Origin of the sequence: Cognatundibacterium jejuense (assembly GCF_014284255.1) — a bacterium.
Taxonomy (GTDB): Bacteria; Pseudomonadota; Gammaproteobacteria; order Burkholderiales; family Burkholderiaceae_D; genus Undibacterium; species Undibacterium jejuense.
Genome location: NZ_JACOFV010000020.1, coordinates 1 through 57671, shown reverse-complemented (window position 1 = coordinate 57671; position 57671 = coordinate 1). Strand labels below are relative to the sequence as shown.

Below are 57671 nucleotides of genomic sequence, written 5' to 3'. Positions count from 1 at the left end.
ACCGGATAATCCTGTGATGGCAAATTCTTTGGCTGCGCTCTGCATCACATTTTGCACCTGACGTGCGGTTCCTACACCGATCGTGTCGGCAATATCAATTTCATCGCAACCCAGATCGCGCATACGACGCACTACATCAGTCACACTGCTGACGGGCACATCGCCTTGATACGGGCAACCAAAGGCACAACTGATGCTGCCGCGAAGGCGTATTTTGTTTTGTTTGGCTGCCGCTGCGACATCGCGGAAACGTTCTATCGATTCTTCTATCGAGCAATTGATATTCTTTTGCGCGAACGCTTCAGATGCCGAGCTAAAAATCACCACTTCATCCGCACCCGCCGCTAACGCCGCTTCAAAGCCTTTCATATTCGGCGTCAATACAGAATAAATCACGCCCGCTTTACGATGGATGCCCGCCATCACTTCGGCTGACGTTGCCATTTGCGGCACCCATTTGGGGGAGACGAAAGAGGCTGCTTCGATATTTTGAAAACCTGCCGCGGTTAGTTGATCCACCAGCGCGATTTTGACATCCGCAGGAATACTTTCTTTTTCGTTTTGCAAACCATCACGTGGCCCGACTTCGACGATTTTGACTTGTTGTGGTAGCGACATCATTAATATCCTTTCGTTGGATCGACGATTCCGCGAATTGCCAAGCCGTGTTCAAGTGCCTGAATTTTTTCTGCAATTTGCGCAATACTTTCTTTAAATAGACTCATTGCTGCCATATGCGGCGTGATCTGTATCCTTGGTTCACGCCAGAATGGGTGTTCAACTGGCAAAGGCTCTTGCCGAAACACATCCAGCGTCGCACCAGCAATATGCCCACTTTGCACCAAAGCCAGCAAATCATCTTCGTTCACATGGGCGCCACGTGCGACGTTGACCAGGTAAGCACCCTGTGGGAGTTTTTGCAGGTTAGCCTGATTCAAAAGCCCGCTCGTTTCATTGGTCAGCGGCAAAATACACACAACTACCCGACTGGCACGCAAGAAGGCGTCCAAGCCATCAGAACCTGCGTAGCAAGTGACACCGTCGATGTGTTTGGGGTTGCGACTCCAGCCAAGCACAGGAAACTCAAACTGCTTCACGGCATCGACAATACGCTGTCCCAACACGCCAAGACCGAGAACACCCACACTGAATTCGTTTTTCTCAAACGGCATTAAGAAATTCCATTGCTGCTGATCACGCTGTGCGTCGTACTGGTCAAAACGACGGAAATAGCGCAAAACAGCATGGCAAACATATTCCGCCATTTGCACCCCCATACCGGCGTCATCGAGGCGCACGATAGGTACGCCCGTTGGCAACGCAGATCCCAATTGCAAAATAGCATCAGCGCCAGCGCCGAGGATAAAGATCGCCTTTAAACTACTGCGCCCCACAAGCATCTCTGCGGGTGGTTTCCATACAATCGCATAATCGGCCGGGGCATTATCACCCGGCGTCCAGGTACGGATTGCATGCTGAGGTAAGGCACTATGTAACGTGCGCAGCCATTCCTGTTCGTGCTGGCTATTGGTATAAAAAAGGATGCTGGCCATAACTCAAATTATTGATTCACCAACTGGGTTTGACGAATAATGTCCATGTATTGTTTAACGACACTGTCTATACCCATTTCCAGACTTTCAACAATCACGGCGTGACCAATCGACACTTCTAAAATACCTGGTATCTGCAAAAATTTACCGAGATTGTTCAGATTTAAATCATGTCCGGCATTGACACCCAATCCGGATTGCTGCGCGAGCTTCGCGGCCACCGCAAAGCCTTTAAAAATTTCTTCGCCTAATTTTGTGCCTACAAATTCCGCATATGGTTCGGTGTACAGTTCAACACGATCAGCACCAAGCTCCTTAGCGACTGGAATGTCAGGATTATCAAAATCAACAAATAAACTGGTGCGTATGTTTAAGGCTTTCAGCTCGGCAATGACGCTGCGTAGCATCTCGCCATCTTTTTTAAAATCCCAACCATGATCTGAAGTCAGCTGATCTGGCGCATCGGGTACTAAAGTACATTGTGCCGGACGGTGAAGCTTCACCACTTCGATAAATTCGCGTGCCGGATAGCCTTCTACATTCAACTCTGCACCGCGTTGTTTGCATAAAGCGCCGAGACTTTCAACATCCGAATAACGTGCATGACGTTGATCCTGACGTGGGTGCAACGTAATCCCCGCAGCACCAAGATCCAGGAAACGTGCCGCAAACGCGTCGACATCCGGATAATTGCGGCCGCGCGAATTACGCAGCAAAGCGATTTTGTTGATATTAATAGAGAGTAAGGTCATGTCGATTCCTTATAGCACCATGTGTACGGCGCATTGTGGCAAGTAGGCAATAGCCTTATTTATAGCCTTATTTATAGCCTTATTTATAGCCTTATTGTATGCTTTTGGTTTGCAATGCGTGATAACTCGCTTCTGACACTGCTGCTCTCTCGCTGTGCCTTTGATTGGCCCAAAAGCGCAAAACCGTTCTCTGTTGCGCTCGCAAATCGGATTTGCAAATTCAGCAAACTACTCCCCGCTACGGCAAACGGTAGCGGGGGAGAAAATCTACAACTTACTGCGCAAACGCTAATAACTGCGCGCCTTCTGTCACCTGATCGCCTACCGCATACAACACTTCATCAATCACACCATCGTGTGGTGCAGAAATTGTGTGTTCCATCTTCATCGCTTCCATAATCAATAAGGCATCGCCTTTTTTGACTTCTTGCGATTTGTTCACCAACACGGCAACGATTTTACCGGGCATGGGTGCGGTCAAACGGCCACCTTCCGCTTCGCTTTCGCCAGCGTGTGCGAGCGCATCGAGGTAATGCAAATCGGTATGCACATCTTGATTAAAGACATGGAAATGTTCGCCATCACGAACTACTGTTCCAGTGACGGTTTGATCATCGATCGCCAACACAAAATCATGTCCAGATGTTGAAACCAGTTTAACCTGAGCGACAACATCGACGCTGCTGATCTTCCAGCCATCCGCAAGATAAGTGACCGTCACATCATGTGTCGTTGTTTCTTCAATAAATTGCAAACCGCGCTGCATATGGCTATTCATGCGCCAGCCGTGGCTGCTTTGCCACGGATCGCTACCACCGGTTTTTTCAGACGTCAACAAAGCAGCCACCGCCAATGCCATTCGATGCATGCTGGCTGGTTTCACCACAGGGAATAATTCATCCTGATTACGTTCAATCAGACCCGTATCCAAATCAGCGGTAGAGAATGCCGTACTCTTGATCAAACGGGACAAAAACGCGATGTTTGAATTCAAACCAACGATTTGATATTGCGATAAAGCCTGCGCCATGCGGGCTAAAGCTTCCTGACGGTCTTTACCCCAGACAATCATTTTCGCAATCATAGGATCGTAGAATGGCGAAATTGTATCGCCCTCACGAACGCCACTATCGATGCGGAAAGCTGCCGGATCGCCGTTGCCACCGAGCTCAAAATTCACAGCAGCAGGTGTACGTGCGTGACGCAAAGTACCGATCGAAGGCAAGAATCCTTTTTCTGGATTTTCAGCATATACACGCGCTTCAATGGCATGGCCATGAATACGCAATTCAGATTGTTGCAAAGGCAGTTTTTCACCAGCAGCAACACGCAATTGCCATTCAACCAGATCGGTACCAGTGATCATTTCTGTCACCGGATGCTCTACTTGCAAACGGGTGTTCATTTCCATGAAATAGAACGAACCATCTTGGTTGGCGATAAACTCAACCGTACCAGCACCCACATAGCCGACTGCTTTTGCCGCAGCGACTGCCGCTTCACCCATCGCAGCGCGGCGCTCAGTAGTCATCCCCGGAGCAGGGGCTTCTTCTAATACTTTTTGATGACGACGTTGCACCGAGCAATCACGTTCAAACAAATAAACGCAATTGCCCTGTGTATCGGCAAACACCTGAATTTCGATGTGACGAGGGCGCTGCAGATATTTTTCTGCCAGTACTTTATCGTCGCCAAATGAATTAATCGCCTCGCGCTTGCAGGAGGCCAGCGCATCTTTAAAGTCAGCGGATTTTTCAATCACGCGCATGCCTTTGCCACCACCACCAGCACTCGCTTTCAACAGCACCGGATAACCGATACGATCAGCTTCACCGTGTAAAAAATCAGCATCCTGATTGTCGCCGTGATAGCCAGGAACCAATGGCACATTGGCTTTTTCCATTAAAGACTTCGCGGCGGATTTGCTACCCATCGCTTCGATGGCGGATGCTGGTGGGCCGATAAAGGCGATGCCGTTCTTGGCGCACGCTTCAGCAAATTCACTATTCTCAGATAAAAAACCATAACCAGGGTGAATCGCCTGTGCGCCCGTTGCCAACGCCACTTCGATAATCTTATCAGCGCGCAAATAGCTTTCTTTCGCTGCCGCTGGTCCAATCAACACAGCCTCATCACAGACCGCCACGTGCTTCGCATTGGCATCCGCTTCCGAATACACTGCGACAGTTTTGATACCCATGCGACGTGCAGTCGCAGCAACGCGGCATGCGATTTCGCCACGATTGGCGATCAGGATTTTGGTGAACATGTCTCTTCGCTCTTGGTTAATTTTTTAAATAAATGAATTTTTTGCTTAATCGTTAGCTGCAGCTACCCGCTTTGGCTTCTACTTTGCCGCGAGTCTTCAAACCGAGTTTTTCTAACAAAACGCGGTCATCTTGTGCTTCCGGGTTTTGTGTCGTCAGCAGCTTGTCGCCGTAGAAAATCGAATTCGCGCCAGCCAGGAAACACATCGCTTGTACTGCTTCACCCATTTGACGGCGGCCTGCAGATAAACGCACCCGAGCTTTTGGCATGGTGATGCGAGCGACCGCAATGGTGCGTACAAATTCGAGTGGATCAAGCGGGTCCAGACCGTGCAAAGGCGTGCCTTCAACTTGTACCAAATGATTGACGGGCACTGATTCTGGGTAAGGATTTAAGTTTGCCAATTGCGCGATTAAGCCTGCGCGTTGACGGCGAGATTCACCCATGCCGACGATACCGCCGCAGCATACTTTGAGGCCAGCATTACGCACGTGACCCAAGGTATCGAGACGATCCTGATAATCACGGGTAGAAATTACGTTGCTGTAAAACTCAGGCGCGGTATCGAGATTGTGGTTGTAATAATCGAGGCCCGCATCAGCCAGGCGTTGTGCTTGTTCTTCTTTGAGCATACCCAAAGTGGCGCAAGTTTCTAAGCCCATGGCTTTGACTTCGCGCACCATGGTTTCGACTTTTTCCATATCGCGGTCTTTTGGTGAGCGCCATGCTGCACCCATGCAGAAACGGGTGGCACCATTTTCACGGGCAGCTTTCGCGGCATCTAAGACTTCACGCACATCCAGCATTTTTTTGGCTTCGACACCGGTGTCATAGCGTGCCGCTTGTGGGCAGTAGCCGCAGTCTTCTTCGCAGCCGCCAGTTTTGATCGACAACAAAGTCGCCAATTCCACATCACCATCAGGAAAGTTAGCGCGATGGGCACTTTGTGCCTTGAACATCAGATCGTTAAATGGCAGATCGAACAGTGCCAGCACATCGTCAACCGGCCAGGTTTCTGCTTCAATCTTTTTTACTGGTGCCTGAAACTGTACGGCTTGTTGCGGGATGTCATTCGCTTGCATTTGTCTTCCTTCACTTCAAAGTTTACTACTCAATTATTTCAGGATATTCAGATTAAGATATGTCGCTGCGGTCTTCATATTGTCTGTCGGATTACCTGACAGCCGTGGAATCTGACCTAACAAAGGAGCACCTATTCGCTGCTGTATTGCAGCGATGTTCTCTGCCAGATACAACATATCTTGATCAACGGTATTCGCAATCCATGCGGCCAGACGTAAGCCACGGGCGCGGATCGCTTGTGCTGTCAGCAGCGCATGGTTGATACAACCGAGTCGCAGACCAACCACCAAAATCACGGGCAAATCTAATTGTTGCGCCAGATCTGCGGTATCGACGGTGTCGTTCAGTGGCACGCAAAATCCACCCACGCCTTCGACGATTACTGCCTCTGCGGCGTGTGTCAGTTGTTGATAACTCGCCAGTATATGCGGCAAAGAGATATCGACATTTTCTTGTTTTGCCACGATATGCGGTGCGGCCGGGGTCTGCATCAGATACGGGCACACCAAAGCGGTATCGGTCTTTACGCTGGAAGCCGCAATCAGGCTATCCACATCTTCGTTATGCCAAACGCCGTCGCGCAATTCTGCACCCGACGCGATGGGTTTCATACCGACGCTGCTTGTGCCGCGTTGAGCGAGTGCTTGCAACAAGGCACTGCTGCTGAACGTTTTACCGATCTCGGTATCCGTACCCGTCACAAAAAAATCGTAAGGACGCTTATTACTCATCAGGCAACCTCAGCAAAACATTGTGCGACATAGCTCATTTGATCAAGACGATTGATCGCTTGCGCCAATTGGTGCACTTGCAATTCTGTGTGCGCGGCGGACAAGGTCACGCGCAGACGTGCGGTACCAACTGGTACGGTAGGTGGGCGTATCGCACCGACCCAATAGCCGTGATCCATCAAGTTACCGGCAATATTTAACATCGCCGCGTTATCACCAATGACAACCGGCTGTACCGCGGTGATGGAAGGCATCAATTGCCAGAGTTGCAGGTTCAGACCATGGCTAAACATGGCAATCAGTTTGTTCAGATGCGCACGACGTTCATTGCCTTCAGCGCCAGAAATAATGTCAACACTCGTCAACAACGCATGTGCCAATGCTGGTGCTGCCGCCGTCGTATAGATATAAGTACGGGCTTTTTGAATCAGCCATTCAATCACTGTTTCATGCGCCGCAACGAAGGCACCACCAACACCTGCGGCTTTGCCGAGCGTGCCCATGTAGACCAGATTGGGTGACTTCAGATTGAAATGTTCTAAAACACCACGACCATTTTCACCTAATACGCCAAAGCCATGTGCATCATCCACGATCAGCCACGCATCATATTGCTCACACAGCGCCAGCAAAGGCGGCAGGTCAGCAATATTGCCATCCATGCTAAATACGCTATCAGTAACGACGACGCGCTTTTGCGCGGTACATGCTTTGAGCATTTGCTCCAACGCCGCATAATCTTTATGCGGAAAAACTTTGGTCGCTGCACGCGACAAACGTACGCCATCAATCAGCGACGCATGATTTAACTCTTCTGAAAAAACTGCCGCATCTTTTCCAGCGAGGGCAGTAATGATGGCTTGGTTTGCCATGTAACCTGTACAGAAATACAAGGCACGCGCTTGTTCGACATTGGGTGACATAAACTCGGCCAGGCGTTCTTCCAATGCCATATGCGCGCGGCTATGACCGCTGATCAAATGTGAAGCACCGCTGCCTGCGCCGTACAAACTCGCGCCTTTTTGCAAAGCTTGTACCACCAGCGGGTGCGTCGCCAGACCCAGATAATCATTACTACAAAACGCCAGTAATTCTTTGCCTTCGGCTTGCAAGGTCGCGCCCTGCGCACTATCCACAGTACGACGACGGCGGATCAGATGTTGCTGTTCTAATTCTGCTAATTCGTCCTGCAAAGACTGCAACAAAGGCGTTCTGGCCGCTGCTACATGCAGGTTACTACGGTTGCCACTCATGCCATTACCTCTTCAAATACGTTCATCGTTTTCTGTGCCAGCAGAGTAATTTCCTCTTCGCTAAGGATATACGGCGGCATCAGATAAACACTGCGACCTATCGGACGCATTAATAATTCTTGTTGCAAAGCGGCGCTGAAAAAACGCCGCGAAAAAGTACTTGCGCGCTCCGCGTCATCGACCACTGCATCAAACGCGAAGATCATGCCTTGCTGACGCACATGCTTAACGCGTACATCGCCTTTCAGACCAGCGAATGCGGAGGCAATCATTTGTGATTTCTGACGATTCGCCGCGATCACATTCTCCTCTTCAAAAATCGCCAGTGTTGCGAGTGCTGCGCGGCAAGCCAAAGGATTACCAGTGTAGGAATGTGAATGCAAAAAGCCACGACGCACATCTGCATCATAAAAAGCCTGATATACCGCGTCTGTCGTCATCACTAAACTCAAAGGCAAATAACCACCGCTGATCCCTTTAGACAGACACAAAAAGTCTGGCCATATTTGCGCTGATTCACATGCAAAAAAAGTACCTGTACGACCGCAACCCACCGCAATTTCGTCAGCGATCAAATGCACCTGATACTGATCGCACAATTCACGCAAGCGCCGCAAATAAATGGGATCATGCATCGCCATGCCCGTTGCACATTGCACCAGTGGTTCAATAATTACCGCCGCCACTTTGCCCTGACGTTGCTGTAAGACGCGCTCTAAATCCGCAGCGGCGCGCAATGCAACATCTGCCGCGGTTTCGCCGTCCTGCGCTAAGCGAGCATCGGGCGACGCCACCACGTGCGCACGCTGCAACATAGGACCATAGGCTTCGCGGAACAGACTCACATCGGTGACTGCCAAAGCACCAACGGTTTCACCATGATAGCTACCTTGGATGCAGATAAATTCTTGTTTCTCAGTCTGACCACCATTGCGCCATGCATGAAAACTCATCTTCAATGCAATTTCGACTGCCGAGGCACCATCCGATGCGTAAAAGCTATGCCCTAAGGCATGTCCCGTCAGAGCCGATAATTTTTCAGACAATTCAATCACTGGTGCATGGGTGAACCCTGCCAGCATTGCATGTTCCAACTTATCCAACTGATCTTTGAGTGCTGCATTAATCCGCGGATTAGCGTGACCAAACAGATTCACCCACCACGAGCTGATCGCATCGAGGTAGCGTTTGCCATCCATGTCGTACAGCCAGATCCCGCGTCCATGGCTGACCGGAATCAACGGCACGGTTTCATGATGCTGCATCTGGGTACACGGATGCCAAACATGCTGCAAGCTACGTGTGACCCAGTTATTTTGTGTTTCCAAAATGACTCCAGACTACAAGACAGACCCGTTCAATGTATAAATTGACAACCAATCAACAACAAATCAACAACATTCAGTACCGCAGGTCTGGTTAAAGAAGACGCGTATTTTATGCGACTTTTCCGGCAGCATCCGTTTTCATGGCTAATTGCTTGGTTAAATAAGGGTTTTCTCTTATTTCCACCGATCCTTATTTATCTTTATTTATCTTTACTTTAAAGCAACCACGATGGTTTGCGCTTCTCTAGAAACGAGCGTACGCCTTCTCGCCCCTCTTCCGATGCGCGAATCTGGGCAATCCCTTCCACTGTCGCGGCGACCAAGCCCGGTGTGATTTCGCGGCTAGCGACATCTTGCACCAATTTTTTGGCTTGCTTTACGGCATTCGGGCTATTTGACACCAACGCTTTGACGATCTCTGCGACTTTGCTATCGAGTGCTTCTGCATTCACAACTTCATGCACAAATCCGATACGCTGTGCTTCGCTGGCGGCAAAACGTTCAGCGGTAATGAAATAACGACGCGCCGCACTTTCACCCATGGCTTTAATCACATACGGTGAAATGGTCGCTGGAATTAAACCCAATTTGACTTCACTCAGACAATAATTTGCAGTATCAACACTAATCGCGATATCGCAAGCAGCCACCAAGCCCATACCACCGGCATAGCAATCGCCCTGTACTTTAGCAACGACTGGTTTGCTACAACGATAGATCGCTGCCAGCATTGCTGCCAACTGACCTGCATCAGCCAGATTTTCGGCATGCGTATAGTCGGCCATCTTTTTCATCCAGTTCAAATCTGCACCGGCGCAAAATGCTGGACCGTTCGCTGCCAGCACAACGGCGCGTACCGATGTATCGGCGTCGAGTTGCTGAAACACCTGCGTAATTTCTGCGATCGTGGTTTCATTAAACGCGTTGCGGACATCGGGACGGTTTAGCGTTACCGTCGCCATCTGTGCTTCCATCGTCAGATTCAGAGTGTGAAACATGTTTTCCTCATTGCGTTTTTTTATTGTTGGCATCAAAGCCGTGTTCATCCAGAAAACGGTCAACTAAAGGCGTCCAGAGCTTGATGCCTTTCGCAAACAAGCTGTGACCGTTTTTTTCAAATGCTGGCATCAGGTGAAATTCAGCGGTGCCGCCCGCTTTGGTAAAAGCATTAAACCAGGCCTGGCTATATTTCGGTGCAAAAAACAAATCGTTCTCGGTGTACACCCAGAGCATAGGCACTTTGCTGGCAGTACCAAATTTTGCGTACATTTGTTCTAACTTATAAGCCTCGCAAGGCTCACCCGGATGTGTGTCAGGATCTCCGCCTGCGCCGCCAGCAAAATTAATCGCCGCAAGTACACCAGGCGGATTCTTAGCGGCAGTTGCAACCGTCGTATAGCCGCCGACCGACTGCCCTACAATCAACACTTTTTTAGGATCGATATAGGGCAGTTGCTTTGCATAATCGAGTACAGCAATAACTTCAGTTGATGCAGCCTCTGCTGACGGGGCATAATTTTTATTCCGGCAAGAACCACTATCTTCCGGATCAGGCGTTGTACCCAACTCACCATAACCAATGCGCGTGGGCACAAATACAGCAAAACCACGCTTTACGAAATATCTTGCTTGTGCGGTATAGCGAAATCGCGCTGGCTGATCGCGATTAGTTCCACTACGCCCATGATTTAAAATCATGATTGGAAAAGGTCCATCACCATTCGGTTTAAACTGCGTAAGGACGACCTTCCCTGTCACTTGACGTCCCAACAGGTCTTTCACCGAAACATCAATATTCACCACAGATTCAAATAAGTCAGCCGCCATCACTATTGGCGCCGTCGCGTTGGTATTCGACTCTTGTGCCATGGCGGAAGAAGACATTGCCAGCGCCACACCAATAGCGGTAAAAAAAACATATCTGATTGAAAGCCGCATCGTCATCATTACATCCGGAACACACCAAACTTTACATCGGGAATCGGCGCATTCAATGCCGCCGACAAGCCAAGCCCAAGGACCATACGCGTATCCGCCGGATCAATCACACCGTCATCCCACAAGCGGGCGGAGGCGTAGTATGGATGACCTTGATGTTCGTATTGATCTTTGATCGGTTGTTTGAACGCGGCTTCTTCTTCAGCACTCCAGGTACCGCCTTTGCCTTCAATACCATCACGTTTAACTGTCGCCAATACACTTGCGGCTTGCTCGCCACCCATCACGGAGATACGCGCATTTGGCCACATCCACATAAAACGCGGAGAATAAGCGCGACCGCACATGCCGTAGTTACCAGCACCAAAACTACCGCCGATGATCACGGTAAATTTCGGTACATTCGCGGTGGCAACAGCGGTCACCATCTTGGCGCCATTGCGGGCGATGCCTTCGTTTTCGTATTTTCGTCCCACCATAAAACCGGTGATGTTTTGCAAAAAGACCAGCGGGATTTTGCGTTGGCAGCACAGCTCAATAAAGTGCGCGCCTTTTAATGCAGACTCTGAAAACAGAATGCCGTTATTGGCAATGATGCCGACAGGCATGCCGTAAATATGGGCAAAGCCACACACTAAGGTTGTGCCATAACGTGCTTTGAATTCATCAAAATGACTGCCATCTACAACACGTGCAATCACTTCACGCACATCAAAAGGTTTACGCGTATCCACCGGAATCACACCATACAATTCGCTGGCAGGAAATTTTGGTTCTTCGACGTCTTTCATGACCACAGTTTGTGGTTTTTGACGGTTCAGATTCGAGACGATAGTGCGTGCCAGCGACAAGGCGTGCGTATCGTTTTGTGCCAGATGATCAACCACGCCAGACAAACGTGTGTGCACATCGCCACCGCCGAGGTCTTCAGCAGTGACCACTTCACCGGTCGCTGCTTTCACCAATGGTGGACCACCGAGGAAAATCGTGCCCTGATTTTTGACGATAATCGATTCATCGCTCATCGCAGGTACATACGCGCCACCAGCGGTACAAGAGCCCATGACCACGGCGATTTGCGGGATGCCTTTGGCGGACATGTTCGCCTGATTGTAGAAAATACGACCAAAGTGATCACGATCCGGAAATACGTCATCCTGATTCGGTAAGTTAGCACCACCGCTATCAACCAGATAAATACATGGCAAATTATTTTGCTCCGCAATTTCTTGCGCGCGCAAATGCTTTTTGACCGTCATTGGATAGTAGGTGCCACCCTTTACGGTGGCATCATTACAGACGATTACGCATTCCTGACCAGCCACACGACCAATGCCGGTAATCACGCCAGCGGACGGTGCCGCGTTGTCGTACATATCGTAGGCGGCGAGCTGCGAAAATTCCATAAACGGCGTACCCGCATCCAATAACATTTGCACCCGATCACGTGGCAATAATTTCCCGCGCGCCAAGTGCTTTTTACGTGCATCATCGCCACCACCCAAAGCGATTTTTTCTATTTTGGCCTTAAGGTCGTCGACCACGACTTGCATCGCAGCAGCATTGGCTTTGAAATCCTCAGAGCGAGAATTCAATTTGGAATCTAAAGTTGTCATCGTATATTTATCCAAAAATCTGTTATTCGTGTTGCTAACAAAAAAGCAGTCTGACTATGCCTGTCTAATGAATGATCCCATTGACGTAAAACCATTTGCCGTCATACCTGACAAAGCGACTGACTTCATGCAACTTATGTGCCCTGCCGTTAATCTTGTACCTTGCTACAAACTCTACTGTTGCCGCATCGCCATCTTGCGTGTGCTGCTTTACTTCCAGCCCCAGCCATTTCGTCGGATCATCGTGTGTGATGCAGTCCTGAGGGCAAGTTCTTTCATCCCAGGTGGCACGCAAATACGCTTCATCGTTCAAGGTGTATGCGGTATAACGAGACCGCATCAATGCTTCCGCGGTTGGTGCCACGACACTGCCACTCAAATACAGTCCGCAGCAATCTGCAAACTGCTTCTCTGAACCACATGGACAGGCATCACTGTGGGCTTTATCAACCATGTTTTTACTGTCTTTACGACTCATACTTACTTTTTACTTTCTTTCACTGCTACTGGTGCTCCGGCTGCCTTCCAGGCACCGAAACCACCGTCTATGTGCGCCACGTTTTCCAGGCCCATGTCTTGGACGGTTTTGGTGGTCAGCGCGCTGCGCCAACCTGCTGCGCAAAATAAAATAAATTCTTTGGCTTCACCAAAAACAGGTTTGAAATACGGTGAATCCGGATCAACCCAAAACTCTATCATGCCACGTGGTGCATGAAACGCACCGGGGACAATACCTTCGCGCTCCAATTCACGAATATCGCGAACGTCGACAAATTGCACCCCTGGGTCACCTAACTTTGCCTGTGCTTCGGCAACGCTATATGTTTTGATCTGTGCATTTGCTTCGTCGACTAATTGCTTGTAGCCTTTTTTCATTTTTTAGCTCCAGTATATGAACGTTCGCTTGATCAAAATCCGCCAGTCGCCAACCATTTTTCGACTTGCGGTAAGCGATCGTTACCCCAGAAAGATTCACCATCGACAACGATCCAAGGCGCACCAAAAACACCCTGTGTTACAGCTGCTTCACAGGCTTGTTTCAATCGCTCTTTGCGGTCGACATCACTACACGCATCAGCCACTTGTGTACCATCGAGTCCTAAGCTACCAACAAAATTCGACAGCCAGGCCAGATCATTGATGGCTGCAGGTCCTGAGAAATACGCACGCATCACACCACGCACAAAATCACCCACTCGCTCTGGCGCCGTTTCTTGCAGCCACAAACAAACACGCGCTGTATTTTGCGTACCAATCGGGAATACTTCCGGCAAAACAAATGGAACGCCTGCGTAACGCGCAGAGCGCAAAAAATCGTTTTTATAATAGTTTGTCATCATCGGCGGGCGCATTGTCAGAGGACCGGAACCCGTCGATTTAAATACCTGGCCAAGTAAGATCGGTTTCCACTCAACGGTGCGACCGTATTTTGCGGCTAAAACTTCAATCGATTGACTTGCGATGTACGCATAAGGTGAAACAAAATCAAACCAGAATTCAATTGTCTTGCTCATTGCTGTCTCCTCGCTTTTATTAACTTGCTTTCACCGCTTGTTACACCATCAAATGAACGATTTTTAACGGAATTTATCCCGCTGCTAATGCGCGACCGATCAGAATTTTTTGTATTTCAGAAGTGCCTTCATAAATCTGACAAACACGTACATCCCGATAAATACGTTCAACCGGAAAATCGCTGACGTAACCATATCCGCCATGAATCTGAATTGCATCAGAGCACACTTTTTCTGCCATTTCTGAAGCAAATAATTTCGCCATCGCCGCTTCTTTTAAACAAGGCTTTCCGGCATCTTTCATACTGGCTGCATGCCAGATCAGCTGACGCGCTGCTTCAATCTGGGTCGCCATATCAGCCAGCTTGAACTGCACGGCCTGATGTTCATAAATCGATTTACCAAAACTGCTACGATCTTTGGCATAGGCCAGCGCAGCTTCAAATGCGGCGCGTGCCATGCCGACTGATTGCGACGCGATGCCAATGCGACCGCCTTCTAAACCAGACAAAGCAATCTTGTAACCCATGCCTTCTTCACCGATCAGATTCTCAGCTGGGATGCGGCAGTTTTCAAATAAGATCTGCGCCGTGTCCGACGAGTGTTGCCCCATTTTATGTTCTAAACCTGCGACGATGTAACCCGGCGTTTTGGTGGACACCCAGAAAGCGCTGATGCCTTTTTTGCCTGCTGCTTTATCCGTCACGGCCATCACAATTGCTACATCTGCGTGTTTACCGCTGGTAATGAATTGTTTAACGCCGTTCAAGACGTATTCGTTGCCTTCACGACGGGCGGTGGTTTTTAGATCTGAGGCATCGCTGCCGGCGTGTGGTTCGGTCAGGCAAAATGCACCTAACATTTCACCACGCGCCAAGGGCGTCAACCATTGCTTTTTCTGCGCATCGTTGGCGTACATCATCGCGATACTGCACACCGGGCAATTATTAACTGATACCACAGTGGAGGTACCACCATCACCCGCAGCGATTTCTTCCAACACCAGCGCCAGCGACAAATAATCCATGCCTGCACCACCGAACTCTTCTGGCACCGCCACACCATACGCCCCCATCTGCGCCAATTCTTTTAATTCTTCAGCAGGGAAATGGTGTTCTTTGTCCCAACGTGCCGCGTTTGGCACTAAACGTTCCTGGGCAAAGCTGCGAATGGCGTCGCGTATCATTTCGTGTTCTGGTGTCAGTAACATGTGAGTCTCTTTTCAATTTCTCGTTTTTATTTCAGGTCTTACCAGCTCAGGCTGGCACCATCTTCTGCATTAAAAAATCTGCCGTTGTGTTCTGCTTGTAAGCCCTCAACCAGCTTACGTATGCGTTGAGCACTATCGCTAATTTCTAAATCAGCGCCAGCGCCACCCATATCGGTTTTCACCCAGCCAGGGTGCAGGGCCACGCAGGTGGCTTTACTGGTGTTGAGCGACACATCTTTCAATACTGAATTCAAGGCTGCTTTGCTGGCACGATAGAGCCAACCCTGTGAAGCCGAGCGACTCGCAATCGAACCCATATGCGAAGAAATGACAGCGAGTTTGCCATGCGCATTTTCCACTAAAGGTAAAACCATAGGCAAAATGCGCATCGCAGCTAACACGTTGGTGTGCATCACATCGTCAAACTGTTCTTGCTGTGGCGATGTCAATCCAGTGGTATGCGGCCCATAAACACCGGCATTTAAAATCGCAACATCAATTTTTTCATCATCCAGACGCCAGCCCAGACCAGCACAATCGTTGAGATTATTGACATCCAAGGGCAATGCTTCACAACCGTCTGACTGCAGGACCGCAATGTGATCCGCATTTCGCGCCGTCGCAATCACGCGCCATCCGGCCGCCTTGTATTGCAAAGCCAACTCGTGCCCAATCCCACGCGAAGCCCCAATGATTAATGCTGTCGGCATGTTGCTTCCTTTAACTTATATCTGTGCGCACAGTGCATCTTCGTTTTTATGCTTTTAGTACTTCTTGCAGTGTCGCTTTTATATCGTGCGCTAGTTCATTCAATGTCCGCGATGCAAAGCAAGTTACAAAGCACCGCAATACGTCGGTATTGCGCGCATTTGCAACGCCGCTATGCGCCCGGAGTTTGAATGAGCGTAGCGCACGACATCAATTAAAACAGTTCGATGGCCATCGCGGTACCTTCGCCACCACCAATACACAACGATGCCACACCACGCTTCTTACCTTGCTTTTTCAATGCACCAATCAGCGTGATGATGATACGCGCACCAGACGCACCGATAGGGTGACCCAAAGCACATGCACCACCGTGTACGTTGATCTTGTCATGAGAAATACCGAGGTCTTTCATGGCTGCCATAGGCACTGCTGCAAAGGCTTCGTTGATTTCGAACAGGTCAACTGTGTCAGTCGTCCAGCCAGTTTTTTTGTACAGTTTTTCAATCGCGCCAATGGGTGCGGTCGTGAACCAGCCTGGTTCTTGCGCATGGGTTGTGTGTGCCAGAATTTTTGCGATGGGTGTTAAACCTAATTCTTTGGCTTTGGATTCACGCATCAAGACCAGCGCTGCGGCACCGTCGTTGATGGACGATGAAGACGCAGCAGTAATCGTGCCGTCTTTTTTGAATGCTGGCTTCAAAGAAGGGATCTTATCTAACTTAGCTTTCAACGGACCTTCATCTTTATCGATCACCACATCGCCACCACGACCAGAAACAGTCACTGGTGCAATTTCCCACGCAAATGAGCCATCGGCGGTAGCCGCTTGCGCGCGCTTAACGGAAGCAATCGCAAATGCATCCTGATCTTCACGGCTGAATTGATATTTAGCGGAGCAGTCTTCAGCAAAGGTGCCCATGGAACGACCTTTGTCATACGCATCTTCCAGTCCGTCGAGCATCATGTGATCAAAAATCTGACCGTGACCAATACGATAGCCACCGCGTGCTTTCGGGATCAGGTATGGTGCGTTGGTCATGGATTCCATGCCGCCAGTGACCAGTACTTCATTGCTGCCTGCTGTGATAGCGTCAAATGCCATCATGGTGGCTTTCATCGCCGAGCCGCACATTTTAGACAGTGTCACAGCGCCCGTGGACATCGGCAAACCAGCCGCCAGCAAAGCCTGACGCGCAGGTGCCTGACCTTGGCCTGCCATTAAACAGTTACCAAATAAAACTTCTTCAACCAATTCTGGTTTGACGCCGGCACGTTCCACCGCTGCTTTGATCGCAACAGCACCGAGCTGACTCGCTGTCAAAGAAGAAAAGTCACTTTGAAAAGCACCCATAGGGGTACGTGCTGCGCCAACGATAACGATAGGGTCGTTCATTACATTCTCCAAAATAAAAATGGCCGAAAAAATTATTACGTTTAATTATGTTTGATGACAGAATCGGATCTCTTGCGGATACGGAAACACATCATCAATTTTCCCTGCAACTATGCGCTGTTTGCGTCCATCCCAATAGTCGGCTGTCAGCAAATCTGCGTGATGTTGCAAGAAAAATTGTTTTACTTTTTGATTACCTAACAAGAAAGTCCCGAACTGTTCAGGGAACACGTCGTTCTTAGCAACCGGATACCACGGTTCAGCTGACATTTCATCTTCTTCGTTGCGCGGTGCCGGAATTTTGCGGAACTTGCAATCGGTGATGTATTCGATTTCGTCGTAGTCATAAAAGACGACACGACCATGTTTGGTGACACCAAAATTTTTATACAACATGTCGCCAGGAAAAATATTCGCTGCCACCAAATCTTTAATCGCATTTCCATATTCACGCACACCGTGTTCCATGGCTTCCATGTCACCGCGCTGCTCTGCTTCGGTCAGGTAGATGTTTAATGGTGTCATGCGACGTTCTATGTACAGATGTTTGATAACAACTTCGTCATCATTCACTTCCAACAAAGATGGCGCATATTGCTTAATTTCGTGGAGCAAATCATCAGAAAAACGTGAGCGTGGAAAAGCCACATCCGAGTACTCCAGCGTATCAGCCATACGGCCAACGCGGTCATGATTTTTGACCAACAAATACTTTTCTTTAATCAGCGCTTTGGTGGTTTCTTTCGGTGGCGGGAAGCTGTCCTTAATCAATTTAAAGACATACGGAAACGATGGCAATGCAAATACCAACATCACTAAGCCACGAATACCCGGCGCGGCAGCAATCTGGTCTGAAGAATATTTAAGGTGGTGCAAAAAATCGCGGTAAAACAAATTTTTACCGTGCTTTTGCAGGCCTATCATGGTGTAGATTTCGCTACGCGGTTTTTTTGGCAAAATGCTGCGTATGAATTGAACATACGCTGATGGCACTTCCATGTCGACCATGAAATAAGCGCGTGTAAAAGAAAACAATACCGTGATTTGCATCGTATCAAACAGCACGGTATCGAGCACCAGCGAGCCTTTATGCTTGTGCATAATTGGTATCACGAAAGGGTATTCGCGATTGCCGTTGATGCCTTTGCCGATGATGTAAGCGGATTTATTCCGGTAAAACAAGCTCGCTAAAACTTGTATCTGGTGGTTCGGCTCGATTTTTTCGCGACCGAAGTTTTCACGTAAACGAGCCTCCACCAAAGCAACATCCCGATCCAGGTCTTCAAACTCGGCGTTTAACTGGAAATTGGTAACAATACGTTTAATTGTAAAGTTCAATCCGTCGGTCGCTGGATAATACACACGGTAAGTCGGTGGCGTATCTTCGCGTTCAATATATTCCGTCGAGGTCGCGGGACGTACGAAGATGAAATCATTATGAAAATAATTTCTATGCAGCATCTTCGTGCACACGGTATTAAAAAATGTTTCTGCCAGCTCTGGCCGCAAATGATCGGTCAACAAACCCATGTAGTGCAGTTTGACTTCGCGCCAGACATCATCGGTCAGGTCGTCTTCGTCATATTCGTCCTCAAGCGCTTGAACACATTCACGTACGCGCGTGTCATAGAACTGGATACGCTCACGTGCAGCAGTTTGTGCGGCTTTCCAATCACCCGTCTCAAAATGTCGTTTGGCTCCCTGACTACTCGCGCTAAACAGGCGGTAATGTTTATCAAAGCCATCGAGGATCATCTTTGCGATGTCGAAGGCAATTTGGGAGGACAACAGTTTGGGGAAATGGGTATTTGGCATGTTTTTACTCAGACAAGCTGAAATTGGTTTTTCCAAACTTGTAGTTTATCTAAATCTACGCCGATACCGCCACAAACAACAAATAGTGGTTTTTTGAACGCATGCAAGACAGATAAATTCTGATAAGCAACTGCCAATGTCGCGCCGCAAGCGGGTTCAACCAAAACACGCATGTCATCTGCAAATTTCAGGCACGCGTCAACGGCCTGTGCGTCACTGACAAGAACACTGCGGATATCATGCTCACGCGTCAGATCAAAGGCCTTTTGTGCCACGCGCCTGGCACCGAGCGAATTCGCGATCGAGCTAATGGCGGGTAAAGTGACGAGTTCACCTGCTTGCATTGCTGCATGCAAAGAAGCTGCACCTTCAGTTTCCACCGCAACAACCGGAACATGCTTCAAGCCATTGCGTTGCAAGCCCTGCACAATGCCACTCATCAAGCCGCCGCCACCAACTGAGCAAACCACGACGTCAAAATCAAGTTGACCTGCAACTTCATCAATAACACTACCATTACCGTCCCAGATATCAGCATGATCAAACGGAGGTACGTACACCGTGCCAGCTTGTTCACATAAAGCGAGTGCCGCCTGATTCGCTTCATCCCAGACTTTACCTTCGACGATAACAGTAGCGCCTATTGCCCGGATAGCATGACGTACGGACTCTGAGGTGGTTTCTGGCACGACGATCGTGGTCTGCAAGCCCAAAGCAACGCCCGCAACTGCTGCAGCAAAACCCGCGTTACCGCCAGATGGACAGACAAAATGCCGTGCGCCGTTGGCCGCAGCACGCTGACACATCAGCCCTATGCCACGCAACTTGAACGAGCCGGAAGGCTGGAGGTTGTCCATCTTCAGCCAGACTTGTTTATCCAGCGCAGAAGACAAAGCCCGATGAGCTAACAATGGGGTATTCAGATGTAATGGTGTCATACCTGATTTTTCCGAATGCTGATGTCAAGAAGTGTGCAAGCCATTTTTCGGACACTTGCACGGCAAAACTGAAACAAGCTATTGGGAGCAGTTTCATCGGCGTGACCGGCAAAACTGCTCACTGCTCCAGCCTTTAGCGCGTTTCTGCGAACAGCTCGCGACCGATCAACATACGACGGATTTCGCTGGTACCGGCACCGATTTCATACAGTTTCGCGTCACGCCACAAACGGCCGACCGGATATTCGTTGATATAACCGTTGCCGCCTAGGGTCTGGATCGCTTCACCTGCCATCCAGGTCGCTTTTTCTGCAGAGTACAAAATCGCACCAGCAGCGTCTTTACGCAGTGCACGGACGGCTTCGGGTGTCGTGGCACGATCGCAAGCCTGACCGACTGCATAGACATAGGCTTTACATGCCATCATAGTCGAATACATATCCGCCAATTTGCCTTGCATCAATTGAAATTCACCAATTGGCTGACCAAATTGTTTGCGGTCATGCACGTAAGGCACCACGGAATCCATACACGCTTGCATAATGCCCAACGGGCCACCTGACAAAACAGTACGCTCGAAATCCAGGCCGGACATCAAAACATTGACGCCTTTGCCTAAACCACCAAGCACATTTTCTGCGGGTACTTCGCAATCTTCAAACACCAGTTCGCCGGTGTGGGAGCCGCGCATGCCGAGCTTGTCCAGCTTTTGCGCAATGCTGAAACCTTTAAAACCTTTTTCAATCAAGAAAGCGGTCATGCCACGTGGGCCTGCTTCCAGGTCATTTTTGGCGTAGACAACTAAGGTATCTGCGTCTGGACCATTGGTAATCCACATTTTGGTGCCGTTCAATACCCAGCGATCGCCTTTGAAATCAGCGCGCAGTTTCATGCTAACAACATCGGAACCAGCATTTGGTTCAGACATGGCTAATGCACCAATGTGTTCACCGGAAATCAGTTTTGGCAGATATTTTTGTTTTTGTTCTTCTGTGCCATTGCGTTTAATTTGGTTCACACACAGATTTGAGTGTGCCCCATACGACAAACCAACGGAGGCGGAAGCGCGGGAAATTTCTTCCATCGCAATGATGTGCGCCAGGTAACCCATACCTGCGCCACCGTACTCTTCACCGACCGTGATACCAAGAATGCCCAGATCGCCCATTTTGCGCCACAAATCCATAGGAAATTGGTCGTTACGGTCAATTTCAGCGGCACGAGGTGCGATTTCCGCTGCGGCAAATTGTTGAATCGCTTCACGCAATGCGGCGATGTCTTCGCCGTGATCGAAAGTTAAACCTGGGAGATGGAGCATGTCGTCCTCACTGAATATTGGAATGATGGAATTGAGTCTTTTGCGATGAATATGAATTAATTAACCATTAATTAACTATTGTGCTATTAACATAATTATTCAAACTAAACGTCTGGCTTCTCTGGTTAATGATAATTATTACAATAAAAACCAGCTTGCAAACTGAATTCTTCGAAACAAAAATGATACTTCGAATTGACGTTAACGTAAACGTCAATTACACAGCTTTTGCGCTAGACCGTATTTTTACTCGGTCAGACTCGTTTTAGCCCCCTGTGCCAACAATTGACGGCTTTCTTCTTCATGGGCACTGATTTCCGCCAACATGACTTCAATATCTTCGCGTTGTTGTTCCAACGCCGCACGATGTCTTGCCAAAACGACCAAAAAACTTTGCAACTGCGTCTCTGTATCCTTGGGGGAGCGATACATATCGACCAGGCTTTTGATATCCGACAGGCTCAAACCCAGACGTTTGCCCCGTAAGGTCAATTTTAAGTGGGTACGTTCACGAGCAGTATAGACGCGGTTACGGCCACTGGGACCTTCGCGGGTCGGACTTAAGAGCCCCTGATCCTCATAAAAACGGATCGCTCGTGGCGTGATATCGAATTCGCGTGCTAATTCGGTAATGGTGTAGGTGGCCATAGTTTTAGATACAAAAATCAGTTTTCTGATTACAATCTCGAATTGACGTTAACGTCAATTAAGTAAAAACGCATTGTAGGCTATTCCTGCCGTAGCGTCCTATCAAGGCACATCGGACTGAAAAAAATAATTTCTACCCATAGAAAAGCAACTTAACCCGTTGGCAGCAGTCCCAAATAAGCAAAACCAGCAACACACCAAGAGACAAACATGAATCAGCTTGAACAGCAACTCGACTATCCTTTCGGCGACACCTTGCCAGAAGCCGGCAAAACCATGGAAATCGCCCCTGGCGTGCTGTGGGTACGCATGGGATTGCCATTTGCCTTAAATCATATCAATTTATGGTTATTGGAAGACGAGATCGAAACCGACACCGGGCGGGTGCATGGCTGGACCGTGGTGGATTGCGGGATTTCCAGCGATACCACGCGGGATACATGGGAAGTGTTATTGGGCGATGTGAACAATCACTTACGTGGATTACCCATTGTGCGTGTGATTGTGACCCATTGCCATCCAGATCATGTGGGGCTGGCGGACTTTTTATGCAGCCGTTGGAAAGTCTCTTTGTGGATGACCGCGGGTGAATATGCGTTCGCCCGCATGATGTCCGCCAGCTTGCCAGGCGCAGATGGGACTGCGATGTTCCCGCATTTCCGCAAACATGGCCTGACTGACCCGGCAATGCTGGAGCAAATTCAGGAACGTAAAACCCACTACACACGTTTAGTACCAACCGTACCGGCAGCTTATCGTCGCTTGCAAGAAGGCACGCCATTGACGATCTTGGGACGACGCTGGGACATCATCACTGGCTTTGGACATTCTCCTGAGCATGCATCGCTGTTTTGCGCGGAATTACATTTGATGATTTCTGGCGACATGCTGCTGCCACGTATTTCCACCAATGTCTCGGTATTTGCGATTGAGCCTGAAGCCAATCCGGTACAGCAATACCTCGATTCATTGCAAAAATATCTGCCCTTACCTGCCGACACACTGATTTTGCCGTCCCATGGCAAACCGTTTAAAGGCATGCACACGCGCATCACGCAACTGCAACAGCATCACGCTGAACGACTGGGAGAGGTGCGCGTCGCCTGCGCTACGCCGCAATCCGCATGCGACATCGTGCCTATCATGTTCCGACGTCCGCTCGATTCGCATCAACTGACGTTCGCCATCGGTGAAGCGCTCGCGCATTTGCACAAGCTCTGGTTCGATGGCGTACTGGTTCGTCAATTGGGGGACGATGGCGTGATGCGCTTTGTCGTTGCGCAGTAAGATAACTTAAGTACTCGCGCCAAATTGTAAGCAGCGCATACTGATGGTGCCAGCCTGAAAGCTTTGGTAAGTCTGCTGCAGAAGCTCATCTGCAATCCAACTTAAGCGAGCGCCAATTCAGCTGCCACTGTCGAGTGCAATGCCGTTGTATCAAATAACTTTAATGTCGAATTTTCCTGACTGATCAGAATTGATATTTCTGTGCAACCTAGAATCACTGCTTCTGCGCCGCGCGCAGCCAGATTATCGATAATTTTTTGATACACTTTGCGTGACTCGGAAGATACGACCCCTAAGCATAGCTCTTCATAAATCACCCTATGAACCACATCAATTTCAATCGGTTCAGGCACGATGACCCGTAAGCCATGTTGTTCAATTAAACGAGAACGATAAAACGCTTGTTCCATCGTAAACCGGGTTCCTAACAGGCCTACAGTTTGATAACCAGCCTGTTTGATGGCATGCGCAGTCGGATCAGCGATATGCAGCAACGGGATACTGACCGCCGCTTCAATATCATGAGCGACCTTATGCATGGTATTGGTACACAGCACCAGAAAATCAGCACCGGCTTTTTCCAGGGTCGATGCGGCCTCCGCCAACAATGCCCCAGCAGCATGCCAATCGCCTTGATGTTGCAGGCGCTCAATTTCATGAAAATCGACACTCAACAAGATGATTTTTGCCGAATGCAAACCACCCAATTTTTGTTTGATGACTTCATTTATTTTACGGTAGTAAGGGATCGTTGATTCCCAACTCATGCCGCCGATTAAACCTATGGTTTTCAAAATTGCCTCCTGTTTTTTGAGGGTCGCACATTGCGCGGGACTCATGATTCTATTGAAAAATCATATCGCTTACAGATGATGTTGGTACAAAAATTTCCTTGCTGGCATGGGCATATGGACAGTACGATTTCGCCACTTATTTTTTGCAAATAAATTACGCCTCACAAAAAATAGCTGCACAGAAATTATCATTATGTTATTCTAAAATAACATCTCGCTATCATAACAAAAACACCTGTCGAATCTCCGTCGTATTCTTTTTGGGAGGCTGTGCATGTCTAATATCGCTGGCAAAGCTTATGCCATGAATGTCATCACGCCGGTTCGCTGGTACACCGCGTGGCTCAATAAATTATTTTTTTGGGTTGCCTTAAAGCGTCCGAGCACCCTCAGCGGTTTACAAACCCTATCGTTGATTCACTATGCGCGCTGGGTCATTATTGGACGCAAACAGTTTCCGCATCTATCACCGGATCAGCCAAAAGAAAATCTCAACTATTCCTACATGCTGTTCTTTAGTAACTTCAATGGCAGTTGGGATCAGTACGTTGATTCGTTTACCTTCGCGATTCCGGGGGGACTGGATTTATTCTGGAAATGGAATGTGCGTTATTCCAAATCAGTGGCGCTGACACCCTTTCACAACTATATCCAGTATAACCAGCTGGAAACCATCCATTACTACAACGCCTATCCGCTGGCGACCTCAAATGATGTGAAATCAGCGAAGACCGTCAAAGACACATTGAGTGACTTTAATAAGACTGTCGAAGAAGGAAGCGACGAAGAGTTCTTAAAGCGCTATCACGGCGTACTTCGTGGCTTACAACACGATTTAGGGGCGATGCATCCGACACCGATTATCAGTATGTCTGCCTATCAGGTAGAAAAACGTGAACGCTGGCACGCGGGTCAGCTTGATCAGGAGCAAGGTCATGTCTAATGTCGCCGGAAATGCCTACGGCTTATCGATACTTTCACCGATTAAAAACGGTCGTGTACCGGGTAAAGAAATTGCGTATGCCGATTTGGTGCGCGATAAATTGCAAGCCTGGAATAGCGAATTTAACAGCCCCATGGCACTGGTGCCACAAACCTATCTGTGCCGCTTTTATGTGCTTGATGATGTGGTGACAGAATCACTACCCGGTGGAAGCTTACCGGATACCTGGTCGGATATTCTGCCGGTCGTGCCAGATAGTTTGCGCCGTGATGTCATGCCTAAGCAAGATCGTTTGCAATCGCGTTATCTGGTGTTCTGCTGCAACTTTTACGCCGGTCCAGCAGGCACACCTGACGCCTATTTGCGTGGTATGTGGGAAGCAATTAATGGCCGCATTCATGACATCTGGGATAACTGCTATGGCTTTGAAAACGTCCACCATGCCAGTGACTTTATTACTTACATGAAGAAGTGTCAGGTGACGACATCTTTATTTTTTAATGGCTCTACTGATCAGCCCTTAGAGGAACAATTAAAGGCGTTGTACATGAAGCAGGAGTTCACCAAATTCGCGATTGAAAATCAAGGTTTAAGTGCTACGGCAATTCGTGCAAATTACCGTGCTTTTATGTTGCGAACCCAACTCAATGATTTGCAAACGCCAAGTTGGCAGCCAGGTCAATACCGGCTTTGAATCATCGATCAAGCAACGTCTATATTCAGAAAGTCTGTCATGAGCAAACAACTCGATCTATTAGATATTCAAGGCCATGTGTTACGTGCTTATGGTCGTTTCGGTTATCCCAAAGCACGCTATGTATTTTTGAATATTCGCAATAGTAGTCGGGCACGTCGCTTTGTGGATGCAATCACACAACGTGTCACAACGGCAGTTTGTTGGGGCAAAGGCCCAGATGATTTACCACCGCCTGAATGGACGGTGAATATCGCCTTCACATATCAGGGTTTGAAAGAGTTGGAATTGCCACGCGCATCACTGATCGGTTTTTCACCCGAGTTTGTCGAAGGGATGAAGCACCGCAAAGATATACTCGGTGACGATGGTCCGAGCGCGCCGGAACACTGGGATCCAATCTGGCGCGACAATCGCGAAACCCGTGACAAAGACGTTCATATTTTTATTGCCCTCAACGCGTTGGCACCACCCTCGCCAGAAACTGGATTAGCCGGAATACAACAAGCTATGGCGCAATGCGATGTGTTTCTGGAACAGGCGTATGCATGGTTGCTTGAGGAAGTGAAGAAGACGGAAGCTGGCGTAGTCATTCTCGGCGGCAATCGCGGTGACAATGGTGCGTTGCTTGACTATCAGGACGTCAAGGTCGTGATGGAAAACGGTCTGCCGACAGCCAAAGAACATTTCGGTTACACCGACGGTATAGGCGACCCCGTATTTGAAGGCGTACCGTATGACGAAGCACGCGTGCGTGGCCGTGGCAAACAAATGGCAGATGGTAGTTGGGCACCTTTAGCGACCGGCGAATTTTTATTAGGTCATATCGATGAAGCGCAAGAATATCCACCAGCGCCGCGTCCCATTTTATTGGCGCGCAACGGCACCTATATGGTCTATAGAAAGCTGCATGAAAACGTCGCCAGCTTTGATAAATACCTGAAGCAAGAAGGACAAAAATATCTGGGCGGAGAAGAATTATTGGCAGCAAAATTTGTCGGCCGCTGGCGTGACAATGGCGCACCTTTGGTCAGTGCACCAGACGCTGCGAGCAAGAAAAAGTTTGATGAAAAATTTGCGCAAGCCAGCCCCGCAGAACAAGATCGGATGTTAAGCGACTTTACGTATGACGATGATATGAGTGGCGCCAAATGCCCCTTCAGCGCACATTTGCGCCGCATCAATCCGCGCGCTTCTTTAGAAATGGGACGAGATCCCGGCGACATACCAGGTTCCTACAAAACAATTACCGGTGCCTTTGATACGCCTGGCGCCTTAAGTAACCGACGCCGCATTTTACGCCGTGGTTTACCTTACGGCGACGTCAAAGACCGTAGCAGAGACGATGGCAATCACGGCATTATTATCATGATGCTCAACGCCGACATCAATCGCCAATTTGAATTTGTGCAACAACAGTGGGTCAATTACGGCAATGATTTTAAGGCTGGTAACGATAAAGAAATCATCCTCGGCAACCACAGTCATGATCCGCATTTTTCGAGTAAAGCCGTGTTGCAAGTAGACCCCGCAAGTGAAGAGGTGCCGTTCATTTTGGCGAAAATTCCGCGCTTTGTAGAAACACGTGGCGGCGAATATTTTTTCATCCCTAGCCTGACCGCATTACGTATGATTGCGCGTGGCGTTATTGATCCAACTTGATCTCTAAGCTCTAAGTAATCACGAAGATAATCGACCGCTTTAGTAAAAATCTTGATCAAGGCCAAATATTGCTCAACGCAAATAGTTGATATTGGTCAAGATGCTCATTTGTCCCTACCTATAAAATACTTTTGCGTAGGTGAACTGGTATGTTATCTTTTGATCTTATTTTTCGACACAGATCAAAAAAGCTTTTCGTTTCAGCATCAAGTCTTTCCGAAAGTCGCAGTTTGCGAGTTGTAGATAAAAGGGGTTTTGACCGCACCTCCGCATCTTACTTAGTCAGGAAAAATGAGGCATGCCAATTTCGTTTGTGCACGTATTACAGCTGGTACCAGAAATTACCCTTTTTTTAGCGCTGGCGATTGGTTATGCACTCGGACAAATCAAGTTTGGCTCTATTCAGTTAGGCGGCGTCTGCGGTACATTGATTGTGGCTCTGCTCATGGGTCAGGCACAAGTTGCGATTGATCCTGGCATCAAAAACATCTTCTTTGTTTTATTCATTTTTGCCCTCGGTTATGCAGGCGGCCCACAATTCTTTGCCAATCTGAACGCCGAGGGACTACGCTTGGCACTGTTATGCCTCATCGAAGTGATAGTAGTCGTGTCGCTGGTGCTACTCGCGACCTATTGGTTCAAGTTCGATCAAGGAACAGCTGCTGGCATGTTGGCAGGTGCTGCCACTGAATCTGCGGTAGTAGGAACAGCGACGGATGCCATCTCCAAACTGGACTTACCCGTAGCGCAAATCCGCCAACTACAAGCCAATGTGGTGACTGCCTATTCGATTACGTATATTTTCGGATTAGTCACCATCGTGATCGTGACCAGTCAAATTTTTCCTTTGTTGTTACGTATTAACTTGCGTCAGGAAGCAGAAAAACTATGGCAGGAAATGGGAGGGAAAGATGTCAGCGCAGAGGCTGAATCTGCAGTCCCTGACGTGGTAGGACGCAGCTACAAGATTCAAGTGGATGGTCAACGTCTGAGTGTGCTTCAACAACAATTGGGTACACAAACAACGATAATCAAAGTACGCAGAAATGGCATCTATCAGGAAATCACTCCTGAACTGACACTATTACGTTCAGATGAAATTTTGGTTCTTGGACTGCGTCAGGTATTGGCTAACAAAGCGCCGCTGTTAGGCGAAGAATTTGCGGATCCGGATAGCTTTCATCTGATTTTATATCGCACTGAGGTCATACTAAAAAATTCTGATCTCGATAAGACCACGCTTGCCAACCTGGAACTGCCAACAGGTATGCAAATTATCGGTGTACAACGCGGTGAGCATCGTTTGCCTCCGTTGCCGGATCTGCATTTGCAACTGCGTGATGTATTGCAAGTCTGTATCAGCAATACACTCAGCAGCGCAGACTCTACTGTAGCGATTGCAAAATTGGGGCAGCGAATTCGTAGGACAGATAAAAGCAATATCAGCTTCGCGGCTCTAGGCATCGTCAGTGGCATTGCGATAGGTATGCTGAGCATCAAACTTGGCACTATCCCATTGTCACTCGGCACTGGTGGCGGTGCTCTGTTAAGCGGCTTGCTGTTTGGTTGGTATCAGGACAAGCACATGGAAGTCGCTGGTATTCCCGAATCTGCTTTGGCTTTATTAAAAGACCTGGGCCTGGCTGGGTTTATCGCTTGTGTTGGTTTGTCATCTGGTCCGCAAGCAATCACACTGGTAAAACAATATGGTGTTTCGTTGCCACTCATCGGTGTTGTAGTCGCGTTGGTGCCTGCGTGTGCATCTTTGTTCGTGGGGCACTTTTTGTTGAAATTAAAAGCGCCCATTTTATTAGGCGCGATTGCTGGTCAACAGTGCAGCACACCAGCGATCAGCGCCATACAAACAGTGGCAGGGAATTCTACCCCCTTGCTGGGCTACACGATCACTTATGCGGTTTCAAATATCGTCTTGCCATTGCTGGGGCCACTCATCGTAGCTTTAGCAGGAATGCTGCAACATGCAGCTTAGCAGGGCATCAGACGAACTAAACTCGCCTGATGTACTGTGAATAATTTTTAATGAAAGGTGCTGAATATGGAAAGTCTACATGCCTTATTTGCCAAATCGCCCGAGATCGCTTTGTTCTTATCTCTGGCAATTGGCTATTACGTAGGGAAAATTAAGTTTGGGAAATTTCAACTCGGCGGCGTCGCTGGCTCATTGCTGGTTGCGGTGCTCGTCAGTCAGGTCGGCGTACATGTTGATCCTGGCGTGAAAGCTGTACTGTTTGCCTTGTTTATTTATGCGGTTGGTTATGAAAGCGGACCACAGTTTTTTAATTCTCTCGGTAAACAATCCATACGCGAAATTATTCTTGCGGTGGTGTTAGCGGTAACCGCGTTAGCGACCGTTGTCATCATGGCGAAAATTTTCGGACTCGACAAAGGCCTTGCTGCCGGTGTTGCCGCAGGTGGTCTGACGCAATCAGCTATCATTGGTACCGCCAGCGATGCCATCGCCAAATTAGGATTGGCCGCCGATGAAGTCACCCGCTTGCAAGGCAATGTCGCCGTTGGTTATGCGGTGACTTATGTGTTTGGTTCTTTCGGTGCCATCATCGTTTGCGTCAATATACTGCCTAGACTGATGGGTCGTAGTATCAAAGAAGATGCAGTAAAAGCGGAATCTGCGATGCAACAAGGCGTACAAGTTTTGGCATCAGGTCAACAACTGGCAGCACCTGATCTGACCGGTCGTATCTACCAAATCACCCAAGCAAACAACAAAACGGTATTAGCTCTGGAACAAGCAAATTCAAAGGTCACGATTACCATTGAGAGAGTTCAGCGCAATAAGCAATTCATCGAAGTCACGCCTGAATTAGTCCTGGAAACTAACGACATCGTATTGGTGGTCGGACGCCGTGAAGCAATGGTTGATGTTGCCACAGAACTGGGCAAAGAACTGTATGCAGTGGAAGGTATGGAGCTGACCATGCAACGCAAGGATATCGCGTTGACTAATAAGGCATTCCATAACAAATCAGTCGGCGAAATTCGTGCTCAGACCGCTGGCGATGTCAGCCACGGTATCTACGTTGTACAAATCAGTCGGATGGGAAAAATCTTACCTATGTTGGCAGATACAATCGTCCAGTTGGGTGACGTGATTACCATTTATGGCTCAGAACAAGACGTCAAGCGGGTTGCTGGTATCGCTGGATATGTGATTGTTCCAAGTGAAAAAACGGATTTTGTTTATATGGGGGCTGGTCTGGTCGTTGGGTTGGCGGTTGGCTTATTGACTGCAAAGATCGGATCAATACCGCTCACGCTGGGCAGTGGCGGCGGTGCATTATTGTCAGGCCTGCTGTTTGGCTGGTATCGCTCCAAACATCAGTCACTCGGTGCGATGCCCGCTGGTGCTGTTCAAATTCTCAAAGATCTGGGCCTGGCAGGTTTTGTTACGGTGGTCGGCTTATCATCCGGTTTGCAAGCGGTACAAACCGTTAAAGAACACGGTATCTCGCTGTTTCTGATCGGAGTCGTTGTAACCATCTTGCCATTGATCCTGACCATGTTGATCGGCCGTTATGTGCTGCGCTATGACAATACGGCGATTTTTGCCGGTGCTTTGAGCGGCTCACGCAGTGCCAATCCGGCATTCGGTGAAGTTTTGGATAAAGCCGAAAATGCAATTCCGACGGTACCGTTTGCGATTACCTATGCGCTCGCGAATGTGTTTTTGACCTTGCTTGGGCCGCTGGTCGTCGCCCTGGTTTAATTTGTTTCCAGTCATCACCCGGCCAGTCACCGGGTAATGAAGTTATGTTCAACATCTATTCTGCATTGATTAAAGAGATTCAATCAATTCAATCAATTCAATCAATTCGATAGATTCACTACCATTAAGGAGTAACAAACATGGACTTTAGCAATCCCGACAAACTCGCTTTATTGAGCCCTTTTGAACTCAAAGACGCACTTATCCAGACCGCAAAGCAAAGCAATCGTATGATGCTCAATGCGGGGCGTGGTAACCCGAATTTTCTGGCGACAACGCCACGTCACGGCTTTTTCCAATTCGGCCTGTTCGCCATGACGGAAGCAGAGCGTTCTTACATTTACATGCAAGACGTCGGCGGCTTCCCACAACGCGAAGGCATCGAAGCCCGGTTTGAAATTTTTGCCAAAAACAATGTAGGCGTTCCTGGCGTACGCTTTATCGAAGCGGCGGTATCCTATGTACGCGATCAGCTTGGTTTATCCGCTGGTGATTTTATTTACGAAATGTGCGAAGCGATATTGGCATGCAATTATCCTGTACCAGATCGTATGTTGCGCCTCAGTGAAAAAGTGGTTGCACAATACATTCATCGCGAAATGGTTGGTGAGCATCCATTCATCGGTCATTTTGATATGTATGCAGTTGAAGGCGGTACGGCGGCGATGACCTACCTGTTCGCCAGTCTCAAGGCCAACCACCTGATCAACGAAGGTGACACAATTGCGCTTGGCATGCCTATCTTTACACCGTACATCGAAATCCCATTACTCAATGACTACAATCTGGTCGAATTGATGATCGATGCGCCGCAAGAAAACAACTGGCAATTTACTAAGAAGGAATTAGATAAATTACTTGATCCTAAGGTCAAAGCGTTTTTCCTGGTCAATCCTAGCAATCCGCCTTCAGTAAAAATTGATGATGAAACGCTGGCTTACATCGTTGAGATCGTCAAGAAACGCCCAGATCTGATTATTCTGACCGATGACGTTTATGCGACATTTGCTGATAATTTCGTATCCTTGTTTGCACTGTGCCCTTACAACACGATTCTGGTCTATTCGTTCTCGAAATACTTCGGTGCCACTGGCTGGCGTATGGGCGTTGTCGCTACGCATGAGAACAATGTTCTGGATGAAAAAATTGCGAATTTGCCAGAATCATTGCGCAAAGAGCTCGATACCCGCTATCACTCCATCACCACCGAACCACGTAAGCTCAAGTTCATCGACAGACTGGTCGCTGATAGCCGCACCGTTGCTTTAAATCACACGGCGGGTCTCTCTACACCGGTGCAGGCACAAATGGCCTTGTTCTCTCTGTTTTCGCTAATGGATGAAGCGGGTCACTATAAAGCGGAGATGAAGAGCATCGTTTTGCGTCGCAAACAAGCTCTGTACCGCGAACTTGGTCTGCCTATGCCGCATGATCCAAATTCTGTGCGCTATTACCATTTGCTGGATATGGAATCACTGGCAGAACAAATGCATGGAAAACCGTTTGCTAAATGGTTACTGAAGAAAATGAAACCAAATGAAGCATTGTTCCGGCTTGCTGAAGAAACCGGCGTCATTTTATTGCCAGGTAAAGGTTTCGGTACGACTCATCCATCGGGTCGTGTTTCATTAGCTAATCTAAATGAATACGACTACGCCAACATCGGTAAGGCGATCCGCAAAATGGCGACCGAGTATTACGAAATTTTCTTGAAAGAGAACGGCGAAGACGGCAGAAACGCAGAAAAATCTGCGAAAGCTGAAAAAGGCGAGAAGGCTGATAAGAGCAAAAAGTCTTCAAAAAAATAACATGAAGTAAATCAAAAAGCGGCTTTGCATCGTTATATAGATGCAAAGCCGCTTTTTTATCTTCGATCTTCGTAAAAACAGCGATATGTCTACAGTCTCGTGTTATTCGTGAATCTGGAAAGTCGTGGTATTTCCCCACTGAAAACGGCTGTTCTGATTTTGTTGTTCATTCAGATCCATGCCCGGAATTTCCCATGACGTCGGTTCTTTGCGTTCAACATGATTATGTTCATGACGGAACTTAGAAATCGCATCATAGACAATTTTTCGTGCGCGATTGATGCCACCAAGCGGTCGATGTTCAGGCAAAGCATGCCAAGGAGAAAACGACATATTTTCGCCAAACTCGCGCTGTATTTCACTATTAAAACTTTGCCTTGGTATGCGTATCGTCGCCACTTTACGAAAAGGCGACAGGGCTTCTGGCCATAATTTTCCCGGGTCTTCTATCGGCATTTGCACTGCATCAGTTTGTATCTGAACCCGGAAGTCAAACACGGCATCTTCTTGTGATAATTGGGCGACCATCGCATCACGCAAAAAATTGACCTTGGGTTGCGCTGGCAACGTGTCGATCACCTGAGTCGTTGGTACCACCGAATACTTCACCGCTTTATCGCCGAACATATACGGCGTCGTACTGAAATAGCTGATGTGCAAAGGATTGGCAAATTTCAACATTGAATGCCATAGGTTGTATGCCGCCCGCCAATGCGTCATAAAAAACCATATGATCGACAATGCGCCGGAAGTGAATGCCTTAATCAATCCGGCAAATTCTTTTACATCGGCAGTCACAAACACATCCGTGCTGATCAGAATAAAATCGTGGGTTTGTTCGTCTTGTTCTGCTTCAAGCAATTTTTTACCCGGGACGCCCATGAGTTTGATCGCCATGCCGCGGATATCGCTTTTAATATCAGGTTGTATCGTGCCGTTTTGATTGGAGAATCGTATCCATGCTTTATAGCGCCGATTTTCTTTGAAAACACCAACTCGCAACTCCGGGGGTAAATCGGGCTCGACAATAAAGTAAGCCCGTACCAACCCATGCATTTTTGGATGCGCATCGCGCCGCATGATGCCTTTGGGATATTCCTGAGTAATTTTCGCTTGCAAACGCTTACGCAATTCACGAATGTATTTGGCCTCGTCTGCGGGAATTTTTTCAGTTGCGAGCGGTGGTGGAGACGCCATAGGTTTTCCTCTTCACACTTAATTTCAATCGGGGGACTGACACAACAGCGTTCCGGCGATACATGATGAAAATATTCATGCACTGCATAAGAGCCATCACTCAGCTGCGAGACAATATTGCAAAAGACTGAAATCGCTGCAAAGGCGCGAATTCATTAACATGTACGGCGTATCTTACACATGTCTAAATTGGCAAGCAATTGAAGGGCGTTGTACTTATACATCAATCAAAGCATAGACGGGAAACACAAAAAGTTCCTAATGATGAATCAGGAATGTCGTTTATTGACACGGATGGTGACCATGCTCTTTCAGAATGCATGAGATGGCAAGTTGGGGAAAAAGAGATCTACTTTACTGAAAGAAACGTGATAGTGGGCACCGACACATCGACATTAACGAATCAGTGCCCATTGAATTCTTACCTATCAGGCGCTGATGGCCGCAGGGCTTTCAGGTTTACTTTCCTGCGCCAGAAACACGATCAGAACAATAATGCCCACGATAGGAAGAAGGGCAATTAATTGCCACCAGCCACTACGATTCGTGTCATGCAGACGACGGGTAGCGGCCGCAGTAGAAGGCACAACAAGTGCCAGAGCAATCAATACATACAAGGTATAACTTAGCGACATCCCGATATACGCAACTAAAAATGTAAACAACGCGAGCCACCAATACTCAGAGCGCGATGCTCGTCCTTCAAAAGACGCATATTTATTGAAACAGGTTTTGATTGAATCTTGAAAGTTCATCACTTTTTCCCAATTGAACAGAAACAAAAAACTTACTTATCACACAGTACTATTTAAAAATAGCTTTAGGTCCACTCGGTAATTTTATGACCGTCAGAGTCCGTGAAGGCACCGACGACAATCAAAATAAAATCGATCAGAGCCCATATACCAAAACCACCCAGAGTTAAAATTTGCAGTATGCCCGTGCCGATTTTGCCTACATAAAAGCGGTGCACACCGAGAAAGCCGAAAAAGAAACACAATAACATCGCGGGTAATATGCGCTTATCAGAAGCGTTTGCCGGCGTCTGAACCGCGCCACAACCCGGACATGCAGCTGCACTGACATGCATTTGCTGCCCACAGGCACGACAATAAATCATTTGTTGAACTGATTCACTCACAATGAATACCCCTGAAATTACTTCTGGACTAATTAAAATATTTTTTCTTCTCGACAGAGCAAACTTTTTCTAATGACTTATTTTGAAGGCGCACAGAAAAACGTCGAAGTTCTGTGAATATAAACAAGAGTAGCAAAAATTACAACATATTTTTATTTTAGGACTGACGAAAAATCGTTCCAGCAAGGCATGGCGACGACGACATTACAAGGGTACGGCAAGAAGCTATAACGCCGCTGGGGCGGTTTTGCGTCAGTTCTATGTGATGATCGCGATTTGCTTCACCAGTTCAAAGTCGCCTCACCCTCATTAGCCACGCGATGATCAACACAACTACTGCGCCAAGGGCACCAAACCAGGCCCATTTTCCTACAGTCTGCAAACCAAATGCCATACCAGTCCAGGAAAAAGCATTTAAAGTTTCCAACAACGTCGGGATGAGATTTCCTTGTCCGCGCCGTTTAAAATGATCTCGTGTCGCAGGCTTACTAAGCCACAGGTGGATCAATGACGCACAGAAAATACCGCCGAAACTGGCAATTGCCAGTGACACCCCTGACAGCGGATCGTGCCAAGATAAGCCAAGCACAGCTGGTGCGATTAACACACATACGGGCAACACTGCGGTTATAAGTTTTGCATAGATGATTTGTTTCATCGAAAGTGGTGCACATTGCAATAAATCCGGCGCATCTTCAGCAGACAGAATCACCCAGATCAGCGATCCGGCCAAGGAAATTCCCAAATAGGTCAGCCCTGATACAACGCCCGGGAGCATCACACCATTTTTAAAAACCACAAAAAACAACGGAAGCATATACAACAATTGCAGGCAGATTTGCGCCAACAATTCGAAGTCACGCAATATCAAACGCCATTCTTTAACAAATATAACTAACCAAACACCGCTATAAAAGCGTCGCACTTTACGTGCTCGTGAGTCCGGTATGACTTTTGGACTGACCCCGCCAGCTTGCTGTACACCGCGGACAAAAAAGTGATGCGTGTAGCGGGTCGTCAGCCAACAAATAATCAAACCACTAGCAAATATCATCAGAGCGCTAAGCCAGTCACCAAATACTGCGCGGGCTGGCAACCAGATCGGGCTAGTTTCCGCCAATAAATGATGGTGGTCTAAGTAAGACAGCGAGCCACCAATGACCTTCTGACGCGTACTTTCTTGCACATGTGAAAAAATTTGACTGCTCAAAAAAATCGCAGCACCACTAAGTGCACTCAACAAATAGGCGACGGTGTGGGTGCGTTTCACGCCGATGAACTTCACCAGACTTAATGTCAATAACATCGCTGCAGCAGATGCCAGCATCGCCATACCAACTAATACTGGGTAAGCACCAAGCCAATAAATCTGCCCCAGGAATAACCCAGCATCAATCACCGGTGATAGGAAGAAAACAAATATCGCCAACACACCCAAAACGATACCGGTCAGCCGGACATTAAAAATCGTTTGCGTAGAAATCGGTGACGACAATAACAAGTCGAGATCACCCCGTTCGAACAAGGCTTTGATACTGCGATTAAGTGCGGACGATAACATGAAGGTCATCAAAATCAACAGCACAAAACTAATTCCGACTAACAATAAGAAAGATGGGAAACGTGTCAATGCAGGGAGATCAGACATCATCTCCCACGCTAGATAATGCATCAGTATCCAGACCACTGCCAGCAGTAACTTTCCTTTAAGCGGCATGCCGCGCGCCGACTTTTTTGAGTTGGCATTCAATTTACTGGCATCACCCATTTCATAAAAAAACATGCGCCATTCGTGCATCAACAGCCACAAAAAACTACCTGGTGTAAATTCAACTCCGCGCATATCAGGCTGGTTCCGTTAATTGCAAAAAGACTTGCTCCAACGTCGCGACTTGTGCGCCTTGGTCTGCACCAGAGTCCGTTTTATCGGCCAGATGACGTAACTCATCTAAGCTACCTTCGGCGATCAGTTTGCCGTGTTGAATAATCCCTATGCGCTGCGCCATGCGCTCTGCGACTTCGAGAATATGGGTAGTAAGAATGACAGTGCCACCTTGCGCAACATGGGCAAGCAATAAATCTTTCACCTGACGCGCTGCTGCGGCATCCAAGCCGGTCAGCGGTTCATCGAGAATGATTAATTCAGGTTGATGGATCAGGGCACCGGCCAGCGCCAGCTTTTGTTTCATGCCCCGTGAAAAACCTTCGGTTAATTCGTCGGCATGTTTACTTAAATCCAGCCATTCAAGCAATTCGGCCGCCTTGGTTTGAGCAAAACTAGGTTTTATACCCCATAAGCCAGCGACAAATTCCAGATACTCAATTGGCTTGAGTTTGTTATACAGCATCGGGTCATCTGGTAAATACGCCAGCTTTTGCTTAGCGGCTGCAGGATCACTTAACAGATCTTGTCCCAAAATACTGATCGTGCCACTATCAGGCAAAAGCAAGCCCGCTACCATGCGTAAGGTCGTCGTCTTACCAGCGCCATTAGGCCCCAATAAAGCGTACAATTCGCCTTTTTTCACTGATAAATTTAAGTGATCTACTGCTGGACGACCAAAGACTTTGGTTAAATCCTGCAACTCTAAAGCAACATCAGACATGCCATTTCTTTCAAGGATTTTTTAAAGCTAAGACTCAGCCGATCACTGGCGTGCACAATTCAACCATCACGCCATCCGGACAGCGGACATACGAAACAATTTGTCCCCAAGGTTTTTGCGATGGTGCTGCCAATTCTTTGGCGCCACTTGCTACGGCGCGGGCATGGGCTTGCGCGACATTCTCAGTGACGAGGGCAATTTCAAAACCTAGCGGCTTACTTGAACTATGTGCTGCGACATGCCCGGTAGAATAATTAAATTCGCCCATTTCATGCGCGGCAAACGCCAACGCGGTCGCGCCCGTTTCCAGCTCGCCATACATGCCCGAATCATCGAGAAAACGCCGCTGAAGTCCAAATGCTGTCTCAAAAAAACTGAGAGATGCGGCTACGTCAGGGACATAGATAATGGTGTATCCAAATTTCATTGCAATGGCTCCTGGTTGACTTCAATGAAAACAAATTTTTTTGTCGCGTCCGTCTGTATCAACAATACGCCTGAAACATATCATGCCTACACTTCAACTTCTGCCCAGGCAGCAGGCAATAAGAAACATGGTTACACTACGGCAAGAGCTTACCAAAAAACCAATGATACAGTTGATTGATCGATCTTTACGGCTAGCAATAAAACAACGAATTTCAACGCGACAAGGAAAATAAAGGTTTTTCGGGTCAGTGGTCGAGGGCGCAACGCGCGGTTACCACACATTGCTTTTTAGCAACCTGTTAAACATGACGATGATTTGATATGGCATCCGATGTCAAATTCAAATTTCGGCTATGCTTGCTCAAAAAATTGCATCTTGCATTAATGTGATGACATCATATCTTGAAGGAAACTCTGTGAGTAATTTGTTAAATCAACGTCTGGCGCTACTCGATAGCAATGAGCATCGCCCCTTGCTGGGACAAGGCTTGCGAGGCATAGAGCGCGAAACTTTGCGGGTCAATCCGCAAGGGCATTTGTCGCAACATGGACATCCAAAAGCGTTGGGTTCGACATTAACACATCCGCAAATTACGACCGACTATGCAGAAGCCTTACTGGAGTTCATCACGCCAGCAGAAAGCGACATTGCACAAGCGCTAGACAAATTAGACAAGGTTCACCGTTTTGCGTACACGAAGCTCGGTGATGAGATGTTGTGGAGCCAATCCATGCCTTGCCCTCTTCCTGAAGAAGATAAGATTGCGATCGCGTGGTATGGTAATTCGCATATCGGCATGATTAAGCATGTTTATCGTCGCGGTCTGGCATTGCGTTACGGCAAAAGTATGCAATGTATTGCCGGTGTTCATTACAATTATTCGCTTTCAGAAAATCTTTGGAAAGTCTTACAGCAAGCCGAGAACACACCGGGCGACGCGATGTATGTGCAATCCGAAAACTACATATCGATGATCCGCAACTTTAAGCGGTACAGCTGGTTGTTGATGTATTTGTTTGGCGCGTCGCCTGCTTTGACCACATCCTTTTTGCGTGGTCGACCACATCAATTAGAAACCTTGTCCGCCGATACCTTGTATCTGCCTTACGCCACCAGTTTGCGTATGAGTGATCTCGGCTATCAAAATAATGCCCAGGATGGTCTGGTGCCGCCGTATAACAATTTGATGGAGTACATGCGCAGCTTGTCCATCGCTGTGCGTAAGCCCTATCCAGCATATGAAAAAATCGGTACCAAAATCAATGGCGAATGGGTACAAATCAACACCAATGTATTGCAAATCGAAAACGAGTTTTACGCAACCATACGCCCAAAACGTGTAATCCGCACCGGTGAACGTCCGATAGAAGCCTTGTGTGCGCGCGGCGTGCAATACGTGGAAGTTCGCTGTATGGACGTAAATCCGTTTGATCCGCTTGGCATCAATCTGGAAACCTCACGCTTTTTGGATGCATTTTTACTGTTCTGCGCGCTGGATGAAAGTCCATTAACCAATGAGGCTGAAGGGCAGGAAAATTCTGAAAATTTTGCACTGGCAGTGAAAGAAGGTCGTCGCCCTGGTTTAATGCTCAAGCGCGGCGGCAAAACAGTTTCCTTACAGACTTGGGGCCTAGAATTATTGGAAAAAATCACTCCAGTTGCCGCTTTACTTGATAAACAACATGGTGCTGCAGCGCATGCAGAGTCTATGCAGGTACAGAAAGAAAAATTATTGAACAGCGATCTGACACCGTCTGCACAAGTATTACGGGCAATTCAGGCTGAGAATGGTTCATTTACGCAATTTGCCCTCAAGCAAAGCACCATACTGGCGCAACAGTTCCGCGCCCGCCCACCAAGCCCAGAAGAAATTGCTTATTTTGAAGATTTGGCCAAAGCGTCTATTGCTGAACAAGAGACAATGGAAGCCTCTCAGATCGGTACATTTGAAGAGTTTATTACCGATTATCGCTCGCGCACTTCGAGCCAAATTTGCTGCGAAAATTAAGCTCTATAGCCACCCTGAAATTAGGAGCAGCTATTTGTTTGCTGGAGCGTTAAAACTCAGAGGGTGGCTAACAAGGACCAACTGGTCTACCAGAATTTCCAAAAACTTTTTTTCTTTTCCTGACTGATTTTGGTTTTTATGGAAATTCCCATGCGCTCCAACGCTTCTTCATGACTCATGTTCTTGCCACGTAAGTAGGCGTAATAATATTCTTGCGGCATTTTAAATTTGGTATTAAATGGATCTTTAAAATGCTCTTTTAGCAACTCCTGATATTTATTCCATTCAGGTACATCTCCATTATTTTTCGCTGCAATCTTACGAACATACGCCATCGCCTCATCTATTTTCAGATTATTCATCATTCACCTTTATTTTGTCGCCATACGTACAGCGATATTCATCAGCAAAATCAGTGGCGGCTTTTTTGCATTAAAGCATATAAATTTAGAAATGGTAGAGCGTTCAAGGGTATTGCCACAAAATCTGTCGTAAATTCGCGTCGTAAAAATTACATTCCTATGTTCTTGCTTTCTTAGTCCGCCTCCAATAGCATGAGCGAGTTAAATTTCTAGCGTAGCTTCCCATGCCAGCATTGCCTGAATTACGAGAGTTAGAACGCATCATTAAGCTGGGAAAACCCTATCTTGACGTCGATATCTTGTGTGAAATTGACGTCCAGCATAAACGCTTTCCGGTGTACAAACTGACGATGGGCAATCCAGATCCCCAATTACCGGCGATCGGTTTTTTTGGTGGAATTCACGGACTTGAGCGCATCGGCACCCAAGTATTGCTGTCATTTTTACGCGGGCTGATTACGCGCCTATCGTGGGACAAAGGTTTGCAGCACATGCTGCAAGAAGTCCGACTGGTCTTTATGCCGTTGATCAATCCCGGTGGTATGTGGCGAGCAACCCGCAGTAATCCAAACGGCGTTGATCTGATGCGTAATGCACCAGTGCAAGCGGAAAATAAAGTCCCATTTCTGTTGGGGGGACATAGACTCAGTCCGCATTTGCCGTGGTATCGCGGCCCAGAGGGCGCGGAAATGGAGGCCGAAAATATCGCCTTGTGCCGGACCGTCAAAGAAGAATTATTGTCCCGCCAATTTAGTCTGGCAATAGACTGCCATTCAGGTTTTGGCTTACGCGACCGGGTCTGGTTTCCGCATGCGCACAGCATTCATCCTATTCCAAATCTGGCAGATATCCTGGCATTGGAAGAATTATTTCAGCAAACACATCCGAATCACCATTACCTGTTTGAGCCACAAAGCTTGCAATACCAGACCCATGGTGACGTCTGGGATTATCTGTATCTGCAGGCGCTGGAAAGCCCAGAAAAGACGTTTCTGCCTTTAACACTGGAAATGGGGTCTTGGATTTGGGTGAAAAAAAATCCACGTCAATTGTTTTCGCGTCATGGTATGTTCAATCCCGTTGCAGAACACCGCCTGCACAGGGTGTTACGCCGGCATACATCGTGGCTGGATTTTCTAATGCGGGCTGCGTGTGGTCACCAGGACTGGATGGCACAAGGCCCTACGCGATTGCGGCTGCAAGAGCGCGCGGTTGCACGCTGGTATCGCCCATGACCTGGGTCTTGTTGCGCGGCCTGATGCGTGAAAAAAGGCATTGGGGAGACTTTTTAGCGGCGTTTAAAGCCGCCTTTCCAAACGACCAGGTTATTACGATTGATTTTCCTGGCAACGGTGAATTACACCAGCAAACCAGCGCCAGCAACATTGAAAACATGGTCGAATTCGCGCGTACGCAAGTTCGTGGTGCAAACGCAAAATCCCCGATCCATTTATTGGCCATTTCCTTGGGCGCCATGGTTGCAGTCGCGTGGGCACGCGGCTATCCGCAAGAAATAGCAAGGATGGTGCTGATCAATACCAGCCTGGCCCCGCACAATCCTTTCTATCACCGCTTACGGCCAGGTAATTACCCACGTTTACTCACCACGATGTTGTTCGGGAATGTGCAACAACGCGAGCAGTTAGTATTCGACCTGACCAGCAGTCAAAAAGCGACCTCAATGATACATACGGCGGTACAAAATTGGGTCAGCTATGCGCGGCAATACCCGATTAGTCGCGGCAATATCATTCGTCAATTACTGGCTGCACTGCGCTATCACGCACCTCAGCAAACGCCTCACTCAGCGATGTTATTGCTGGTCGGGGATGGTGACCAATTGGTCAACCCTCAGTGTTCAAAAACTCTGGCCAATCTGTGGCATTGTCCTTTAACTATTCATCCAACGGCCGGACATGATTTGCCATTTGACGATGGGGATTGGGTGATTTCTCAGATTCAGGCGTGGTTACCGACGGTTGAAATTCGAACGCAAAATGCAATCCCTCGCTGAAATACCGTGCCATTTAGTGTAGGCTTTCCAATTTTCTTTTAGTTAATATCATTGTGCAAAAAGTCGCCCTTACCACCTATCTGAAACTTGTCGCCGTCGCTCTGTTTTGGGGTGGCACATTTATCGCTGGACGCCTGGTTGCGCCGCAAATTCCTCACATGATGGCGGCAGCAATGCGTTTTACGGTCGCGTGCGCTTTGCTCTTGCCGCTGGCATGGAAACTCGAAGGTGGTTTACCTAAGCTTAACCGGCAACAACTACACGCGACGTTTGCGCTCGGCGCCACCGGCATCTTTCTGTACAACTTTTGTTTCTTTTCGGCATTAGAACGCATGCCTGCCGGACGCACTGCTTTGTTCGTGGCACTCAATCCTATCGTCACTGCCTTGATCCTGGCGGCGCTGTTTGGTGAGCGTTTAGGACTGCGGCGTTGGATAGGGATTGTGATCGCATTTATTGGCGCCAGCATTGTCATCACTCGTGGCGATGTGAGCGGCGCGCTGCATGATTTGTCACAGTCTATCGGCAAAGGTGAGTTGTTTATGCTGTGCGCGGTCTGCGCATGGGCTGCTTACACGATTATCGGCAAACAAGCCCTGAAGGGCTTGTCGCCAATTGCTGCGACGACATATGCCTCCTTGTGGGGATTAGTATTACTAGTCTGCGGTGCAACGACAGAACTGGCACAATTTGATGTCAGCCATTTAACGTGGCAAGTGCTCGCGGCGTTGGTGTATCTGGGTGCTTTCGGTACCGTTATTGGTTTTGTCTGGTATTACGAAGGCGTCAAAACCATAGGCCCCGCCAGAACCGCGGTATTCAATAATTTGGTGCCTGTATTTGGTATTACATTGGGTGCTTTGTTGCTCAATGAACCGATTTTAATCTCTATGGTCTTTGGCGGCATCTTGGTGATTGCCGGGGTCTCTCTGACCAACCGCTAAGTTACTCTTTCCTTTAAGCGGCACAAAACCATGTGGGCCCTACCAAACCCACAAACCTTGTGCCGTCATCAAATTGCCATGTAAACAGGTAATTATTGATACACACCAACTTAATTTCACGTTGAGAAATCTTTGTAACCAAATATTAAAAAATCAATAAAATGTAATCACTTCATTACAAAAAAATCCACATTTTATTAACAAATTGATTGCATTTCATCCGATTCAGTCCACAATAGAGTTGTGTATTAACCCAAAATTACAAAGCTGTTATTTTTTCAAGTTTAGAAGTCCATGTCGTATTTCATCTGGGATATGTAACATGCAGAATTTTTCTCTTCGTACACACAGCGACCTGCTGATTTCTTTTCTAATGCTGTTCACCGGCACGGTCATTCTGCTATGGAATCAAATAAGCATTGTCAATCTGTTCGCCGCCGTCTTCATTATGGCTGCTGCTGGTTATATGGGCTGGGCTTTGATACGACGCCGACAAAGTGTATCTGACGAAACAAATCAAACCGAATCGCTCTATGCCATCGAGCCGGCGTCTGAGTTACCGAATTTATTACATCATGTACTGCCGCTCTGGAATGCCCACGTCACTTCAGTCAAAGAGCAAACAGAAAATGCCGTTGGGCAATTAATCCAAAGTTTTTCATCGATGGTTAATGAGTTTGACGCCGCCGGTTTTGGTGGTGTCAGTGATCTTGGCAAATCGAAAGAGGCTGATGCAACGATTACTTTATTGCAGCTGTGTAAAAAAGAACTCACTCCTGTTATTGACTCACTGGGAAAAATGATAGAGAGCAAGGACGAGCTGCTCCACTGTATTCGAGATTTGGCTGCATCGACTAATGAACTCAACACCATGGCGCAAGAAGTGGGGCAAATTGCTGCACAGACCAATCTTCTCGCTATCAATGCAGCGATCGAAGCAGCACGGGTAGGAGAGCACGGGCGTGGTTTTGCGGTCGTCGCTAGTGAAGTACGTAAGCTTTCGCATATGTCCGCAGAAACCGGCAAACGCATGGGCGAGCGCGTACGAAACGTCTCTAGCGTAATGAAAACAGCGCTGGCGACGGCCGACCGTGCCTCCGTTCAAGATAGCAAGGTGTTAGAGATTTCTGGTGCAGTGGTACGAGATGTCTTATCTCACGTTGAAATCATGGGGGATTCCGCCCAACAAATGCGCGAACATGGGAATGTCATCCGCAGCAATATTGAGCAACTGTTAGTTAGCTTACAATTTCAAGACCGTATCGCACAAATGCTGGATGTCGTGCGTACCGATATCAACAAAATGCAGGAAAACGTTTCCTTTGCTGCTCATGGTGAATTGCCAACAACCAGTGAGTGGTTAGAGGAACTGCAAAAGACTTACACCATGAACGATGAATATAGGCATCATCAACAAGATAATGAAGCTAGTACTGTTGATGAAACCGAAATTACTTTTTTCTGATTTTCAATCAATAAAAGCAGCGCAGGGTTGGTGACCTACCTGTATTTTCAAGAATCAACAGTCTCTTTACGCAAAATAGCTTCAACCAGAACTGGCAACATAGGAAGTCCACGTCATAGGAATTTATTCCCATACACCTACCGCCAATGTGCAACCCACCTGGTTATAAGCCATTTTATAAAAACGATAACGGAGTGTTTTTGCAAATTAATGCACCCGTGTCCTTAGTAACAGGATTATTTTTGTGGTCAATCCTACGCTATTTGTGCCGTGGAGTAAGAAATGCTTTCACCCAAACAAAAGTCTAAGGTGCTGGTCGTCGAAGATGATGAATTAGTCTCTTTGCAAATCCAGATCAAGCTGGAAATTCTTGGCTACCAAGCCATTGCATCAACTGCCTTCGGCGAAGAGGCAATCGAGCTCGCACGCGAACTGCATCCGGACGTTATCCTGATGGACATCATGCTCGCCGGCAAAATCGACGGTATCACAGCGGCCAATACCATCCACGCTGAATTAGGACTTCCTGTCGTTTTTTTGACCTCCCAAACAGAAGACGACACCCTTGATCGTGTCAAAGAATCCGAAGCATTTGGCTATATCATCAAACCATTTACCGATCGTGAATTGCGTGCCGGTCTGGAACTCGCCATCTACAAACATGGTGCCGAAGAGAAACTACGCCTAAGCGAGCAGCGTTTACGCGCAATTTTTGAAGCAGAACCAGAGTGTGTAAATGTCGTTGATCGAGATGGTAATCTCATCGAAATCAATGCCGCTGGTCTTGCCATGCTAGAAGTGCGGGACATCGACGAAGTGCGGCAACGCGGCTTAATTTCTTTCATCCACCCGAAATACCGGGATGCATTCCAAACTCTGTTTGAAGACGTGCTATCTGGAAATAGTGGTACTTTGGAGTTTGAAATAACTGGTTTAAGGGGCACCCGTCGCTGGCTGGAAACCCATGCGGTACCGATTCGCGATGCCATCAAATCCAGCATCATGATGTTGGGCGTCACACGTGATATTTCTGAGCGCAGACATGCTGAAGAAGCATTACGGCAAAGCGAGCTGGATTTGCGTGAAGCAGAGCATATTGCCCAAGTAGGGCATTGGGTCTGGGAGCCGGATATCAACAAAGTCACCTGGTCGGATGAAATGCAACGCATCTGGCAACGTGACCTGACGCAATATCGCGGCAACATTGCGCAAATGATCTTTGATACAGTACATCCAGAAGATCAACAACATATTATCAATCGCCAAAAAGACACCTTTAAACAACATAGTCTGGCATCCGCTTTTGAATACCGGATTATTTTGCCCGATTTAAGCATACGTCATATCTGGGCGATGCCCGGAAATCGCATCATGAATGCCAGCGGCAGAGTCGTGCGGCTGACAGGCATTGTGCAGGACGTTACCGAACGCAAACTCGCCGACGCAGTGAGACATGTCAGTGAAGAGCGCCTGGAGCAAACTTTTGTCGCCTCACCAATAGGAATGGCGTTAGTAGGACTCGATCTGCGTTTTTTGAAAGTCAATCACGCATTTTGTGACATGCTTGGCTGGTCCGAAAACGATATTCTTAATCAGGGATTTGACCTGTTCACACCAATCGAGGATCTGGCATCTGACCAAAGATTAATTTCTGAAATCGTGAATGGTGTGCGTCAAAGCTACCAGCTAGAAAAACGCTACCTGCATCGCCGTCAGCAAGATGTCTGGACTCAACTCAATGTGAGTGTTGTCAGAGACAAGGCCGAAAAAGCAATCCACTTTGTCTTTCAGATTCAGGATATTACTGAGCGCAAAATCGCGGAAACACAATTGCACAAATTATCTCTGGCGGTTGAGCAAAGCCCAGAGACGATTATCATCACGGACGTCAATCGTCACATTGAATACGTTAATGAATCGTTTTTAAAAACTTTCGGTTATACGCGCGACGAAATTATCGGAAAAGATCCGAAAATTATCCGCTGCAATGAATATCACGACGACCATTTATTGTCTCTGGTGCCAACGATTTCACAAGGAAATATCTGGAAGGGCGAGTTTCATAATAAACGCAAAAATGGCAGCGAGATTATCCAATATGCGATCATTACTCCGCTACGCCAGCCGGATGGCACGATTAGTCATTATGTATCAGTACAAGAAGATATCACCGATAAAAAACGCCTCGGTGAAGAGTTAGATAAACATCGTCACCACCTTGAAGAGTTGGTGGTCAGTCGTACCACTGAGTTAGCGGAAGCAAGGCGTCAGGCTGAAGCTGCCAATGAAGCGAAAAGTAATTTCATCGCTAATATGAGCCATGAAATTCGCACGCCCATGAATGGTGTTCTGGGTATGACATATCTGGCGATGGCAGCAACCAGTGATCCAAAACAACGTGATTATCTGAAGAAGATTCAGCTATCCGGTCAACACTTGCTGCATATCGTCAACGACATTCTGGATTTTTCAAAAATTGAAGCAGGCAAGATGACGCTGGAAGCGGTGGACTTCTGGTTAGAGGAAATTCTGAATAATCTGTCGAGCATGATGAGTAATAAACTCATCGGACGTAATATTGCTTTGAATTTCGATGTCGATAAAGAATTAGCAAATCACATGCATGGAGATCCGCATCGCCTCAGTCAGATTTTGATTAATTACACCAACAACGCCATCAAATTCACCGAGCAAGGTGAGATCATCGTCAGGGTGCGAAAAGTACAGGATGCAGCAGATGGCTGGCTGGTACGCTTTGAAGTACAGGACTCTGGCATCGGTATGACGCAGGCACAACAAAGCAAATTATTTCGCTCATTTCAACAAGCGGATAATTCGACAACGCGTAAATATGGGGGAACCGGATTAGGTCTGGCAATCAGCAAGCAACTTGCAAAATTAATGGGAGGTGATGTTGGTGTGCACAGTGAATTGGGTAAAGGCAGCACTTTCTGGTTTACGGTACACCTGTCAGCTGCAAAAGAAGTTGCCGCTATACCAGAAGCGAAGATAGATGCACTCAACAACACACGTTTGCAGTTACTGTCCAAAGAACGCGGCGGACTGACAGTATTGGTGGTCGATGACAACCAATTCAATCAACAAATTGCCACCGAACTACTGGAAGCTGCCGGGCTCACCATTTTATTGGCTGGCAACGGTAAGCAAGCCATCGATATTTTACGAAAAAAGCCTGTCGATTGCGTGTTGATGGATATCCAGATGCCTATCATGGATGGGCTGGAAGCAACCCGCAAATTACGCAGTATAGAAAAATTCGCTCGCTTACCAATCATCGCCATGACCGCCAACGCGATGAACGAAGATCGTTTGCAATGCCTGGGGGTCGGCATGAATGATTTTATTGCCAAACCATTTGTACCCGAAGTCTTATATAGTACCTTGACACGTTGGCTATCAAATAACAATGAAGTGCATGAAACCACAGAGTTGTATGAAACGCCGCAGCAAGTTGTCTTCGATAAAAATTTATGCATCGATTTACGCGTTTTAGAAAAGCAATTAGGTGCGGTACCTGAAAAAATTGGAAAATTTGCGTCAAAATTTGTCGACTCCGCACGCAAAGGATTACAAGAACTCGACGAGGCTTGCCATGCTAAAGATCAGATTACTCTTTCAGCATTAGGACATCGTTTAAAATCCAGCGCACGTACTGTCGGGGCACATCAATTTGCCGACCTGTGTCACGAATTGGAAGAATTAAAAAATAAATCCAATCTGCATCGTTCTCTTGAAATCGTGAGCGAAATGCATGAATGGTTTGAAAAAATTGAGTCCTTTGTTAGCCTTTATTTGAAATCCAAAGGCAATATGGATTTAATTATTCCAAAAACTGACTCGATCGGTACGGCATCTCACTCTGATTTACACGTTTTAGTATTGGAAGACGATGCAAACCACATCGAAATCGCCAGCACGACGTTGCGCAAACTCGGTGTCACTCGCATTATGTCTTGCATGGATGGGCATCAGGCACTGACGATGATACGCACCTACAATCCTGATTTATTGTTGTGTGATCTGCATTTACACGGCATGGATGGGATCACTTTTTTGCGTTTAGTCGCAGAACACGGTTATTCAGGTTCGGTCATCTTACTTAGCGGTGTCGATCATAACTTATTGAAAGCAGCGGAAAGTCTGGTGAAGGCCTATGGTTTGAATCTACTGGCCGCACTGAAAAAACCATTGTTGCAGGATTCTCTGGAACTCGCTCTGGCACATCAGAAGCATTCACGGCCAGAACGTGTTCAATACAAAAAAGAAGCCGTACTGACAATCGCGGAATTACAGCAAGGTATCGCTGACGATTGTGTTGAAGTTTTCTATCAGCCTAAAGTCTCCGTCTTTAACAAACAAGTGGTCGGTGCCGAATGCCTCGCACGCTGGCGTCATCCTGAGCGCGGCATCATAGGCCCGGCTTCATTTGTGCCGGTCATGGAAGCACACGGAATGATCGATGTCCTGACCCATGAAGTGCTCAAGAAGGGCTCATTACAACTCGGAAAATGGCTCAAAGAAGGGCACGACTTTAAACTATCCGTTAACGTTTCTATGGACGATCTGGATCAACTCGATTTGCCTGAGGAGTTTGAACGTATCGTCTGTAACGCAGGTGTACAACCAAATCAAATTACACTGGAATTAACGGAAAGTCGTTTAATGGAAAATCTGACAGTGAGCCTGGAAATTTTAACGCGCTTGCGCCTGAAGGGATTTGGCCTGTCTATCGATGACTTTGGTACCGGTTTTTCGACGATGGAAAATCTTAAACAATTACCTGTGACCGAACTCAAAGTCGATCGTGCATTTGTCAATGGCGCGACCAAAGATGAAGCAGCCAGAGCTATTCTGGGTTCCAGTATTCAATTAGGAAAAATATTCCGGCTCAATTTAGTGGCCGAAGGTGTAGAGAAACAGCAAGATTGGGATTTAATCGCTGGCTCAGGTTGTGATGAGGTACAAGGATATTTTATCGCCCGTCCAATGGCAGCGAAGGAATTTATGGATTGGAAAATAGAATGGGATCTGAAGCTTAAACAAGATTCGCAACAAACAAATTAATTTAACTGGTTTTTAGATAGGTGAAATTATGGACGACTCTCTCTCTCCTTCCGACAATGCACGTCTGCACGTGATGATTGTCGATGATGACGATTTTCAAATCGAATTTGTTTCTGATTTGCTGGCAGAATGCGGTATAAAAAATATCGTCACTGCCTTGGGCGGAAAAAGTGGACTCACCATTTTTGATCACACCAATCCCAAGCCAGACTTACTTTTATGTGACATACAAATGCCAGATATTGATGGTTTCGAATTTATGAAAAAATTGGGAGAACGCAACTACACTGGTGGCGTGATATTGATGTCTGGTCAAGGCGCAAAAGTTTTGTATTCTGCTTCGCTGGTTGCGCAGTTAGCACGCCAGAATTTTTTAGGTACGATAGAAAAACCTTTGCAAAAAGATGCCCTGATGGCTGCAATAGAAAAACTATATGCAAAGGTATAACCCTTAGCTGATACGTAGTTTATTTGGGCAATTTATCAAAATCCCCCGACAACGAATGCTGGGGGATTTTTTATTGAAGTAATGCTTGTGGCTCAGGTGTTCACGAGTGTAGCCAGATATTGCAGACCCTCGATAGCGCGGCTACCATACCAGGATAGCATTTCGCCATCCACCAGTTGCACTGGCTTTCCGGTTTGTCGTTCCAAGGCATCGACATGTGATTCATTAAATCGATAAGGTTCAGTAGACAATAAAATACGATCAATTTCTTGTACCATTTGATCGTTCCAGTGAAAAACGGGGTATCTGCTTGTAGCGTCTTTTGGCGTCCAGGTTTGCCACGCGATCATGCGCAACATATTTGAGATATAGGTGTCCTGAGACACCGTCATCCACGGATCTTGCCAAATACAATACACGACTCTTTCAGGCTTAAAAGCATTCATTTCAGATAAAGCTTTACTTGCTCCTTCAAATTCGCGGATCAGCTTTGTCGCCGCTTTTTCCACCTGAAAGATATGTCCTAATAATCGATATAGATCCAGATTATCCATGGGCGTAATTGGATGTGTCACGATCACATTGGGAATAAATTCTGCTAAAGCATCTACCGTTGGCTTTTCATTCTCATCAATGTTGACGATCAAATGAGTTGGTGCCATCTTGCGAATTTTTTCTATATTCACATCTTTGGTACCACCGATTTTTGGTATCGCTTGTACGATCTGTACGGGATGAATACAAAATCCCGTACGACCAACAATCAAACTAGCCAGACCAAGATCGCACAATAATTCAGTGATCGAAGGCACCAGACTGACAATGCGGGTATCTGCCTTATTCGCCAATGGGTGTCGTTGACCTATCGCGTCGACCAAATCAGATGTCGCCAGCATCTTTATTTTCCGGCTTCTTCGACGCGTGCTTTGTGCGGCGCGCGGGAAAACAAAAAATCATAGGCAGGATTAGGTAATAGTCGCAATAATTTTGCCACTAAGCCCATTTGCCAGGGTATAACCCGATAAGAACGTCCAGCATTGATCGTCTGAATAGCCTGGTTCGCGAATTTTTCGACAGGCATCAAAAATGGCATAGGATAGGAGTTCACCTGGGTCATCGGCGTATCAATATAGCCTGGGGCGATGGTTACCACGCGTATCCGATTTTTTCTCAACTCCACCCTCAAAGATTCGCAGTAACTAATCACTGCGGCCTTGGAAGCGCTATATGCTTCGGCGCCAGGTAAGCCACGTATGCCAGCCACGCTGCCTATCCCAACCAATCGACAATTCTCTTGTTTTGAATAGGTTTTCATGGCAGCAATAAATGGTGCAAAAGTCGCGACAGTTGCAGTTACGTTGGTTTGAAAGACACGGTCAAAGACCGGCAAATCACCTTGATGCTCGGTCAAGGTACCGACCGATATACCGGCATTGGCAATAACAATATGAACTTGTCCGCATTGTTTCAAAAAATCCTCAGCAGCTGACGCCACTGCGGCGTGGTCGGTCACGTCCACTGCGTAGATGTGATGGCGCTCCGGATTCGGTAAATTGGCGCGTAGCTGTTCGAGATTTTCTTTGCGTCTGGCGAGCAGACCCAACCTTGCGCCTTGCTGTGCATAAGCCTTAGCCAACGCAGCACCTATGCCTGATGACGCACCGGTAATGAAAACAGTTTTCATATGATCCAATAAAAAAAGTCCGCCGGATAGAAAGTATGCGGCGGACTGATGATCGTAGTAGCGATCGTAACTATGGCTTATTTCTTTTTCGCTGGCTCAGTTGGCGTCAGGCCTTTATCTTTTTGCGCCTTGGCAACTAAGAAATCCAACACCTGCAGTACTGCAGTATTTTGTGCGTCTTCCGAAGCACGACCAACGGTACTGATAGCCTGAGCAGGAGAAGTCACAAAACGTCCATCGACGGCGATGGTTGGAACGCCATCGATTTGATATGCGTCCGCCAATTGTTTGGCACGGGTCAATTTACTCTGAGTAAAAAATACAGAATTATAAATTTCTGAAAACTTTTGTTTATCGAGACCGGATTTTGCAACGAAGCGCATCACGTCGTCATCGGTTCTCAAGCTGTTGTGATCAACGTGGAAAGCAGCAAATACCTTAGGTTGGTATTCATCCACTTTTCCCATTGCTTCCAGAGTGAAGAACAATTTTTGTTGGGTAACGAGATCATGAAAATCGACGTGTATACGTTTGAAAACGATATTATCGCCTTGCTTTTTGACCCAGGCTTCGATATGTGGCTCTAATGCATTGCAATGGGGACAGAAGTAACCAAAGAACTCAATGACTTCAATTTTTTTCCCACTGTCCGTTCCCTGGGGACGGGACAAGACACGATATTCAGTGCCATTTTGTGGCGCAGCAGGTGAAGCACCGGCACCAGTTGCAATTAAACCCAATCCCAGCAGCATGACACTACGTACAATATGACTAAATAAACGCATTATTCTTCCTTTACAAAATTACTTAACAGTTCGCACAACGGCAACATCAACGCCATTATCAGACAACTTAGTTCTTGTTCGGTTCATACTTTCTGCATTATTAAATGGCCCGACGCGGACGCGATACATGGTTCCTGTGTCAGAATTTTTTTCGCTGACCTTCGCTTCAAAACCAATTAATGCAAGTTTAGCGCGTGCGCCCTCAGCATCTGCCTGATCCTTAAAGGCACCCGCCTGCAAGAAGTAAATGTACTTGTCGTCATTCGCTTCATTCTTTGCAACATCAGCAGCTTTGTCGTTCTTTTCTGCGAGTGTTTTATCCACTGCAGGTTTGGTTTCTGCTTTTGTTTCAACTGCTGTTTTAGTAGCTGCGGAAATAGTGGATACCGGTGGGGTCCCAGCAGGCGTAGCCGCCGTTTCGGCTGACTTAGGTGCATTCGGATCTTTTACAAACTCCTTGGCTACCTCTTTCGTCGTCTCTTTATTTCCATACAAAGGCTTATTCGGATCCTGTAACTGCGTGACTGGTTGATCCGGTTTATCTGATTTCAATCCTTTGTTGGTAAACGGCGTCGACGATTTGGTAATTAATAGTGCAACCGCAACCGCTATACCAAGACCAATGACCAGACCAATAATTAGTCCCGTTAAAGTATTGCCCCGTTGGCCTTGCAGGCTTGAATGATGAGATTTCATGCGTCTCCGAAGAATAAATAATTACGCTGGTGTCATTGCTAGAGTACGAAAATTTGAGGTCAATACCTGCACGCCTGCGCCTTTGATGCCGACACAAGCATGCAAGGATATTAAACAATTACATTTTATTTGGCGCTGATACACCGATCAAAGACAAGCCATTGCGAATGACCTGACGTGTAGCCAGCATCAGCGCCAAACGTGCCATCTTGGTCGCTTCATCGTCAACCAATACACGTTCGGCATTGTAATAGCTATGCAATTCGCCTGCCAGATCGCGCAGATAGAATGCCACTTGATGTGGACCTAGCTCATCAAGTGCACGTTCTAATGCTTCTGGATATTCAGCCAGCTTTGCCAACAGAGTTGCTTCGCGTGGTGCGACCAAAGGTGACAAATCAACATTTACCAGACCAGCAAAGCCTGCTTCGTCGGTCGAATATTGCGCTAACACTGAACAAATACGTGCATGGGCGTACTGCACATAGTAGACCGGGTTTTCATCAGACTGTGCCAATGCCACGTCAACGTCAAATACGAATTCTGTATCTGCTTTACGTGAAATCAGGAAGAAGCGTACGGCGTCACGGCCTTTCACCACATCGCCATTGCCTGACCAGTCGATCAGATCACGGACTGTGACGTAAGAACCAGCACGTTTAGAAATTTTAACTTCCTCGCCATCTTTCATGACGGTAACCATTTTATGCAACACGTAATCTGGATAACCTTGTGTGATACCAACATTCAAGGCTTGCAGACCGGCGCGAACACGCGCGATGGTGCCGTGGTGATCACTACCTTGTATATTGATCGCCTGGCGATATCCGCGCTCCCATTTAGTCACGTGGTACGCAACGTCGGGGACAAAATAAGTATACGTTCCATCCGACTTTTTCATGACGCGATCTTTATCGTCGCCATACTCGGTTGTGCGCAGCCACAGTGCACCGTCTTGTTCGTAGGTTTTACCGGCGGCGGTCAGTGCTTTGACGGTAGACTCAACTTTACCGTCCGTGTACAAAGAAGATTCGAGGTAATAATGATCAAATTTAACACCAAATGCCTGCAGGTCGCTATCTTGCTCACGGCGTAAATAAGTCACGCTGAATTCACGAATGGAATTGATATCGTCTACATCACCGCTGGCGGTAACAGGTGAACCATTGCTGGCGGAGACCGTTTTTTTATCTAAGAAATCACGTGCAATTTCTGCAATGTAGTCACCGTTATATGCGGACTCAGGCCAGGCTGCATCGCCTGGCGCATGGCCTTTGGCACGTGCCTGCACCGACAAAGCCAGATTACCAATCTGCACGCCAGCATCGTTGTAATAGAATTCACGAGTGACATCGTAGCCTTGTACGTCTAACAGCGCGGCTAAGGCATCGCCTAACGCACCTTGACGACCATGACCTACGTGCAGAGGGCCGGTAGGATTGGCAGAAACAAATTCCACCACCACTTTTTGACCAACACCACGCTGGCTTTTGCCATAATTTGCGGCCTGCTGCAATACAGTTTTCACCACAGCCTGTTTCGCAGCGGTAGCGACACGAATATTAATAAACCCAGGTCCGGCAATTTCAACGGTTGCGATTAGCGGGTTGTTGAGTGCCTGGAGATTGGTCACGATGGTGTTCGCAATTTCGCGTGGATTTTTGCGCAAGGGCTTAGCGATTTGCATTGCGATATTGCAAGCAATGTCACCGTGGGCTGGATCGCGAGGACGCTCCAACAAGATGGAAGGTGTTAAGTCACTGCCTTCCAATATCGGAGCAATCGCGTTTTTGAGGAGATTCAGGATTTCTTGTTTTTGTTCAGCTAACATAGCGCATCGTGTTCATTGCGTTTCGCGCAACAAATCTTAATAAGGACAGCGGTCATTATACTGTCTCCCCCGCGCCATGTCCGTCTGCTTATGCTTGTGATCACACAGTTTGTGGTGGCGTTGGAGCGTTCTTGATACTAGTGAGATAAATCACGCGCAGTAAATTAGCTAAAAATAAACCATTCATCAGTCCATAAATCAAACAGGTAGTGCTCACAAAACCGATTTCTGTTTTTAGTGCAGGATTCATCGCCACTATGACGTTCTCTACATATTTGATTGAAAACATGGTCAGCAACAATATCATCGGTTTCCAACTACCACGCAAATGTAACTGGCCGTCTGGTAGCAAGCTCATCGCTTGCTTATTCCCAAAAACTAATATCAGACCTAATCCAAGCAAGCATCCGGTGCTCCAGCATACAATCACAGCCGCTTGCAGGCCAAAATGTTGGTAAATCCCTTGCAAGGACCACAACAACATAAAGACTGGCAATATCACCATCGATTTAAAACTCATCACGCGATCCTTACTCGCCTTCATGCCGCGTGAAACTAAAAACAAAAGAATAAACCACACCCATAAAGGTGTGTGTGTCAGAATTTCTTGCAGCATGTTGATCTCCTTGTGTGGTTGAATCAGAAAGTGAGGCTAGTATGGCAAGTCATTTTTAGCACGTCATGAAGATTGCGATGAGCCGTAAATTAAAGTCGTCAAATGATGTGTAAGCGGCGTGAGTTGCATAGGGGACGCGTGTAGAATGTCAGGTTTTCTTTGTTTGGAAACGCTATGTGGTTCAAGAATTTACAGATATTTCGTCTTACCTCTCCATGGCAAATCACTGCTGAGGAGTTACATACACAACTGTCCCGTATTGCATTCTCACAATGTGCTTCCAATGAAATGCAAAGTCAGGGTTGGGCGCCACCACGCAATAATGAGATGCTGGTGCATAGCGTTAATAAACAATTCTTAATTTCACTGGCGACGGAAAAAAAGTTATTGCCATCAAGTGTCATCAATCAAGTTACAAAAGCTCGCGCTTTAGAGTTAGAAGAGCAACAAGGCTTTGCCCCTGGTCGTAAAGCAATGAAAGACTTGAAAGAAAGAGTCACCGATGAACTTTTGCCACGTGCATTTGGCGTTAAACGCAATACCTCGGTCTGGATTGATCCGGTCAATCGCTGGTTGGTGATTGATGCGTCCAGCCCCTCCCGTGCCGACGAAGTGGTTAAACTTTTGCTCAAGTGCTGCGATAAGCTGCCATTGGAGGGCTTGCGCGTTAAATCTTCACCGCAAGCAGCGATGACATCGTGGTTAGCTGGTAACGAAGCTCCTAAGGGCTTTACGATCGATCAGGATACAGAACTGAAATCGTCCACCGAAGACAAAGCAACCGTGCGTTACGTACGTTACACACTGGAACCGGATGATATTCAAAAGCATATTGCGGCAGGCAAACAGTGCACAAAACTGGCATTGACCTGGGATGACCGCATTAGCTTTGTACTGACCGATACCTTGACGATTAAGCGTATTAAACCTTTAGATATTCTGGATGAAGATAAAGATAAAGGTACCAACGAAGAAGAACGCTTTGATGCAGACTTCATGTTGATGACCGCCGAACTAGCAAAGATGATGGATGACATAGTGTTCGCCTTGGATGGGGAACTGGAACCAGCAAAGGCGGCATAAACTTTCTTAAGTTTAATAAAAATGACGAGTTGGACTCGTCTTTTTTTTGGCCTAAAAATCAGTTGTTGAGAATTGAATTGAACTGAGTATTGCTTTGAAAAATGCAAAAAAAAACGAGCCGCCTAAGCAACTCGTTTTTTCTTTTATTGGCGGAGCGGACGGGGCTGTGAAAAAAACTCACCCATCAACTTTTTTAACCAATAAAATCAAGGACTTAGCAACATTATTAATAAAAGGAAACAGAAAAACTGCTACCAATTCTGTTACCACTGCT

General features: G+C 47.3%; 51 protein-coding genes (1 of these 51 running past the window's edge). 16 read left to right on the top strand and 35 right to left on the bottom strand.

Annotation, left to right across the window (positions count from 1 at the left end):
- From H8K32_RS18160 to H8K32_RS18060, 21 genes are all read right to left on the bottom strand, one after another.
- Positions 1–618: the 5' portion of a hydroxymethylglutaryl-CoA lyase gene (locus H8K32_RS18160; RefSeq protein ID WP_186913977.1), read on the bottom strand. 291 nt of this gene lie to the left of the window's left edge; 618 of the gene's 909 nt are visible here — the first part of the coding sequence; its start codon is at positions 616–618; the stop codon falls past the left edge of the window.
- A gap of 2 nt (positions 619–620) precedes the next feature.
- Complete coding sequence (locus H8K32_RS18155; protein WP_186913976.1) at positions 621–1553, bottom strand: 2-hydroxyacid dehydrogenase; 933 nt, start codon at positions 1551–1553, stop codon at positions 621–623.
- Between the two features lie 8 nt (positions 1554–1561).
- The gene (locus tag H8K32_RS18150) at positions 1562–2305 is read right to left on the bottom strand and encodes a pyridoxine 5'-phosphate synthase (protein WP_186913975.1); all 744 of its coding nucleotides are present in this window, start codon (positions 2303–2305) and stop codon (positions 1562–1564) included.
- Between the two features lie 274 nt (positions 2306–2579).
- Positions 2580–4574, bottom strand: coding sequence for an acetyl/propionyl/methylcrotonyl-CoA carboxylase subunit alpha (locus H8K32_RS18145; RefSeq protein WP_186913974.1), 1995 nt, complete (start codon positions 4572–4574; stop codon positions 2580–2582).
- 52 nt (positions 4575–4626) lie between these two features.
- The gene (gene bioB, locus H8K32_RS18140) at positions 4627–5655 is read right to left on the bottom strand and encodes a biotin synthase BioB (RefSeq protein ID WP_222613183.1); all 1029 of its coding nucleotides are present in this window, start codon (positions 5653–5655) and stop codon (positions 4627–4629) included.
- Positions 5656–5688: 33 nt separating this feature from the next.
- The gene (bioD, locus tag H8K32_RS18135) at positions 5689–6387 is read right to left on the bottom strand and encodes a dethiobiotin synthase (protein ID WP_186913973.1); all 699 of its coding nucleotides are present in this window, start codon (positions 6385–6387) and stop codon (positions 5689–5691) included.
- Complete coding sequence (gene bioF / locus H8K32_RS18130) at positions 6387–7640, bottom strand: 8-amino-7-oxononanoate synthase (protein ID WP_186913972.1); 1254 nt, start codon at positions 7638–7640, stop codon at positions 6387–6389. Before bioF ends, bioD begins: the two co-directional genes overlap by 1 nt.
- Positions 7637–8968 carry an adenosylmethionine--8-amino-7-oxononanoate transaminase gene (gene bioA, locus H8K32_RS18125; RefSeq protein WP_186913971.1) on the bottom strand — a complete coding sequence of 444 codons (1332 nt, stop codon included), beginning with the start codon at positions 8966–8968 and terminating at the stop codon, positions 7637–7639. The genes bioF and bioA overlap by 4 nt, the downstream gene beginning before the upstream one ends.
- Before the next feature lie 215 nt (positions 8969–9183).
- A complete protein-coding gene (locus tag H8K32_RS18120) occupies positions 9184–9966 on the bottom strand; it encodes an enoyl-CoA hydratase/isomerase family protein (RefSeq protein WP_186913970.1) in 783 nt (260 codons plus the stop codon).
- A gap of 7 nt (positions 9967–9973) precedes the next feature.
- Positions 9974–10852, bottom strand: a complete 879-nt coding sequence (locus tag H8K32_RS18115; protein ID WP_246447467.1) for an alpha/beta hydrolase family protein — start codon at positions 10850–10852, stop codon at positions 9974–9976.
- A 62-nt stretch (positions 10853–10914) separates the two neighbouring features.
- Positions 10915–12522: a carboxyl transferase domain-containing protein gene (locus tag H8K32_RS18110; RefSeq protein WP_186913969.1), complete on the bottom strand. Its 1608-nt coding sequence runs from the start codon at positions 12520–12522 to the stop codon at positions 10915–10917.
- Between the two features lie 64 nt (positions 12523–12586).
- Positions 12587–13000 (bottom strand): YchJ family protein, encoded by a 414-nt coding sequence (locus H8K32_RS18105; protein ID WP_246447465.1) that lies wholly within the window; start codon positions 12998–13000, stop codon positions 12587–12589.
- 2 nt (positions 13001–13002) lie between these two features.
- A complete protein-coding gene (locus H8K32_RS18100) occupies positions 13003–13398 on the bottom strand; it encodes a rhodanese-like domain-containing protein (RefSeq protein WP_186913968.1) in 396 nt (131 codons plus the stop codon).
- Positions 13399–13430: 32 nt separating this feature from the next.
- Entirely contained in the window at positions 13431–14036 is a 606-nt protein-coding gene (locus tag H8K32_RS18095) for a 2-hydroxychromene-2-carboxylate isomerase (RefSeq protein ID WP_186913967.1), read from the bottom strand.
- 73 nt (positions 14037–14109) lie between these two features.
- Complete coding sequence (locus H8K32_RS18090; protein WP_186913966.1) at positions 14110–15246, bottom strand: acyl-CoA dehydrogenase family protein; 1137 nt, start codon at positions 15244–15246, stop codon at positions 14110–14112.
- Between the two features lie 38 nt (positions 15247–15284).
- Positions 15285–15956 carry an SDR family oxidoreductase gene (locus H8K32_RS18085; protein ID WP_186913965.1) on the bottom strand — a complete coding sequence of 224 codons (672 nt, stop codon included), beginning with the start codon at positions 15954–15956 and terminating at the stop codon, positions 15285–15287.
- 212 nt (positions 15957–16168) lie between these two features.
- On the bottom strand, positions 16169–17350 hold the full coding sequence (locus H8K32_RS18080) for an acetyl-CoA C-acetyltransferase (RefSeq protein ID WP_186913964.1): 1182 nt from the start codon (positions 17348–17350) through the stop codon (positions 16169–16171).
- Between the two features lie 45 nt (positions 17351–17395).
- Positions 17396–19165 (bottom strand): bifunctional isocitrate dehydrogenase kinase/phosphatase, encoded by a 1770-nt coding sequence (gene aceK, locus H8K32_RS18075; RefSeq protein ID WP_186913963.1) that lies wholly within the window; start codon positions 19163–19165, stop codon positions 17396–17398.
- An 8-nt stretch (positions 19166–19173) separates the two neighbouring features.
- Positions 19174–20103, bottom strand: a complete 930-nt coding sequence (locus H8K32_RS18070; RefSeq protein WP_186913962.1) for a pyridoxal-phosphate dependent enzyme — start codon at positions 20101–20103, stop codon at positions 19174–19176.
- Between the two features lie 133 nt (positions 20104–20236).
- Entirely contained in the window at positions 20237–21421 is a 1185-nt protein-coding gene (locus H8K32_RS18065; protein ID WP_186913961.1) for an isovaleryl-CoA dehydrogenase, read from the bottom strand.
- A gap of 246 nt (positions 21422–21667) precedes the next feature.
- Positions 21668–22069: a MerR family transcriptional regulator gene (locus H8K32_RS18060; RefSeq protein ID WP_186913960.1), complete on the bottom strand. Its 402-nt coding sequence runs from the start codon at positions 22067–22069 to the stop codon at positions 21668–21670.
- A 210-nt stretch (positions 22070–22279) separates the two neighbouring features.
- On the opposite strand from H8K32_RS18060, the gene H8K32_RS18055 reads away from it, so the two are divergent.
- On the top strand, positions 22280–23356 hold the full coding sequence (locus H8K32_RS18055; RefSeq protein WP_186913959.1) for an MBL fold metallo-hydrolase: 1077 nt from the start codon (positions 22280–22282) through the stop codon (positions 23354–23356).
- A 101-nt stretch (positions 23357–23457) separates the two neighbouring features.
- Here the strand turns inward: H8K32_RS18055 and H8K32_RS18050 are convergent, their stop codons facing one another.
- Positions 23458–24150, bottom strand: a complete 693-nt coding sequence (locus tag H8K32_RS18050) for an aspartate/glutamate racemase family protein (RefSeq protein ID WP_186913982.1) — start codon at positions 24148–24150, stop codon at positions 23458–23460.
- A 274-nt stretch (positions 24151–24424) separates the two neighbouring features.
- On the opposite strand from H8K32_RS18050, the gene H8K32_RS18045 reads away from it, so the two are divergent.
- The 6 genes from H8K32_RS18045 to H8K32_RS18020 all read left to right on the top strand — a co-directional run bounded on the left by H8K32_RS18045 (position 24425) and on the right by H8K32_RS18020 (position 33002).
- Positions 24425–25093 carry a hypothetical protein gene (locus tag H8K32_RS18045; RefSeq protein ID WP_186913958.1) on the top strand — a complete coding sequence of 223 codons (669 nt, stop codon included), beginning with the start codon at positions 24425–24427 and terminating at the stop codon, positions 25091–25093.
- Positions 25086–25787, top strand: a complete 702-nt coding sequence (locus tag H8K32_RS18040; RefSeq protein ID WP_186913957.1) for a hypothetical protein — start codon at positions 25086–25088, stop codon at positions 25785–25787. Before H8K32_RS18045 ends, H8K32_RS18040 begins: the two co-directional genes overlap by 8 nt.
- A gap of 39 nt (positions 25788–25826) precedes the next feature.
- Entirely contained in the window at positions 25827–27449 is a 1623-nt protein-coding gene (locus H8K32_RS18035) for a Dyp-type peroxidase (RefSeq protein ID WP_186913956.1), read from the top strand.
- A 298-nt stretch (positions 27450–27747) separates the two neighbouring features.
- Positions 27748–29439 (top strand): aspartate-alanine antiporter, encoded by a 1692-nt coding sequence (aspT, locus tag H8K32_RS18030; protein ID WP_186913955.1) that lies wholly within the window; start codon positions 27748–27750, stop codon positions 29437–29439.
- Between the two features lie 66 nt (positions 29440–29505).
- A complete protein-coding gene (gene aspT, locus H8K32_RS18025) occupies positions 29506–31194 on the top strand; it encodes an aspartate-alanine antiporter (protein WP_186913954.1) in 1689 nt (562 codons plus the stop codon).
- Between the two features lie 140 nt (positions 31195–31334).
- A complete protein-coding gene (locus H8K32_RS18020; RefSeq protein WP_186913953.1) occupies positions 31335–33002 on the top strand; it encodes a bifunctional aspartate transaminase/aspartate 4-decarboxylase in 1668 nt (555 codons plus the stop codon).
- Positions 33003–33104: 102 nt separating this feature from the next.
- Here H8K32_RS18020 and H8K32_RS18015 read toward each other — a convergent pair whose 3' ends face one another.
- The 6 genes from H8K32_RS18015 to H8K32_RS17990 all read right to left on the bottom strand — a co-directional run bounded on the left by H8K32_RS18015 (position 33105) and on the right by H8K32_RS17990 (position 38373).
- Positions 33105–34199, bottom strand: a complete 1095-nt coding sequence (locus H8K32_RS18015) for a catalase family protein (RefSeq protein ID WP_186913952.1) — start codon at positions 34197–34199, stop codon at positions 33105–33107.
- A gap of 428 nt (positions 34200–34627) precedes the next feature.
- Positions 34628–34954, bottom strand: a complete 327-nt coding sequence (locus H8K32_RS18010; protein ID WP_186913951.1) for a DUF805 domain-containing protein — start codon at positions 34952–34954, stop codon at positions 34628–34630.
- Positions 34955–35019: 65 nt separating this feature from the next.
- Positions 35020–35340, bottom strand: coding sequence for an NINE protein (locus H8K32_RS18005; protein WP_186913950.1), 321 nt, complete (start codon positions 35338–35340; stop codon positions 35020–35022).
- 289 nt (positions 35341–35629) lie between these two features.
- Positions 35630–37183 carry a hypothetical protein gene (locus H8K32_RS18000; RefSeq protein WP_186913949.1) on the bottom strand — a complete coding sequence of 518 codons (1554 nt, stop codon included), beginning with the start codon at positions 37181–37183 and terminating at the stop codon, positions 35630–35632.
- A 1-nt stretch (position 37184) separates the two neighbouring features.
- Positions 37185–37946: an ABC transporter ATP-binding protein gene (locus H8K32_RS17995; RefSeq protein WP_186913948.1), complete on the bottom strand. Its 762-nt coding sequence runs from the start codon at positions 37944–37946 to the stop codon at positions 37185–37187.
- A 34-nt stretch (positions 37947–37980) separates the two neighbouring features.
- A complete protein-coding gene (locus H8K32_RS17990; protein ID WP_186913947.1) occupies positions 37981–38373 on the bottom strand; it encodes a VOC family protein in 393 nt (130 codons plus the stop codon).
- A 418-nt stretch (positions 38374–38791) separates the two neighbouring features.
- On the opposite strand from H8K32_RS17990, the gene gshA reads away from it, so the two are divergent.
- On the top strand, positions 38792–40384 hold the full coding sequence (gene gshA, locus H8K32_RS17985) for a glutamate--cysteine ligase (protein WP_186913946.1): 1593 nt from the start codon (positions 38792–38794) through the stop codon (positions 40382–40384).
- A gap of 86 nt (positions 40385–40470) precedes the next feature.
- Here gshA and H8K32_RS17980 read toward each other — a convergent pair whose 3' ends face one another.
- A complete protein-coding gene (locus H8K32_RS17980; protein WP_222613181.1) occupies positions 40471–40749 on the bottom strand; it encodes a hypothetical protein in 279 nt (92 codons plus the stop codon).
- Positions 40750–40970: 221 nt separating this feature from the next.
- Between H8K32_RS17980 and H8K32_RS17975 the strand changes: the two genes are divergently transcribed.
- From H8K32_RS17975 to H8K32_RS17950, 6 genes are all read left to right on the top strand, one after another.
- Positions 40971–41981: a M14 family zinc carboxypeptidase gene (locus H8K32_RS17975; protein ID WP_186913944.1), complete on the top strand. Its 1011-nt coding sequence runs from the start codon at positions 40971–40973 to the stop codon at positions 41979–41981.
- Positions 41978–42760: an alpha/beta fold hydrolase gene (locus tag H8K32_RS17970; protein WP_186913943.1), complete on the top strand. Its 783-nt coding sequence runs from the start codon at positions 41978–41980 to the stop codon at positions 42758–42760. Before H8K32_RS17975 ends, H8K32_RS17970 begins: the two co-directional genes overlap by 4 nt.
- 53 nt (positions 42761–42813) lie before the next feature.
- Positions 42814–43704 (top strand): DMT family transporter, encoded by an 891-nt coding sequence (locus H8K32_RS17965; RefSeq protein ID WP_343068066.1) that lies wholly within the window; start codon positions 42814–42816, stop codon positions 43702–43704.
- A 322-nt stretch (positions 43705–44026) separates the two neighbouring features.
- Positions 44027–45169 (top strand): methyl-accepting chemotaxis protein, encoded by a 1143-nt coding sequence (locus H8K32_RS20620; protein ID WP_186913942.1) that lies wholly within the window; start codon positions 44027–44029, stop codon positions 45167–45169.
- A 282-nt stretch (positions 45170–45451) separates the two neighbouring features.
- The gene (locus H8K32_RS17955) at positions 45452–50254 is read left to right on the top strand and encodes a response regulator (protein WP_186913941.1); all 4803 of its coding nucleotides are present in this window, start codon (positions 45452–45454) and stop codon (positions 50252–50254) included.
- Positions 50255–50282: 28 nt separating this feature from the next.
- Complete coding sequence (locus H8K32_RS17950) at positions 50283–50702, top strand: response regulator (RefSeq protein ID WP_186913940.1); 420 nt, start codon at positions 50283–50285, stop codon at positions 50700–50702.
- A gap of 92 nt (positions 50703–50794) precedes the next feature.
- Here the strand turns inward: H8K32_RS17950 and H8K32_RS17945 are convergent, their stop codons facing one another.
- From H8K32_RS17945 to H8K32_RS17920, 6 genes are all read right to left on the bottom strand, one after another.
- The gene (locus H8K32_RS17945; protein WP_186913939.1) at positions 50795–51598 is read right to left on the bottom strand and encodes a helical backbone metal receptor; all 804 of its coding nucleotides are present in this window, start codon (positions 51596–51598) and stop codon (positions 50795–50797) included.
- 2 nt (positions 51599–51600) lie between these two features.
- A complete protein-coding gene (locus H8K32_RS17940) occupies positions 51601–52386 on the bottom strand; it encodes an SDR family oxidoreductase (protein ID WP_186913938.1) in 786 nt (261 codons plus the stop codon).
- 77 nt (positions 52387–52463) lie between these two features.
- Entirely contained in the window at positions 52464–53171 is a 708-nt protein-coding gene (locus H8K32_RS17935; protein ID WP_186913937.1) for a thiol:disulfide interchange protein DsbA/DsbL, read from the bottom strand.
- Positions 53172–53189: 18 nt separating this feature from the next.
- Positions 53190–53867, bottom strand: a complete 678-nt coding sequence (locus H8K32_RS17930; protein ID WP_186913936.1) for an SPOR domain-containing protein — start codon at positions 53865–53867, stop codon at positions 53190–53192.
- Positions 53868–53985: 118 nt separating this feature from the next.
- Positions 53986–55698: an arginine--tRNA ligase gene (gene argS / locus H8K32_RS17925; protein ID WP_186913935.1), complete on the bottom strand. Its 1713-nt coding sequence runs from the start codon at positions 55696–55698 to the stop codon at positions 53986–53988.
- 100 nt (positions 55699–55798) lie between these two features.
- Positions 55799–56314 carry a DUF6622 family protein gene (locus H8K32_RS17920; RefSeq protein WP_186913934.1) on the bottom strand — a complete coding sequence of 172 codons (516 nt, stop codon included), beginning with the start codon at positions 56312–56314 and terminating at the stop codon, positions 55799–55801.
- A 174-nt stretch (positions 56315–56488) separates the two neighbouring features.
- On the opposite strand from H8K32_RS17920, the gene H8K32_RS17915 reads away from it, so the two are divergent.
- Positions 56489–57397, top strand: coding sequence for a recombination-associated protein RdgC (locus H8K32_RS17915; RefSeq protein ID WP_186913933.1), 909 nt, complete (start codon positions 56489–56491; stop codon positions 57395–57397).
- Between the two features lie 94 nt (positions 57398–57491).
- Positions 57492–57671, top strand: a 180-nt coding sequence (locus H8K32_RS20195; RefSeq protein WP_222613180.1) for a hypothetical protein, incomplete at its 3' end; no start/stop codon positions are given.

What these genes read in the sequence shown, in the direction of transcription:
- argS (WP_186913935.1), bottom strand. Translation starts at nt 55,698, where the DNA reads ATGTTAGCTGAACAAAAACAAGAAATCCTGAATCTCCTCAAAAACGCG.
- H8K32_RS18105 (WP_246447465.1), bottom strand. Translation starts at nt 13,000, where the DNA reads ATGAGTCGTAAAGACAGTAAAAACATGGTTGATAAAGCCCACAGTGAT.
- H8K32_RS18145 (WP_186913974.1), bottom strand. Translation starts at nt 4,574, where the DNA reads ATGTTCACCAAAATCCTGATCGCCAATCGTGGCGAAATCGCATGCCGC.
- aceK (WP_186913963.1), bottom strand. Translation starts at nt 19,165, where the DNA reads ATGCCAAATACCCATTTCCCCAAACTGTTGTCCTCCCAAATTGCCTTC.
- H8K32_RS18110 (WP_186913969.1), bottom strand. Translation starts at nt 12,522, where the DNA reads ATGACAACTTTAGATTCCAAATTGAATTCTCGCTCTGAGGATTTCAAA.
- H8K32_RS17945 (WP_186913939.1), bottom strand. Translation starts at nt 51,598, where the DNA reads ATGCTGGCGACATCTGATTTGGTCGACGCGATAGGTCAACGACACCCA.
- H8K32_RS18150 (WP_186913975.1), bottom strand. Translation starts at nt 2,305, where the DNA reads ATGACCTTACTCTCTATTAATATCAACAAAATCGCTTTGCTGCGTAAT.
- H8K32_RS18085 (WP_186913965.1), bottom strand. Translation starts at nt 15,956, where the DNA reads ATGCCGACAGCATTAATCATTGGGGCTTCGCGTGGGATTGGGCACGAG.
- H8K32_RS18040 (WP_186913957.1), top strand. Translation starts at nt 25,086, where the DNA reads ATGTCTAATGTCGCCGGAAATGCCTACGGCTTATCGATACTTTCACCG.
- H8K32_RS18090 (WP_186913966.1), bottom strand. Translation starts at nt 15,246, where the DNA reads ATGTTACTGACACCAGAACACGAAATGATACGCGACGCCATTCGCAGC.
- H8K32_RS18010 (WP_186913951.1), bottom strand. Translation starts at nt 34,954, where the DNA reads ATGAACTTTCAAGATTCAATCAAAACCTGTTTCAATAAATATGCGTCT.
- H8K32_RS17955 (WP_186913941.1), top strand. Translation starts at nt 45,452, where the DNA reads ATGCTTTCACCCAAACAAAAGTCTAAGGTGCTGGTCGTCGAAGATGAT.
- H8K32_RS18080 (WP_186913964.1), bottom strand. Translation starts at nt 17,350, where the DNA reads ATGAACGACCCTATCGTTATCGTTGGCGCAGCACGTACCCCTATGGGT.
- H8K32_RS20620 (WP_186913942.1), top strand. Translation starts at nt 44,027, where the DNA reads ATGCAGAATTTTTCTCTTCGTACACACAGCGACCTGCTGATTTCTTTT.
- H8K32_RS17915 (WP_186913933.1), top strand. Translation starts at nt 56,489, where the DNA reads ATGTGGTTCAAGAATTTACAGATATTTCGTCTTACCTCTCCATGGCAA.
- H8K32_RS18000 (WP_186913949.1), bottom strand. Translation starts at nt 37,183, where the DNA reads ATGCGCGGAGTTGAATTTACACCAGGTAGTTTTTTGTGGCTGTTGATG.
- aspT (WP_186913954.1), top strand. Translation starts at nt 29,506, where the DNA reads ATGGAAAGTCTACATGCCTTATTTGCCAAATCGCCCGAGATCGCTTTG.
- H8K32_RS18095 (WP_186913967.1), bottom strand. Translation starts at nt 14,036, where the DNA reads ATGAGCAAGACAATTGAATTCTGGTTTGATTTTGTTTCACCTTATGCG.
- H8K32_RS17980 (WP_222613181.1), bottom strand. Translation starts at nt 40,749, where the DNA reads ATGATGAATAATCTGAAAATAGATGAGGCGATGGCGTATGTTCGTAAG.
- aspT (WP_186913955.1), top strand. Translation starts at nt 27,748, where the DNA reads ATGCCAATTTCGTTTGTGCACGTATTACAGCTGGTACCAGAAATTACC.
- H8K32_RS18055 (WP_186913959.1), top strand. Translation starts at nt 22,280, where the DNA reads ATGAATCAGCTTGAACAGCAACTCGACTATCCTTTCGGCGACACCTTG.
- bioF (WP_186913972.1), bottom strand. Translation starts at nt 7,640, where the DNA reads ATGAGTGGCAACCGTAGTAACCTGCATGTAGCAGCGGCCAGAACGCCT.
- H8K32_RS17950 (WP_186913940.1), top strand. Translation starts at nt 50,283, where the DNA reads ATGGACGACTCTCTCTCTCCTTCCGACAATGCACGTCTGCACGTGATG.
- bioB (WP_222613183.1), bottom strand. Translation starts at nt 5,655, where the DNA reads ATGCAAGCGAATGACATCCCGCAACAAGCCGTACAGTTTCAGGCACCA.
- H8K32_RS17920 (WP_186913934.1), bottom strand. Translation starts at nt 56,314, where the DNA reads ATGCTGCAAGAAATTCTGACACACACACCTTTATGGGTGTGGTTTATT.
- H8K32_RS17975 (WP_186913944.1), top strand. Translation starts at nt 40,971, where the DNA reads ATGCCAGCATTGCCTGAATTACGAGAGTTAGAACGCATCATTAAGCTG.
- H8K32_RS18065 (WP_186913961.1), bottom strand. Translation starts at nt 21,421, where the DNA reads ATGCTCCATCTCCCAGGTTTAACTTTCGATCACGGCGAAGACATCGCC.
- H8K32_RS18020 (WP_186913953.1), top strand. Translation starts at nt 31,335, where the DNA reads ATGGACTTTAGCAATCCCGACAAACTCGCTTTATTGAGCCCTTTTGAA.
- H8K32_RS18045 (WP_186913958.1), top strand. Translation starts at nt 24,425, where the DNA reads ATGTCTAATATCGCTGGCAAAGCTTATGCCATGAATGTCATCACGCCG.
- H8K32_RS17940 (WP_186913938.1), bottom strand. Translation starts at nt 52,386, where the DNA reads ATGAAAACTGTTTTCATTACCGGTGCGTCATCAGGCATAGGTGCTGCG.
- H8K32_RS18115 (WP_246447467.1), bottom strand. Translation starts at nt 10,852, where the DNA reads ATGTCTTCTTCCGCCATGGCACAAGAGTCGAATACCAACGCGACGGCG.
- H8K32_RS17970 (WP_186913943.1), top strand. Translation starts at nt 41,978, where the DNA reads ATGACCTGGGTCTTGTTGCGCGGCCTGATGCGTGAAAAAAGGCATTGG.
- bioD (WP_186913973.1), bottom strand. Translation starts at nt 6,387, where the DNA reads ATGAGTAATAAGCGTCCTTACGATTTTTTTGTGACGGGTACGGATACC.
- H8K32_RS17930 (WP_186913936.1), bottom strand. Translation starts at nt 53,867, where the DNA reads ATGAAATCTCATCATTCAAGCCTGCAAGGCCAACGGGGCAATACTTTA.
- H8K32_RS18070 (WP_186913962.1), bottom strand. Translation starts at nt 20,103, where the DNA reads ATGACACCATTACATCTGAATACCCCATTGTTAGCTCATCGGGCTTTG.
- H8K32_RS18035 (WP_186913956.1), top strand. Translation starts at nt 25,827, where the DNA reads ATGAGCAAACAACTCGATCTATTAGATATTCAAGGCCATGTGTTACGT.
- H8K32_RS18155 (WP_186913976.1), bottom strand. Translation starts at nt 1,553, where the DNA reads ATGGCCAGCATCCTTTTTTATACCAATAGCCAGCACGAACAGGAATGG.
- H8K32_RS18120 (WP_186913970.1), bottom strand. Translation starts at nt 9,966, where the DNA reads ATGTTTCACACTCTGAATCTGACGATGGAAGCACAGATGGCGACGGTA.
- H8K32_RS18100 (WP_186913968.1), bottom strand. Translation starts at nt 13,398, where the DNA reads ATGAAAAAAGGCTACAAGCAATTAGTCGACGAAGCAAATGCACAGATC.
- H8K32_RS18015 (WP_186913952.1), bottom strand. Translation starts at nt 34,199, where the DNA reads ATGGCGTCTCCACCACCGCTCGCAACTGAAAAAATTCCCGCAGACGAG.
- H8K32_RS17995 (WP_186913948.1), bottom strand. Translation starts at nt 37,946, where the DNA reads ATGTCTGATGTTGCTTTAGAGTTGCAGGATTTAACCAAAGTCTTTGGT.
- H8K32_RS17990 (WP_186913947.1), bottom strand. Translation starts at nt 38,373, where the DNA reads ATGAAATTTGGATACACCATTATCTATGTCCCTGACGTAGCCGCATCT.
- H8K32_RS18060 (WP_186913960.1), bottom strand. Translation starts at nt 22,069, where the DNA reads ATGGCCACCTACACCATTACCGAATTAGCACGCGAATTCGATATCACG.
- H8K32_RS17935 (WP_186913937.1), bottom strand. Translation starts at nt 53,171, where the DNA reads ATGCGTTTATTTAGTCATATTGTACGTAGTGTCATGCTGCTGGGATTG.